The organism is Actinoplanes palleronii (assembly GCF_016862315.1).
Classification (GTDB): domain Bacteria; phylum Actinomycetota; class Actinomycetes; order Mycobacteriales; family Micromonosporaceae; genus Actinoplanes; species Actinoplanes palleronii.
In genome coordinates this window covers 1-45610 of the sequence record NZ_BOMS01000172.1, presented here as the reverse complement: position 1 = coordinate 45610, position 45610 = coordinate 1, and the positions used below count along the sequence as shown (strand labels likewise).

Sequence of the window (45610 nt, the reverse complement as noted above, 5' to 3'; positions counted from 1 at the left end):
TGCCGTGACCAGCACCGTCAGGTTGGAAAAGGCTCAACGAGCTGATGGACACGATCGAGGCACACTTCACCCGGCCCGAACCCCGGCGCCGGTTCCGGTACTTCGACGCCGGGCTGCTGGCGCCGTTACCGGTGAAGAACTACTGGACGATCGCCGAGCACGCCGGCGATGACGGCCCCGGTGCAGTAACCCGGTCAAACGGTCGTACCGATCATGGTGCCATCCCGGTCAGATGCATCTGCCCGGCCCCGGCAGGCTGCGCGCCGAGGCCGTTCGAGGACCGTTTCCACACCCTTTGAACAGCAAGACCTTTTCGTACGCCAAAGGTGATGGGTCCTGGCCGTGAAGTTCGTCGCCCGCATGGACTCGGTGTCCTGGGGCCGGTTCCGTCGTTGGCGTAGACGAGTCAGACCCCCCGATAGCAAGGATGTGAAATGAGCGGTTGGCAGAGTTCCCTCGAAGGCGGCAGCGGATGTCTCGACCTCGGTCGCGGTCTGTTCGGCGGCGGTAACCACGGCATCGGCCACGGGCAGCAGCACAACGGAGGATGGGGCCGCGCCGATGACTGCGGCGACGGCATCGGCCACGGCGGCGGCGCCGACAACGGCTGGGGCGGCGACAACGGCTGGGGCGGTCTCGGCGGTGACCCGGGCCGGGGCAGTTTCGACGACTGCGACCCGGGCCGGGGCGGCGCTCCGATGGGCCACGACCACCACATGATCCCGTTCTGCCACTGACGACGTGCGCTGACAGCCGGCGGCAACGTGCTGCCGGCTGCCGGCCGGGCACCGGCACCTGACGGAGGCGATGACCGTGCGGAGCGACCTGGGCATTCAGGACGACCTTCTGGACGTGATCCAGAAGGTGCTACAGGGAGCCGCCGCCAACCTACGCCCCGATCTGGAACGCCGGATGCGCCTGGCCGCCGCGGAACTGGCCGACGGGCGCCCCGCGATGATCATCGTGGAAGCGGTGATGCACGCCCTGCAGTCGCTGGAAGTCGATCTTCGGAGCCGGTGTGCGGCGATGGCCGACCCCCGCCACCGGGCGCGCCTCGCCGCCGAGGCGCGTGACGACGAGGGCCGGCTGCGCGCGTTTCAGGCACAAGCCGGCAAATGGCCACGGGCACTCAGCGACGTGTTGGCGGCGACCATGTCGGACATCGAGTTCGCCGTGCACAACTGGTTGCGAGCCCTGCTCGACGAGGGCACCGCGGTGATCGAGTCACAGGGGCTGACCGGCGCCGACCTCGACCGCTGGCTGCGACCGCGCCTCGTGGCCGAGACCGAGGCGGTGCATCGGGCGTTGCACGTGGCCGCGCGCGAGATCGGCGAGCGGGTCGCCGCCTCGATCGGGGTGAGCGAGGCGGTGCCGCCAGTGCATCTTGACCTCGAACCGCCCGCGGAGTTGGTCGCCCACATCCGCCGCGGCCCACGGATGCTGTCCGAGCGGCAGACGATGGCCACCCGCCTGGTCGGCGTACTCATGCCGGCCTACAGCGGCATCATGATCGCCCTCATCGTTCCCCGGTTCCTCGGCTTCGCGATGCCGTCCTGGCTGTCCACGGCCGTTGCGGCGTCCGGCGCGATCGCCCTGGGCGGGACCGCCCTGGCCGGGGAGAAGCAGCGGCAGCGCAGCCGGCGCAACAGCGAGAGCGCCGCCGAGCTGAGGTCGCTGATCGACACCTTCCGGATGGCCGTCGGCAAGCGGGCACGCGACGGGATCCGCGCCATCGAGTGGCAGATGCAGGGCGGGTTGAGCGAGGCGGTGACGAACCAGTCCCAGCGGCTGCTCGCAGTCGCCGAGGCGTCGCGACGTTCGGCTCAGGCAGGCGAGCAGCCGGAACAGGCTCTGGCCGCCATCGATCTCGACCTCGCCTTCATCGGTGAGCTGCGGGAACGTACCCACCGGCTCAGCCATCCCCAGCGAGCGCTGCCCGATGGCGGTAAGCAGACGAAGGCACTCGACGCAGCACTCCCGCTGACTGGTTCACCATCGTCAGGTTTCTGACGACCCACGCGGCTACGTGGTGTGTTCACGCGCCGGGAGAGCACCTGGACCCGCACGCCGGTGCCCTCCAGCTCGGCGCTGAGGGTCTGCGACATGGCGACCGCGAAGGCCAGGCAGTTCAGGACGTCGGTGTGTCGAGGGGTGGCGGGAGTTGGACAGCCGAGGTGTGGATGTTCAGGTCCCGGGTACGCCGCTGGTGCACGAGGAGCACCTGCCTGGTTTCAGCAGTGACACCGGGACCGGCAGCGACAGGCGGGAGGTGAAGCCGTGACGGCTGGACAGCAGGAGAGCGGACTTGGTCAGATCGGCGAGGCCATTGAGCGCTCCGGGGTCTGTCTGCAGTTCGTGCCGCAGCCGATTCCGCTGGAGACGTGCTGGTACACGATCGGCCTCACGGGGCACGGGCATCCTGAGATGATCTTGTTCGGGTTGCCTCCCGACATTTCCCGGCCCACCCTGCGCACCGTCGCCGGTGAGGTCATCGCGGGCCGGCGGACGTTCACCCCCGGCCAGTACGCCGACGACGTTCTCGAGGGCCACCCGGTTCAGTTCGTCGCGGTGATCGAGCCGGACCGTCACCTGCCCGTTGCCGCGCAGTTCTACGCCGGCACAGGCTCCGCCGTCGAGGCCTTGCAGATCGTCTGGCCGGACCGGTACCTCCGCTGGCCCTGGCAGCCCGGCACGCACCTGGATGACATGCCGGTGCTCGGCCGGCCGGCCCCGTCCGGCTGACAGGGCGGCGGCAGGTGAGGGCGCCGCCTCGCGGGCTCATCGCCGGCGATCGTCCAGGCGGGCTGTGGCTGGTCCCGTGGCTCTGCCCGCCGAGCCCGGGAGGCTCCTGGTCTCAGGCCGGGGTCATCTGCTGGGTGCCGATGGCGGCCAGCAGGTCGAGTTTGCCTCGGGCGTCGGTATCCGGCGACGGCGTGTAGACGACGACGTGGAAGTTCGAGCCCTGGGTGGTCAGCACGTCGCAGTCCAGCGGGATCTCGCCCACATCCGGATGGTCGACGACCTTGTGCGAACTCTCGTGCTGGGCCACCGACGGCCGGGCCCAGAGCTCCCGGAAGCGGACGCTGCGCTGCAGGCGGGCCAGCACGGCCGCCACCGACGGGTCGCCCGGGTACCGGCCGGTCGCGGCATGCAGGTCGGCGACCAGGGACTCCTCGAACGCGGCACGGTCGGCCGGGGACTGGCGGGCGCGGCCCGGTTCGCCGTCGAACTGCCAGAGCAGCACGTTGCGGTCGGTGCGGGAGGTGGGGTCGCCGAAGGTGGCCGACCAGAGCGGGTTCCAGTGCAGCAGGTCCCAGACCGCGTCGAACACCGCGACGGGGTGCTCGGTCAGCCGTTCCATGATCCGGTGCAGGCTGGGCGGGATCAGCCGCGGGATACGGCCCGGGCCGGCCGCGTGACCGGCCAGGCGCAGCAGGTGGTCGGCCTCGTCACCGGTCAGCTGCAACGCGCGGGCCAGCGCCAGGCAGACCTGCGCCGACGGAGTCGGGGCGCGGCCCTGCTCGATCCGGACCACGTACTCGACGGAGATGCCGGACAGTGCGGCCAGCTCGCCGCGACGCAGGCCGGGCACCCGGCGCGGGACGTTCTGCGGGATCCCGACGGTGGCCGGGTCCAACCGGTTGCGCCAGGCGCGGAGCGCGTCGCCGAGGGAGTTCACGCCTGCCATCCTGCCCCGTCGCGCGACGGGCTGGGTGGTACGACTTGTAACTCCCGCCGTGCCCGGCCGAGGCACATGATCGAAGGCATGACTGACACCCTCACCCTCGCTCCCGGCCTGACGCTCAGCCGGATGGGCTACGGCGCGATGCAGCTGGCCGGCCCGAACGCCTGGGGCCCGCCGCACGACCGCACCGAAGCCGTACGAGTCCTGCGCACTGCTGTCGAGCTGGGCATCACCCACGTCGACACCAGCGACTACTACGGGCCGTTCACCACCAACGAGATCATCCGGGAGGCGCTCCATCCGTACCCGGAAAGTCTTCGCATCGTGACGAAGGTCGGCTTCCGCCGCGGGCCGGGTGGCAGCTGGGACGCCTCCCCGGATGACCTGCGCGACCAGGTGCTCGCCAACCTGGAACGCCTCGGCCTGGACACTCTGGACGCGGTCAACCTGCGGGTGGCCGGACCGGGATCGGTGGCCGACAGCTTCGGCGTGCTGGCCGGTCTGGTCGCCGAGGGCCTGGTCCGGCACCTCGGCCTGTCGAACGTGACCGCCGAGCAGGTCGCCGAGGCCCGCGCCATCGCGCCGGTGGTCTTCGTGCAGAACAGGTACAACCTCGCGCTGCGCGGCGACGACGCCCTGATCGAGGCGCTCGCCGCCGACGGCATCGGGTACGTGCCGTTCTTCCCGCTCGGCGGCTTCAACCCGTTGCAGTCCGAGGTGCTCGACGAGGTGGCCGCCTCGCTGGGGGCGACGGCGCAGCAGACCGCGCTGGCCTGGCTGCTGCAGCGCTCCCCGAACATCCTGGTGATCCCGGGCACCTCGTCGGTCGCGCACCTGCGGGAGAACGTCGCCGCGACCGACCTGAAACTGCCCGCTGACGCGGTCGCCCGGCTGGACCAGATCTGAGGACCTCGGCCGGTGCCGGCGTTGGTGGCCGGCCGACGTGCGAGACGTCGTGGGATCAGTCGCGCTTCGGCCAGACGGGGCCCTGGTCGGTCCAGGTGACGCCCTTGTTGCGGCAGAGGCAGAAGGGGTGGCCGACGGGGTCAGTGTAAACGCGGAAGCCGTAACCCTCCGGGCCGATCACGTCCCGTTGCAGGGTTGCGCCGAGGGCCAGGACGCGGCTCTGTTCTGCCTCGATGTCGTCGACTTCGAAGTCGAGGTGGAACTGCTTGGGGTGCTCGCTGCTGGGCCACTGCGGGGCGCGGTAGTCCTCCACCGGAGTGAAGGCCAGCTCGATGTCGCCGAACTTGATACCGGCCCAGTCCGCGGTGCTGCCCGGCTTGACCGGGTGACCTGTCACCTCGGCGTAGAAGGCTGCCAGCTTCATCGTGTCCGGGCAGTCGATGATGAAATCGGTGAGTCGCAGCATCCGACGATCTTGACACAAGATCGCATGGGCCGACGCGCACCGCAACGCGGGCTGGCCCTCAGGGGTGCCTCCGGCAGGTGTAGACAGCCCTGGGAGCCAGCCGGTGAGCGCGAGGCGCGCTGCGGCCTGGCGTTGGTGCGGGGTCGCGCGGGGTCAGCTCTGTTGGTAGTTGATGGCGGTGAAGCCGCACGGCTGGTGGACGTGCAGGTAGTAGGCGCCTTCGCCGTATTCGTCGAGGTCGGCGCCGCCGATCAGGCCGACGTAGTCCATCGGCTGGGCGCAGCCCGGGCACACCGGATGTTCCGCGTCCTGGATCCACTGCGGATGGCCGCCCAGGGTGGAGCCGCCCTCGTTCCAGGCGCTGGCCTGGTGGCCGGTCGACCGGATCGGACCAGTCACCGCCTGTCGCGTGGGCGGGTCCTCCGGGCCGGAGCTTTGCGGCAGGAAGTCCGGGACGGTGTTGCCGGGCCACCAGGTACTGGCGCCGTCCGGGGTGACCTGACTGAAAATGGTCGCGTAGCAGGCGCAGAAGTAGCAACTGCGGAACATCAGGCGGCCGGTCCAGCCGGTGTGCGCCAGCGCGGCGGCGACGGCGGGTTCGGTGGTGTAGAGGTCAGCGGCGGTCCACAGTGGTGATGTGCACCACGGGCAGGTCGGCTGGTCCGGTCGCGAGGGCGTCTCGCGCAGCGTCCAGGTGTACGCCGCGGTGCCGCACAGGTCGCGGCGGCTGCCGTCCGGGTTGAGGGTCCAGCCGCTCTGCAGGGCGTAGATCAAGGGCTTGACGTGCAGTTTGTCGGTGCCGGACGGGGGTTGCGTCTCCCACCGGCGCATGGCGGCCTCGGCGAGCGGGTCCTCGCTGTGCGCCACGATGAGGAACAGGCGGTTGAGGTCACTCGTCCGCTGCCCGCTGTCGACCATCTCGACGAGCCGGGTGACCACGTCGGGGCCGGCCGTGCGGTAGAGCGTCGCCGGCCACAGCACGTCCGCGTCGAGCAGGGCGCCCAGGTGCGGAGTCAGCAAGGCCGGCTCCGCGTCGGCGATTCTGATCAGCTCCTCGATCGCGTCGTCGTCATCGCCGGCGGCTCTACTGATCAGTTCCTGAATCACTCGCGGAGCATAGTCTTCGTGGCAGCGGGTGAGGCCGCGCGAGAACTCGGCCACTCAGTACGAGCGGGGCAGCCCCAGCGAGAACTGGGCTACGAAGTTGAGCGCCATTTCCCTGCTGACCGGTGCCATCCGGGTCAGCCGGGAGGTGGCCAGCGCCTGGACCAGCCCGTACTCGGTGGCGAGGCCGTTGCCGCCGTGGGTCTGGATCGCCTGGTCGACGGCGGCGCAGACCGCCTCGCCGGCCGCGTATTTCGCCATGTTCGCGGCCTCACCGGCGGCCTTCAGGTGCCCCGCGGAGTGCAGCGCGGCCGCCTTTTGGGTGAGCAGCCGGGCGGCCTCGATCTCCACGTGCAGCTTGGCGAGCGGGTGGCTGATCGCCTGGTGCGCGCCGATCGGGACGCCCCACACCTCACGCTCGCCGGCGTAGCCGACGGCTTTGCGCAGCGCCCACCGCGCCATGCCGGTCGCCGACGAGGCGGCCATGATGCGCTCCGGGTTCAGCCCGGCGAAGAGCTGATCGAAACCGGCCTCTTCGCTGCCGATCAGGGCGTCGGCGGGCAACCGTACGTCGTCCAGGAACAGCGTGAACTGGTCCTCCGGCGCGACCAGCCCCATGTCGATCTTCTGGAAGGTGAAGCCGGGTGTGCCGACCGGGACCATGAACAGCGACGGGCGCTTGCCGATCCGGGCCACCACGAGGACGTGGGAGGCCTCGTCGACGCCGCTGATGTAGGTCTTCGAGCCGTTCAGCACCCATTCGTCGCCGTCCCGGCGCGCCTGCGTGGCGATCTGGTGGGTGTTCGACCCGGCGTCCGGCTCGGTGATCCCGAAGACGTAGGTGGCGGTGCCCTCGGCCAGGCCGGGCAGCCAGCGTTGCTTCTGCTCGTCGCTGCCGAACTGGGCGATCACCGTGCCGACGATGGCCGGTGACACCACCATGAGCAGTAGCGGACATCCGGCCGTGGCCAGCTCCTCCAGCACCGCGGCCAGGTCGCCGATCTCGCCGCCGCCACCGCCGTACTGCTCCGGGATGGACACCCCGAGGTAGCCGAGCGCGGCAGCCTCCTGCCACAGTTCGGTGGTCTTGCGGCCCTCGCGGGCGGCGGCGTAGAAGTAGGCCTCGCCGTATTTCTGGCCGAGGCGGGCGACGGCCTCGCGCAGTTCCCGGCGCTCGGCAGACTCCACAAAAGTGGTCATGTCGACTCCTCAGAAGAAATCACGGCGGGAGCAGCAGGAGCAGCAGGTCCGGCGGACGCGGCATCAAGCGGCGCGGCATCACGATCGGGTGGGGAGATCACGGCGAGCACGTCCCCCGCGGCGACCTGCCGGCCGACTACCGCGGCGAGCGACCCGACCACCCCGTCCCCCGGTGCCACCAAGGTCTGCTGCATCTTCATCGCTTCCAGGACCACGATCGGCGCACCGGCCGCGACCTGATCACCTTCGGCCACGTGCACCGCCACCACCAGCCCCGGCATCGACGCGAGCAGTGAGCCGGCCGCCACGTTCGCCGCCGGGTCGGTGAAGACCGGCACGCCCTCGAAGTCATACGCCCCGTCCGGCCCGTGCACGTCGGCCCCGTCGCCGACCACGGTCACCCGGTACGACTCACGCACCCCGTGATCGTCCAGCACGACCCGGTCCGCGTCGACCGCGAGCACGCTCACCCCGGGCAGCCACGACGACTCCAGCCGCCCACCCCGGTTGAGGTAGCCGACCTCGAAGGTCGCCCCGGCGTACCGATAGGCCCGGACCCGTTCCCGGCTCGGCACGTTGCGCCACGCCGCCGGGATCCGCGCCTGAACACTTCCGGACGCCGCGGTCCGGACCGCCGATCCGACTGCCGCCGCCAGGGCCGCCTTCCGGACCGCGTGGTCCTCTCCGGCGCCGAGCCACGCCGTGAGCCGCCGATCCAGCAGCGCGGTGTCCACCCGGCCCGCGACGAAGTCCTCGTCGGCGAGGATCGCGCGGAGCAGCCCGAGGTTCGTGGTCACACCGTGCACCACCCCGCGCCGGAGGGTGTCGGCGAGCAGGCGGATCGCGGCGGACCGGTCCGTACCGAAAGAAATGATCTTGGAAATCATCGCGTCGTAGTGGATACCCACCTCGGTGCCCGCCTCGACGCCCGAGTCCACCCGGACGTCCGGGGCCGTCCCGAAGTCGAAGGCCCGGATCCGGCCGGTCTGCGGGGTGAAGTCCCGCGCCGGGTCCTCGGCGTAGAGGCGCACCTCGATGGCATGGCCGGTCACCGGCGGCGGCGCGGCGGGCAACTCACCGCCCTCGGCGATCGCGAGTTGCCAGGCGACCAGATCAAGACCGGTCACCGCCTCGGTGACCGGGTGTTCGACCTGGAGCCGGGTGTTCATCTCCAGGAAGAAGATCCGCTCGCCGTCGACCAGGAACTCGACGGTTCCGGCGCCCTGATAGTCGACCGCCTCGGCAGCCGCGCGGGCGTGCCGGTGCAGCGCGGACCGGACCGGATCGGTCAGCCCCGGCGCCGGCGCCTCCTCGACGATCTTCTGATGCCGGCGCTGGACCGAGCAGTCCCGATCCCCCACGATCCAGATCCGGCCGTGGGCGTCGCCGAGCACCTGCACCTCGACGTGCCGGGCGTTCGGCAGATAGGGCTCGGTGAACACGGTGCCGTCACCGAACGCCGACTGCGCCTCCGCCTCGGCCGCCAGCATTGCGGACCGCAGCGTGTCCGCGGACGTCACCACCCGCATGCCGCGGCCGCCGCCCCCGGCCGCCGCCTTGATCAGCAACGGGAACGACTGGTCCCCGCCGAGCACCGGCACCCCGGCCGCCGACACCACCTTCTTCGCCTGGATCTTGTCGCCCATCACCTCGATCGCGTCCGCCGCCGGACCGATCCAGATCAGTCCGGCACCGAGCACGGCACGGGCGAAGCCGGCGTTCTCCGACAGGAACCCGTAACCGGGGTGGATCGCGTCGGCGCCCGCGGCCCGGGCTGCCGCGACGATCTGGTCCACGGTCAGATAGGAGTCGATGCGGACCGCGACGTCCGCTTCGCTCACGTGCGGCGCCAGCTCGTCGGATGCGGTGAACACCGCCACCGTCGCGATGCCCAGACGGCGGCAGGTCCGGAAGATCCGGCGGGCGATCTCGCCCCGGTTCGCGACAAGAAGTTTACGGATCATCACAGGCGGAACACCCCGTAGCCGCGGGCGCCCTGCACGGGCGCGTTGTGAATGACGGAAAGGCAAAGACCCACCACGGTACGGGTGTCGCGCGGGTCGATGACCCCGTCGTCGTAGAGCATCCCGGAGGTGAAGTAGGCGAGCGACTCGCGTTCGATCTGCGCCTCGATCCCGGCCCGGGTCCTGGCGTCGGCCTCCTCGTCGAACGGCCGCCCGGCCGCCGCCGCAGCCTGCCGGGACACGATGGACACCACCCCGGCCAGCTGCGCGGGGCCCATCACCGCGGACTTCGCGCCGACCCAGCTGAACATGAACCGCGGGTCGTAGGCGCGCCCGCTCATCCCGTAGTTGCCGGCGCCGTAGGACGCGCCCATCACGATCGACAGGTGCGGCACCTGCGAGTTGGACACCGCGTTGATCATCTGGGCGCCGTGCTTGATGATCCCGCCCTGCTCGTATTCCTTACCGACCATGTAACCGGTCGTGTTGTGCAGGAACAGCAGCGGCGTGTCGGCCTGGTTGGCCAGCTGGATGAACTGGGCCGCCTTCTGCGCCTCCTCGCTGAACAGCACACCCTGCGCGTTCGCGAGGATCCCGATCGGGTAGCCGTGCAGCCGCGCCCACCCGGTCACCAGGCTGGTCCCGTAGAGCGGCTTGAACTCGTCGAACTCGCTGCCGTCCACGATCCGCCGGATCACCGCGCGCGGGTCGAACGGGATCTTCAGGTCGGTCGGCACCACCCCGAGCAGCTCCTCGGGGTCCTCGACCGGATCGGCATAGTCGGTCAATGGCGACGGGCCGAGCTTGCGCCAGTTGAGCCGGCGGACGATCTGCCGTCCGATCCGGATCGCGTCCTGCTCGTCCGCGGCCAGATAGTCGGCCAGCCCCGAGGTGCGCGCGTGCATCGCGGCGCCACCCAGCGACTCGTCGTCGGACTCCTCGCCGGTGGCCATCTTGACCAGCGGCGGCCCGCCGAGGAACACCTTCGCGCCGCCGTCGACCATCACCACGTAGTCGCTCATCCCGGGCACGTAGGCGCCACCGGCGGTGGAGTTGCCGAACACCAGCGCGATCGTCGGCCGTCGATCGGCGCTGGCCTCGGTCAGACCACGGAAGTGCTGGCCACCCGGAATGAAGATGTCCTTCTGGGTGGGCAGGTCGGCGCCGCCGGACTCGACCAGGTTGATCGTCGGCAGGCGGTTCTCGGCGGCGATCTGCGCGGCCCGGAAGCTCTTCTTCAACGTGATCGGATTGCTGGACCCGCCACGGACGGTCGGGTCGTTAGCGATGATCATGCATTCGACGCCCTCGACCACGCCGACGCCGGTGACCACCGATCCGCCCACCGTGAAGTCGGTGCCCCACCCGGCAAGCGTGCTCAGCTCCAGGAACGCCGAGTCCGGATCGATCAGCAGCTCGATGCGTTCACGAGCGGTCATCTTGCCGCGCCGATGGTGCCGGTCGACGGCCTTCGGCCCGCCTCCGGCGAGGGCCTTGTCCTGCTGCGCCGCAAGGTCCGCGACCCGCTCCAGCATCGCTTCCCGATTTTCCTCGTACGCCGGGGAAAGGGTCATGTCAGCAGCTCCGTGGGAATGTCGGCGTGCCGGGCGCGCAGCCACTCGCCGAGCGCTTTGGCCTGCGGGTCGGAACGGGTGGACGCGGCGACCCCGTCGCCGAGCAGCCGGTCGATGACGATGTTGAGCGCGGCCAGGTTCGGCAGGGCGTGCACGGTCACGTCGAGTCCCTCCGCCTCGGGCAGCAGTGTCCGCACCCGGCCGGCGTCGAGCCACCCGGCCAGCCAGTCGTAGGCGTCCTGTCTACGCGGATGTCCGGCCGGGATCCACACACCGATGTTCGCCGCCCCGCCCTTGTCCCCCGACCGTGCATAGACCAGCCGCCCCAACGCCACCCGGCTGGTGCTGACGGCTGCCTCCGGCGCCGCGAGAGAGCCGCCAGCACCAGCCGGCGCGCGGAACGCAGACGGTGCGAGGTCCCGGCTGGCGCCCAGGGGTGCCTCACCGGCCACGAAGGACCCCTGAGGACCAGCCGGAGCCGGCACCGCGCCACGGTCCGGAGCTCGGCTGGTTGTCAGAGGTGCCTCACCCGCCGGGAGAGACCCCTGAGGACCAGCCGGGGCCCGCACCGCGCCACGGTCCGAACCGTGGCTGGTGCTGGCGGCTGCCTCCGGCGCCACGAGAGGGCCGCCAGCGCCAGCTGGGGGTGGGGCGGGAATGTTGATGTGGGTGCCGTCGGGGAGGACGACGGTGTGGGGGACTTCGGACTGCGGGAGGTAGGCGGCGTCGAAGATGCCGAACGGGGTGGACTCCGTGGGGGGTGAGGTCGCGTGGAAGCCCGGGTAGGACGCGAGGGCCAGCTCGACCGCGGCGCTGCTGAACGCGCGGCCCACCACGTCCGGGTCCGGGTCCTTGACGTGGCAGCGCAGCACCGCGGACGCCTCGGCCTGGGTGGCCGGGTCGGGGCGGTCCGTGCGGGAGAGCTCCCAGGTGATCTCGGCCGGGTGCTTCACCAGGGCGGATTCGAGCTGGGCGCGGACCCAGGCGGCCTTCGCCTCGATGTCCAGGCCGGTCAGGACGAAGGAGACGGCGTTGCGGTACCCGCCGAGGCGGCTGATTCCGATCTTGGTGGTGGCGGGCGGGGCTTCACCTCGTACCCCGGAGATCTTGACTTGATCTTGATCTTTTTGGTGGAGCTGGACCGTGTCGAGGCGGGTGACGACGTCGGGGTTGAGATAGCGGGGTGTGTCGATCTCGTAGATCAGCTGGGCGGTGACCGTGTCGATGGTGACCGCGCCGCCGGTGTGCGGGTGCTTGGTGATCACTACGGTGCCGTCGGCGCTCAGCTCGGCGATCGGAAAGCCGAGCGGGCGACCGGTTTCGATCGTGGTGAAGCCGGCGAAGTTGCCGCCGGTGGCCTGGGTGCCGCACTCCAGGACGTGGCCGGCGACGATCCCGGCGGCGAGTTCGTGCAGGTCGGCGCGGGTCCAGCCGAACTCGGCGAGGGCCGGGCCGAGGGTGAGCGAGGCGTCGGTGACCCGGCCGGTGACCACGATGTCGGCGCCGTTCGTCAGCGCTTCCGCGATACCGAACGCGCCGAGGTAGGCATTGGCGGTCAGCGCGCCCGGCCAGGCGAGGTCGTCACCTTCGACGTGCGCGACCGTGACGCCGGGGTCCAGCCTGCGGATGGCGGCGGCCAGACCGGCCGGGTTAAGACCGCCGGCGTTGCTCACGATCCGGACACCCTGCGACCGGGCGAGGGCGAGGCAGTCGGTGAGCTGGCGCAGGAAGGTCTTGGCGTAGCCGAGTTCGGGATTCTTCCGGCGGTCGCGACCGAGAATGAGCATGGTCAGCTCGGCCAGGTAGTCGCCGGTGAGGTAGTCGAGCGGGCCGCCCTCGAGCATCTCGCGCATCGCGGAGAGCCGGTCGCCGTAGAACCCGGAGCAGTTGCCGACGCGGATCGTGCGCACTTCGCCCGCCCCCCTTGTGCGTGGTGGTCAGGGGCCACGTTAGGGAATCTGACAAAATTGTCAAGCTCCGGTCAGGCTTGCGGGCGCAGGCCGATCGCGGCGGCCCACAGCTTGGACATGTGGTTGACCACCTCGTCCTCGTCGAGCGGCTCCCGCAGCGAGTAGATGACGTGCGCCATCTGCTCGACCATGGCGCCCAGCACGATCGCGGTCAGCCGCGGGTCGAGCTCCGGGTTCGCCAGCCCGGCCTCCTGGAGGCGGCGCAGCCCCTCGGCGCCGCGGTGCACGTAGAGCTCGCGCACCTCGAGGAGCATCTGACGCAGCGTGTCGTCGGTGTCGGCACCCTGCTCGACCAGCCGCAACACCCGGGAGGCGCCGCGCCAGGCCTTCAGGTAACCGCGGTTCGCCTCGACGATCCGGGCATAAGGGTCGCCGGCGGCGTCCGGCCCGACCAGGCTCTCGGTGAACAGCTCCTCGGCGACCGCCCGCACGACGGCGCGCAGCAGGTCGTCCTTGGACTCGAAGTAGGTGTAGAACGTGCCGTAGGAGACGCCGGCGGCCTGCGCGACCTGTTCAGGGGTGAAGCCGGCCCAGCCGCGCGCTTCGAGCAATTCCCGGCCGGCGGCCAGCAGCGCGTCCCGGGTCCGCCGGCCGCGGGCGGTGACCGGCGCGGTCGGCGCGGGATTCGTTCGTGATCGACCCATGGTCACATCATTGCTCGTCCGGGTGTTGCCGTTGGTCGATGCACGCGACTAGGGTTGACCCATGACAACTGCCGACAACCCCGGACGCCAAGCCGCCGAGCGCCTCGCGGAAGCCCTGGGCCTGCCCCCGCTGGCGCCGTGGACCGCCGAGGACGAGGCCACCTTCACAGCGCAGATGGAAAAGGCCGACCGCGACCTCGCCGAGCTGATCGCACGACGGAAGCAGCAGGCGGCATGAACCCCCATCACTCGTTGCGCGTTCTGGACGCGAGCGCCCTCGTCGAGTTGATGCAGGGTCACCCAAAAATGATGCAGCTGGTCGGCCAGGCCCACGTTGGAGCCCGGACCGTGGTCGTTCCGGCGCTGGCTGCCCTGGAAGCCCAGGTGGCCGTCCGGGCGAAGGTCTCCATCTGGGATCACCTGCTGAAACTCCCCGGGCTGCGGGACTTGGATCTGCCGGCACGGACGGCGATTCAGGTCGGCGACATTGCTGGGCCGAGGCTCCAGCGCTACCCGTTGCACACGGAGCTGATGGCGGAGCAGATGGTGGCACAGATCGTGCACGAGGCGAGCCAGATGAACGCCGTGGTGGTTACCCGGATCCCGACCCTCTACCGCGGCTACCCCATCGTGCTCATGGAGCTTTGACCAGCGCCAGGCGTTGGATGGCTCTGACGTAACGGTCCGTTGCGTACTGCTGCGCCCACCGACCCACCGGTCCGCTGGCGCGCGCGACAAACGATGCGGGACGACTGAAGGCCGAGATCCGGATCCGTACGTCGCCCGTACCGTCCTGCACCACCATGAACGCCTCCTCGCCCCGCTCCGGATGACCGGGCAGCGTCCCGTAGGCGAATCCGCGGCGATCGACCTCGTCGACGGTGTAGACCACCCGGCACGGGATGGTCAGCCGCACCGGGCCCCACCCGGCGCGCAGCACCACGTCGACCCCCGGCGCCGCAATCCCTCCGGGGCTCACCACGGTGAACCCGGCCTCCCGGTGCATTCCCCAGTCGAAAAGACCGGCCACTGCCCGCTCGAAGACCTCCGCACCCGACCCGATGCTGACGTCGCGGTGCACGTGGCCGTACCCCGCGGGCAGTGGCTCGGTCCGGGTCGCGCCCACTTCCTGATACGTCAACCGCATCTGATCACGTTAGCCACCACACGCCCATGCCATGATCGATCGCGATGAGCGGCGATGAGAGTGTGATCCTGGGCCGGGTCGTGGCGCCGTCCCGGGCGCTCGTGCTCGCCGGCACCGGGTTCCTCGACGAGTGGAGCGAGCTGGGCGACCCCCTCTCGGTCCGTGCGCTTCACTCGGCCCGGGCCGGCGGCGCCCACCTGCACGACTGGCTCGCCGAAGCGACCGCCGTGCCCACCGGCCCGGCGACGCTGACGGTGACCGCGCGCACCCGCCCCGGCACCTACGAGCCCCGGCCCACCATCGCCGTGCTCGACATCGACCTGGACCTGCCCTGGTCAGCGGTGTCGGCCGGCACCGAGCCGGTCCCGCTGGGCGCCCTACCCGTGGACCCGTGCGGGATGGCCATCGGCGACCCGGTCGCGCTCGACGCGTGGATCGGATTCGGCAGCGGGCCGAGAACCGTCGACGGGCTGGCCGACCTGCGGCTCGGCGGCAAGGGCGATACGCAGGCCAGCACGCACTTCAGCGCACCGGAGATCGTCGCGACCTGGACCCTGCACGGCTGGCTGGACCTGCCGATCACCTCCGCCCGCGAACGAGCCACCACGATCAACCAGTGGGCGGTCGCGCACGGCCACTACAAGTTCCTGGCGAAGGTAAACCCGCACACCCATCAGCACCTCGGCTGGCGGGCCGGCTGGCCGGACCCGCTCGGCGCCGGGCTCATCGAGATAGCCGGCTGCCCGATCCTCTGCATCACCTGGTCGCCCAGCGAGCTGCAGCGCTTCCGCGGCGGCCGATCCCACGGGCAGGTCTACCCGGTGACTCTCGAGGACGTCGATGGGCGGGCGACCCTGCGATGGCGAATAGGAGCGTGGACAGATGAGTCTGAGCGTACGAATCTGGATTCCCGATGAAAACGCCTATGCCGGCCGCCGCGTCGTGGACGACCCACCGCGCACCGAGACCTCAGCGGGCGGCGAGTTCACCCGTCACCAGCTGTGGGGTTCCACCGCAGCGCGGCGACTCGGCGCGACGTTCCTGCCGCAGCTCGGCGAGATCACCCTGGAGAACCGGGGGAACCTGATGATCCCCCCGGACCGCCTGGACGCCTTCGAGCAGGAATGCCGGCACCTGGCGGAGCACGCCGGGGAGCTCGCGGCCGCCACCGGATACGAGCCCGGGTACATCACCGACCGGCTGGCCACCATCCGGAACGCCGTCGACCGCGCCCGGGCCGCGAACGGCAGCATCCTGATCTGGTAGGCAAGCCCGTCAGCCGAGGGGCCAATGCCGCAGGGCGATGTCAGCCACCAGCTGGAGCTCCGCCCGCTCGGCGCCCCCGGCGGCCTGCACGGCGATGCCGTTGGACACCGCCATCAGGTATCGCGCGAGCTGATCCGCGTCCGCCCCGGCCGGCAGGTCGCCCTCGTCGATCGCCCGCTGCATCCGCTCGCGCAGCACCGTGATCCCGTCGTTGCGCCACACCGCCAGCGCCTGCTGCGCGCGGCGACCGGCCTCGCCCGCCGCCAGGGAGCCCTGGACGCCGAAGCAGCCGGCCGGGCAGCCCGGCAGGGTCGTGGTCCGGACCGAACCGTTCAGGAACGCGGTGGCCACCTCCCGCGCCGTCGGTTCCTCCATCGCCCGCGGCACGTACGCCGCGGGGCCTTCGGAGTAGCGCTGCAGCGCCTTGCGGAACAGGTCCTCCTTGTTGCCGAAGGCCCGGTACATGCTGGTCCGGGTGATGCCCATCGCTTCGGTCAGGTCGTCGAGGCTGGCGCCTTCGTAGCCGTTCGCCCAGAAGACCAGCAGCGCGCGTTCGAGCGCCGCGTCGGCGTCGAACGCCCGTGGCCGGCCGATCGGCGTCTTCCGCTTGGTGTCCACGTCCCGAGCCTACTCCTTCGGTACCGATCGGTGCGCTAGTGGTACGGTCGCCTTCGGTACTAACCGGTGCCGAAGTTTCAGGAGGTAGAACCATGGGTCAGTTCGAGGGCAAGACCGCTGTTGTGACCGGTGGCAGCAAGGGGATCGGCCTGGCCGCCGCGCAACGGCTGGCCGCGGACGGCGCGCACGTGTTCATCACCGGCCGGCGCACGGCCGAACTCGACGCGGCCGTCGAGACCATCGGCGCGGCCTCGGCGACCGCCGTGCCCGGCGACATCGCGAACCCGGACGACCTGGACCGGCTCTACGACGCGGTCCGGTCCCGGGGCCGGGGCCTGGACGTGCTGTTCGCCAACGCGGCCGCCGCGGCGTTCGCGACCCTGCCGGAGATCACCGAGGAGCACTTCGACCGGATCTTCGGTGTCAACGTGCGGGGCACGGTGTTCACGGTGCAGAAGGCGCTGCCGCTGCTCAACGACGGCGCCTCGGTGATCCTGAACTCCTCGGTGCGGGCCGGCGACGGGGTCGCGGCCTTCGGCGCCTACGCGGCGTCCAAGGCCGCGATCCGGTCGTTCACCCGGACCTGGGCCAACGAGCTCAAGGACCGGAACATCAGGGTCAACGCCATCTCACCGGGCACCATCGACACTCCCGGGCTCGACGGCGTGGTCGCCGGCCCGGACGCGGCTGCCCTCAAGTCGCAGTTCGCCGACGGCATCCCGATCGGCCGCATCGGCCGCCCGGCCGAGGTCGCCAACGTCGTGGCGTTCCTCGCCTCCGATCAGGCCAGCTTCTTCCTCGGCGCCGACCTGGTCGTCGACGGCGGCGAGATGCACATCTGACCTAGGAACTCCGGCCCACGACGCCGACGCTCAGCGCCGCCCGGCGGACAGTGCCACCAGGAACTGCCCGCCGCCCGCGTCCACGTTCGCAGTGACCGGCAGCCCCGGGACGAGCCGGGAGAACCGGTCCACCAGCCAGTCGGCGGCCTCCTGAGCGTCCTTCTTGCTGGGGCAGCGGGCCACCAGCTCCCGGCCGCCCTTGCGCTCCAGCCGCTCGGCGACCGTGATCAGCGGCGCCGGCTCCACCACGTGCAGCCGGTCCGGCCACGCGATGACCACCTTCACCGCGCCCTTGCGGGTGTTGCAGGCCCGGTGCGCGAGCCGCTCGACGACCTTGGCCTTCCGGTCCGCGGTGCGGGCGTCGACGCTCGGACCACGCGGATCGTTCACCGGCATGTCGGCGTCGACCGGCTCGTCGCACACCCAGCAACGCCAGCCGTCCCGCTTCGCCACATCATCAAGAAGACTCACCCGGACAAACTACTCGCTCGCTGTCGCAAGGCCGCGCGCGCGGCTTTCACCGCGGCGCACGCCGGTGCGGGCCGAAGATCACCGGTACGCCGGGCGAGTACAGCACGCTGTCCGGTGGCGTGCTGATCCCGGGCAGACCGGCCGCGGCCAGCAACGAGTCGTCGAGGTCCAGCAGCTCGGCCCGGTGCAGCGGCCAGCGCGGATGCTCGTTGGCCAGGTGCCGGGTCCGCCCCCAGGCCCGGGTGTGCAGGCCCCACCGGGCGGTCAGGAAGTGCTCCACCGGACCGGGCGTTCCGATCGGCGCGCCGACCCGGATCCGCATCCGGTTCGTCGCGGTCCGCGGGCCGGGCCACCGGCGGCGCGAGACGTAGGCGATCTCGTCACCGGTGCGGGTCATCCGCATCCGCGCCCACATGTACGGCAGTTGCAGGCTCACCCGCGCCACCAGCACCGGGACCAGTCGTTCCGCCTCCAGCGAGCGGAACACCACCGCGCGCCGGCCCTGCGCGTCCACGCTGTACAGCCGCACGTTCGTCTCGCAGAACGTGCCCAAGTACGGCACCCCGGGGCTGCCCAGGAACCCGACCCGTTCCATCCGGAACCCGATCACCCCGGCGTACGTGACGCCGTCGATGACGTCCGGGACCGTGCCGGCCGGCAGCAGCGGGGCGACCCGGTCCGGATCCACCGCCCAGTGCAGGAAGGCCAGGTCGGTCCAGTGCTGCCCGAGCACCGCACGCGCCACCGGCCGTACGGTCTCCGCGGTGATCTCCTCGACGTTCACCCCTCTATGCTGCCCCGGTGACCTGGCTTGCGTACGACATGGGTGTTCTTGCGGCGCTGCGCGGTGACCACCAAGCGGCGCGCGAGCACCTGGCGGCAGCCGGCCCGGACGGTCGCGCGCTGCTGCTGCTCGGTCAGCTCGGCGGCCCGGACGACAGCTACGAGCGCGCGGCCGAGCTGGGCAACGCCGAGGCCGCCTACAACCTGGGCGCGCGCCGGGCGATGGCCGAGGACTGGCCGGCGGCGCTGCGCTGGTACGAGCGCAGCGCCGAGCTGGGTGAACCGGGCGCCCGGCGGATGCTCGGGATCATGTACGCGACCGGGCAGGGTGTGCCGGTCGACGACGCCGTGGCCGAATCGTATTGGCGGGCCGCTGCCGATGGCGACGAGCGGGCGTTCCGCGATCTGGGCACGCTGTTCGCCTATCACCGCGACGACCCGGCCGAGGCGGCCCACTGGTTCCTGAAGGCCGCCCAGGCCGGCGACCCGACCGCGCCGAAGGAGCTGAAACGGCTCGCCTCGCGGCTGAACCGCGACGACCGCCGCGCCCGCACCCTGCTCGGCGTGATCCACGGCTTCCAGCTCAACGACCGGGCGACCGCGGTCACGTTGCTCACCGTCTCCGCCGACGAGGGTGACCCGATCGCCCAGCGCAGCCTCGGTTTCCTGGTGCAGGGCGAGGATCCGGATCGGGCGGCCGCGCTCTACCGGTCCGCGGCCGAGGCGGGCGACACCATCGCCGCGTTCAACGTCGCCCTGCTGACCGGCCCGACCCCGGAGGCGGTGCCGTGGTTGCGGATCGCCGCCGAGGCCGGGATGGCCGAGGCGTACCCGGTGCTCGCCGACCGGCTCAGCGAGCAGGACCGCGACGAGGAGGCCCGGTCCTGGTATCTGAAGGGCGCCGAGGCCGGCCAGGTGAAGAGCATGTTCGCGCTGGCCGCCTGGTACCGCGACGGTTTCGGCGGGCCGGTCGACCTGGTCCAGGCGCTGCGCTGGTACCTGACCATGCTCGAGCACGGTTCCGGCGACGGCATGCACGAGGTGCACGGTTTCGTCGACCGGATGACCCCCGACGAGATCCACGAGGCAGGCCGCCTCTCCGGCCGCTACGCGGAGGCCGACCTGCTGGCCGCTTGATTCAAAAACCCTTTTTGGGTACGACGATGAGCACCCGCCCGGGCGGGTGCTCATCACGTCAGCGGTCCAGCCAGCTCTGGCCGGCCGGGCTGACCTCGGTCCGCTCGGCGACCTTGCGCACGTCGTCCAGGGTGAGCCCGGCGCCTTGGCCGACCACCGTCATCACCCGGCCTCCGCCCAGGTCGACGACCAGGTAGATCAGGCCCTGCCCGGGCTCGTCGGTACGCACCGGATGCCGGGCCGGGTGCCCGCCGACGGTGAGCTGCTCCCCGCCGGACGGCGCCTCGGTGCTGCTGCCCACGGTCACCGACAGCTGCCCGCCGGCGCCTTCCTTGGGCTTGCCCGTGCTGCCGAGGCTGAACGCGGACACCTGAGCGCGCCAGGCCGCCGCACCGGTGCCACTGACCGCGACCGAGTTGGCGGTCCAGCCCGTCGGCAGCCAGCCCAGCCGTACCGGCACCGCGGACAGTCCCGTGTCGGGCCGGACCGAACGAGCCGTCCGCAGCAGGTCGGCCTTGCTGAGGGCCAGCCCGTTCACCGACACCGACAGCGCGGTCCGCTCGTCGGCCAGCCAGGTCACGTACGCCTTCGTATCGCCCTTGGCGTTGACGTACTCGCCCTCGGCGCCGTTGATGTCGACCGCCTCGCCGCTGGTGTCACGGTTCGCCCCGTAGCCGGGGGCCACGGTCCGGACGTTCAGGCTCATCTCCGGGCCGTCCCACGGATCACCGGCCACGGCCTGTTTCTTCCACACCCGCACCAGCCACGGTTCGGCCCGCGCGGCCCCCGGCTCGACGGCGACGTGCTGCCGGATGCCCTCGATCAGCCCGGCCGGCACCCAGGTCGGCCGGTAGCGCAGCGCGATGTCGCGGGGCAGCGTCCCGGCCGGCACCGGTGCGGCGGTCGCCCCCGTGGACGGCGCCGCGGTGCCGGCCGCGCCGGGCGCCGTCGTACTGCTCGCCGGGTCGCCACCGCGCAGCGCCAGCACCGGCACGGTGACCGCGCCGGCCACTGCCACGGCGGCGACGGTCGCGCCGAGCAGGCCGTACCGCTGACGGCGCCGCACCACCACGGCCCGGCGCGGCAGTGCCGACCGGATCCGGTCGGGTGGCACGGCCCGGTCGGCCTGGTGCTCCTGCGCGGAACGGATGAGGTCCTCGATGTCCCTGCTCACGGCTGCTCTCCGGTGGTCACGAGCGAGGCCGGCAGTGCACCCTGGAGGGTGGCCAGCGCACGCATCAGGTGGGTACGGACGGTGACCGTTCGGCAGCCGAGCATCTCGGCGATCTGCTCGACGGCCAGGTCTTCGTAGAAGCGCAGGGCGATCACCGCGCGCTGCCGGGGTGGCAGCCGCGCGATCAGGCGCAGCATCGCGTCCCGGTCGTCGCGTTGCGCCAGCTGGTCGGGCGCCGCCGGCAGGTACCCGTCGAGCACCTGGTCGGTGACCGGGATCGACTGGGCGGCCCGGCGCCGCCGCCAGGAAAGGAACTCGTTGACCACCATGCGCTTCACGTAGAGCTCCGGCGCGTCCATCCGGCCGATACGCGACCAGCGAGCCTGTGCCCGGACCAGCACGTTCTGCGTGATGTCCTCGGCCAGGTGCGGATCCCAGGTGACCACGGTCGCGTAACGCACCAGGGTGCCCAAGCGGGCGGATACGAACTCTTCGAACGTCACGGTGAGGAAACGCCTCCGGCGGCCCGTTCTGATGACATACCCACCGCACGATTCTGCGGCCGGTTGCCTAAGCTCGTCGATGGTCACACCACTGAGGAGATCCGTGCAGGTCGAAGTGCAGATCCACGTCGCGTTCGCCACCAACTGCGTGGGCTCGCCCGGGAATCCGTTCCCGTTGAGTTTCAGTGTGCGTGAGTCGGCCGGGTGCTTCTCGGTGCAGGCGACCGCGGCCCGGGCCTCGGAACTGGCCGACCTGCTGATCCCGGCCGGGGTGGACACCGTGCTGGTGGCGGATCTGCACACCAACAGCTGGTTGACCAACGACATCAAACCCTGGACGCCGGCCGGGATCGCGGCGATCCGGGCGACGCCGTGCACGGTCCACGACTTCAGCGGCCTGGCCACGATGGGTCTCAGCGCCGAGGGCCTGGTGATGACGCCCGCGTCGCTGCTCCAGTTGCTCGACGGCGGCTGGACGCCCTACCAGACGACGGTGGTGGGTATGCCGGGCTCACCGAGCGCCGACCGGCTGGACGAGATCGGGCTGGCCCTCGGCACCGCCCGCCACGACCGGCCGATCCTGCCGACCCTGCCCGGCTGCACGCTGCACTACACCGGCCACGACGACTGCTACGTCACCGTGGAGTCGACCGATCCGGCGGTCGCCCCGGCCGTGCTGGGCCGCCTGCTCGCGCTGCTGGTCGGCTCCCCGCTGACCGAGGAGGAACCGGTCGTGGTGCAGCACCCGCCGGACGTGATGATCGCGGCGTTGCTCGCCGAGAGCCCGGACTGGATCGGTCACCTGGCCGGCGACCACACGGTGCACCTGGCCGTGACCACCGGGCCGTGGCGGCTCGCGGACCCGATCCCGGACCGGGTGGACCGGGTCGCGGTCTACTCCCCCACCGACGGAACCTGGCACCTCACCTGAGCTCGGCGCCTCCGTGACGGCGCAGCAGGAGCAACGCCGCCGTGGCCGTGATCAGCTCGCCGAGGGCCAGGCTCAGCCAGACGCCGGTCAGGCCGGTGTGGCGGAGCGCCAGCAGCAACGGCACTTTGATCAGCAGGAGACTGCCGACCGAGATCAGGTACGACGGGCGGGTCCGGCCCAGGGACTGGAAATACGCCGATACCAGCGGGGCCACCCCGGCGACGGCGACGCCCACCGCGATGATCCGCAGCGCCCGTACCGCCACCGGGGTGATCACCGGGTCGTCGACGAAGATCCGGATCAGCGGGCCGGCGAGCACGGTCAGCGCCAGGGCGGCCGCCGCACCGTAGGTCAGGCTCGCGCGCAGCGCCAGCACCCGGGCACGACGGACCCGGGCGGGCCGCCCGCGGCCGGCGTTGAACCCGACGATCGGTTGCAGGCCCTGGCTGATGCCCAGCTGCGGCATGAACACGAAGGTCTGCAGCCGTACGCAGACCGCGTAGGCGGCCAGCGCCACCGCTCCGGCGACCCCGCCGAGCAGGTTGTTGACCAGCACGGCGAGCAGCGTCGTGCCGAGCCCGGCCAGCAGCGACGGCGCACCGACCCCGAGCAGCGCGCGCACGGTCGGCGCGTGCGGGCGCAGGTCGGCACGGCGGATCCGGTACGGCCGGTCGCGCTGGACGAAGAAGAACCACAGGCTCATCCCGGCCGAGGCGGCCGTACCGGCGATCGTGCCGAGGGCCGCTCCGCGCACGCCGAGGTGCAGCCCGAAGATCAGCAACGGGTCGAGGGTGACCTGGATGACCACCCCGATCACCCACTGCCAGGTGGCGAACCGGATCCGCCCCTCGGCCCGGACCACCGCGGTGAACCCGGTGGTCAGCAGGGCGCCGGCGAGCAGGACCATCGCGTACGCCCGGGTGTCGTCGCGGGTCGCGGCGTCCGCGCCGAGCGCGCCGACCAGCGGGTCCAGCCCCAGCAGTCCGGCCACCGTGATCACCGACGCGGTCAGCCAGAACAGCACGAGCGCGTTGCCGGCCGCGCGGGCGGCGCCGGCCGGGTCGCCCGCCCCGAGCCGGCGGGAGACCAGCGACGCGCCGCCGGCGCCGACCGTGCCGGAGACCGCGCCGAGCACGAGCAGCACCGGCGCGGCCAGGTTGACCGCGGCCATCGCGCCCGGGCCGACGCCGTGACCGACGAACCAGGCGTTGGTCAGCGCGTAGACGCCGTAGACGCTGACCGAGACGGTGGTCTGCGAGCAGGCCTGCCAGAGCAGCGGCCCGACCGGGCGGGTGCCGAGCGCGTCGGTCTGACTCAGCTCGTTCCCCGATCGAACAGGGCCATTGATTCGTCCAGGCGATCGCGGGCCCAGTCGTAGTTGGCGGTGCCGGGGAAGTTCCGGTACGCCGTCTCGATCGCCATGATCAGCACCAGGTAGAGGCAGTACAGCCGGCGGCGGACCCGTTCCGGTTCGGTGGCCGGGCCCCGGCCGTAGCCCTCGATGAACGCCGACGAGTCGCCGAACGCGGGCAGCTCGCTGCCGGTGAAACCCGCCTCGATCAGCGGGTCGCCGTAGAAGGCGCGTTCGTGGTCGATGATCGCGACGATCGCGCCGTCGCGGACCATCACGTTGCTGTCCCACAGGTCCCACTCGACGAACCGGGGCTCGGTCACCTCGTCGAGGCACCCGGCGTTCGCGGCGATCACCGCGCGCACCTCGGCGTAGTCGTGGCCGAGGTCGACCGCCCGGCGCTCGCCGTCGCGGAGCACGCCCTCGATCATCGCGAGGAAGGTGGCCCGCCAGGTGGATTCGTACGGGCCGCCGAGCTGGCCGAACCCCTCTCCGACAATGGCGTTGAGGTCGCGATTGAGCGCGCCGAGAGATTTGTTGACCGCGTCCCGCTCCTCGGGGGTCTGCGCGAGCAGGCCGAGGTTGTCCGCGTCGACGTACGGCATGACGAACCAGTCCGCGTCGCACAGCTCGTGGCTGCGGTCGGCGAACTCGACCTGCGGCACCGGCACCGTGGTGTGCGCCCGGATCAGGCCCAGCGCGGCCAGCTCGGTCGCCATCGCGCCGCGCTCGTACGTCATCACCTCGACGGCCGGCGGCGGGGCGATCTTCAGGACCACCTCGCGGCCGGAGCGCAGCCGGATCCGGTAGGCCACGTTGAACCAGCCGTGGCCCAGCTCGCTGCACCAGTCCGCGCCGGCCGGGACCTCGGCGGCACCGTAGGCGCGCTCGATCATCGCGAGCAGGACCGCCGGGGTCTGCCGGTTCTTGGTGATGCTCTCCATGGGCGCGAACCCCTCTGCTCAACCGGTTGAGAGCGCTCTCTCACTGATGGCCAACGTAGCGGCTGTCACGTCGTACCGGAAAGGTCTTAACCGGTTTTGGTCTGGATGTCGCGGCGACCGCGTTGACGCCGACCACAACGAGGATGCCGAGCCAGACGTGTGGCGGCGGGACCTGGCCGAGCAGGATCAGGCCGGCCATGGCCGCGAAAACCGGGTGGATGCTCATCACCACGCCGAAAAAACCGGCCGGGACGCGGCGCAGGGCGAGCAGATCAGCCACATAGGGAATGACCGAGCTGAATACGCCGGCGCCGATCGCGAACAGCAGCGCGGCGCCGGTCAATCGACCTTGCCCGATCAGCCAGGCCAGCACCGGCAGGTAGAGCAGCACGGAGACCGTGGTGGCCGCGGCGGGTGCCTGCAGACCGGGCAGCCGGCGGCCGAGCAGCCGGTTGAGCAGGATGTAGCCGGCCCAGCAGCACGCCGCGACCAGCCCGCACCCGATGCCGAACCAGTCACTGCCGCCGTGCGGGAGAACCAAGACATAAACCCCGGCGCCCGCGCCGACCGCACAGACAACATCCTTTTTGGTACGGGAGCCGGCCAGCGCCACCCCGAGCGGCCCGAGGAATTCGAGTGTCGCCGCGAGGCCCAGACCGACCCGGTCGACGGCGGTGTAAAGGGTGAGATTCATCGTCGCGAAAACCAGCCCGAGCAGAATCGTCGGCCACCACTGTGGCCACCGGAACCGGTGCAGCGGCGGCCGGGCGACCGGCAGCAGCACGGCGGCCGCGACGACCTGCCGGATCGCGACCACCCCGGCCGGCCCGACGGCGCCGAACGCGTGCGCACCGACGGCCGCGCCGACCTGACTGCTGGCCGCGCCGATCACCATGGCGGCCAGCCCCGCGCGCCGCGCTGATGTGGTCATGTGCTCATCGAAGCCTGCCACCGGCCCGGAGGGAAATGCGCCCGGCGACTGACTTATACGCTGAGCGTATGGATGTGCGGTTGCAGCACCTGCGGGCGCTGGTCGCAGTGGTCGACGCCGGGACGTTCACCGACGCGGCGGCCGAGCTCGGCACGTCGCAGGCCGCGGTGTCCCGGGCGGTCGCGGCGCTCGAGGAGTCGCTGGGTGTGCGGCTGTTGCACCGCACCACCCGGCAGGTGAACCTGACTGCCACCGGCACGCAGGTCCTGGCCGGCGCCCGGCGGATCCTCGACGAGCTGGCCCACCTGCAGCGGATCGCCGCCCGCAGCACCCCGCACGAGGTCCGGATCGGGTACGCCTGGGCGGCGCTCGGCAAGCACACCCGGCGGCTGCAGCGGGCCTGGGCAGCGGCGCGGCCCGGCATCCCGTTGGTGTTCGTGCACGCCAACACCGTGACCGCCGGGCTGAGCGAGGGTGTCGCCGACGTCGCGGTGCTCCGCAAACCGCTCGAGGATCCGCGGTTCAGCACCGCCCGGATCGGCACGGAGGCCCGGTACGCGGCGGTCGCCACCGACAACCCGCTGGCCCGGCGGCGCTCGCTGCGCCTCGCCGACCTGTCCCGCTACCCCGTGGCGATCGATGCCCGCACCGGCACCACCACCCTGGACCTGTGGGACCCGGAGCCGCCCCCGGCGACGGTCCGCGCCACGCACGGGGTCGACGAATGGCTGACGTTGATCGCCGCGAACCAGGCGGTCGGGGTGACCTCGGAGGCGACCGCCCACCAGAACCCGCGGCCGGGCGTGGCCTACCGGATGCTGCGCCACACCCCGCCGATCCCGGTCTGGCTGGCCTGGTGGCCCGACGCTCCCCCACCGCATCTCGACGACCTGATCCACCTGAGCCGCGCCGCCTACGGCGCGGCTCACTGACCCCCGCGACGCCGCCCGGGTCAAGGCCGCTGCGCGACCCGCGGTCGCCGGCTGGTGCTCAGGGGTGTCTCAACCGGGTTGAGACACCCCTGGAAGCCAGCCTCGCGTAGCTGTCCCCGCCGTGGCCGGCCGCGACGGCGCGCTCGATGATCGACCGCACGGCCCGCTGCGGCGCGGTGTCCAGGCCGTGTACGGCGGCCGCGTCGATGACGTGGGAGACGGCGGACCCGGCCGAGGCGATGCTGGAGACGTCGGCCGGGAACGAGTCCGTGGTCAGCTGCTCGGCGAACCGGTCGGCCATCCCGGGCAGCAGCGCGCCGATCCCCCTCGCGAACCGGGCGAAATCGGCCGGCGCGATGCCCTCGGCACCGGCCAGCGCGAACGCGTGCGCCAGCCCGCCGACCGCCATCGTGAACAGGTCGAGCAGCGCCATCTCGTAGGCGGCCGCGGCACCGATCTCCGCACCGAGGTAGATGCTGCCGCCGTCCAGCACGGGGCGGCTGCGGTCGAAGAGGGCGCGCGGCCCGCTGCAGAGGATCGTCGCGGCCGGTGTCCCGATCGTCGGCGCGGGCGTCAGGATCGCGCCGTCCAGGTAGTCGATGCCCCGATCGGCGGCCCAGGCCGCCATGTCCCGGGCCTGCCCGGCGTGGCCGCTGCTGAGGTTGACCAGGATCCCGGCGACCGGGCCGGTCACGGTCGCCCGGACCGCCGCATAGTCGATCATGCAGGTGATCACGACCGGCGCCTCGCGGGTCGCGTCGGCTGCGGTCGGTGCGAGCATCGCACCTTGTTCCACCAGCGATGCCGCCTTGCCCGGCGAGCGGTTCCAGACCACCGTGCGATGCCCGGCGGCGAGGGCGGCGGCAGCCAGTGCGCGGCCCATCGGCCCGAGTCCCAGTACGGCGATGTCACTGTGTCGTGTCACGCCGGTGACGCTAAACCTTCACGTTGACGTGAGAGTCAAGCCTTGATCTGCTCGTGGACATGCGGATCAGCGACCTGGCCCGGCGGGCCGGCACCACCCCGCGCGCGCTGCGCTACTACGAGGAGCAGGGCCTGCTGCACCCGGCGCGGCTGGCCAGCGGCTACCGCCAGTACGACGAGCAGGCGCTGCGGGTGGTCCGGCACATCCAGCTGCTGCTGTCCGCGGGCCTGAACACCACCGCGATCGCCGAGATCCTGCCGTGCATCCCGGACGACGTGACCGTGCTGGCGCCGACGTGCCCGGAGCTGCTCGACGGGCTCGCGGCCGAACGTGCCCGGATCACCCGCGCGATGCAGCAGCTCGGCGCCGCCCGCGACGTCCTGGACCGGTTGTTGCAGAGCGATCCCCGCTGACGGCGCGCGGCGTGCCGGGCTGGTGCTCAGGGGTGCCTCACCGTGGTTGAGGCACCCCTGAGCACCAGCCGGAGAACCGGGCGGCGCGCCGCGGCCGGGAGCGGGGACGGTGTCGCGCGAGGCCACCGCGGGACTCGGCTCGTAGCCTGCGGGCGGGCGCTCCGTATGCGTACCCGAGAAAAGACCGCAAGCCGGGAGAACAGCGACGAGCCCGGCCGCCGTGGCCGGGCTCGTCGGGTGAAGCGGGAGAAACTGATCAGATCTTGTCGAAGCGGTCGTTGTTCATGACCTTGGTCCAGGCGGCGACGAAGTCGGTGACGAACTTCTCGCGGGCGTCAGAGCTGGCGTAGACCTCGGCGAGGGCGCGCAGCTGCGAGTTCGAGCCGAAGATCAGGTCGACCGCGGTGGCGGTCCACTTGACCTCGCCGGTGGTGGCGTCCTGGATCTCGTAGACGTGCTCCTGGGACTCCGCGGCCTTCCACTTGGTGCCCGGGGAGAGCAGGTTGGCGAAGAAGTCGTTGGTGAGCACACCGGGCTTGTCGGTGAGCACGCCGTGGGCCGCGCCGGCGACGTTGTTGCCGAGCGCGCGCAGGCCACCGACCAGGACGGTGGTCTCCGGGGCGGTCAGGTTCAGCATGTAGGCGCGGTCGATGAGCAGCACCTCCGGCTGGGTCTTCTCGCCGGGGCGCAGGTAGTTGCGGAACCCGTCGCCGCGCGGCTCGAGGACCGCGAACGACTCGATGTCGGTCTGCTCCTGGGTGGCGTCGGTGCGGCCGGCCCTGAACGGCACGGTCACCTCGACACCGCCGTCCTTGGCGGCCTTCTCGACGGCGGCCGAACCGGCCAGCACGATCAGGTCCGCGAGGGAGATCTTGGCGCCGCCGGCGTTGTTGAACTCCTGCTGGATGCCCTCGAGCGTGGCGATCACGTCGCCGGTGCCCTGGTTGACCTCCCAGCCGCGCTGCGGCTCGAGGCGGATCCGGGCGCCGTTCGCGCCACCGCGCTTGTCGGTGGAGCGGAACGTGGCGGCCGAGGCCCACGCGGTCGAGACCAGCTGCCCGATGCTCAGACCCGACTCGAGCACCTTCGCCTTGAGCGCGGCCACGTCGGCGTCGCCGACCAGCTCGTGGTCGACAGCCGGCACCGGGTCCTGCCAGAGCTGCGCCTCCGGCACCCACGGGCCGAGGAAACGCTCGACCGGGCCCATGTCGCGGTGCAGCAGCTTGTACCAGGCCTTGGCGAACGCGAGCGCGAACGCGTCCGGGTTCTCCAGGAAGTGCCGGGAGATCTTCTCGTACGCCGGGTCGACGCGCAGCGACAGGTCGGTCGTGAGCATGGTCGGCTTGTGCTTCTTGGTCGCGTCGTGCGCGTCCGGGATGATCGCCTCGGCGTCCTTGGCGACCCACTGCTTCGCGCCACCGGGGCTGGTGGTCAGCTCCCACTCGTTGCCGAAGAGGATCTCGAAGAAGCGGTTGCTCCACTCGGTCGGCTTGTCGGTCCAGGTGACCTCGAGCCCGCTGGTGATGGTGTCGCCGCCCTTGCCGCTGCCGTGCGTGCTCAGCCAGCCCAGGCCCTGCGCCTCGATCGGGGCGCCCTCGGGCTCCGCGCCGACGTGGCCGTCGGCGACACCGGCGCCGTGGGTCTTGCCGAACGTGTGACCACCGGCGATCAGCGCGACGGTCTCCTCGTCGTTCATCGCCATCCGGCCGAAGGTCAGGCGGATGAAGTGCGCGGCGGCCTGCGGGTCGGCGTTACCGCCCGGACCCTCCGGGTTGACGTAGATCAGACCCATCTCGGTCGCGCCGACACCCGGCGCCATCTCCTTCTCGGAGACGTAGCGACCGGCGAGCCAGGTGTCCTCCGGGCCCCAGAAGATCTCCTCGGGCTCCCAGACGTCCTGCCGGCCGAAACCGAAGCCGAAGGTCTTGAAGCCCATCGACTCCAGCGCGACGTTGCCGGCCAGCACCAGCAGGTCGGCCCAGGAGACGGCCTGGCCGTACTTCGCCTTGACCGGCCAGAGCAGCCGGCGGGCCTTGTCCAGGTTCGCGTTGTCCGGCCAGCTGTTCAGCGGGGCGAACCGCTGGCCGCCGTCGCCGGCGCCACCACGGCCGTCCTCGATGCGGTACGTGCCGGCCGCGTGCCAGCTCATCCGGATCATCAGGCCGCCGTAGTGACCGAAGTCGGCCGGCCACCAGTCCTGCGAGGTGGTGAGCACCTCGGTGATGTCACGCTTGAGCGCCTCGACGTCCAGCTTGGCGAACGCCGCGGCGTAGGCGAAGTCCTCGCCCAGCGGGTTGCCCTTGGACGAGTGGGCGTGCAGCACCGACAGGTCGAGCTGGTTGGGCCACCAGTCCCGGTTGGTGTGCGGGCGGCCGCTCGCCTTCGGGGTGGGCGCGTCGATCGCCGGGTTCTCGCTCTCGCTGCCGCTCGCGGTGACCGAGTCGTGCGCGACCGGGCAACCGGAGGCCTTCGGGTCTTGGGTGTCGCTCATCTGATTCCTTCCGAACGGGGCAGGCATTCGGGGCAGGTGCCCCAATACACGACTTCCGCCTCGTCGATGACGAACCCGTGGTCGTCCGAGGCGGTCAGGCAGGGGGCGTCGCCAAGGGTGCAGTCGACGTCGGCGATGGCGCCGCAGGACCGGCACACGACGTGATGGTGGTTGTCCCGCACCCGCATCTCGTACCGGGCGGTCGCGCCGGCGGGCTGGATGCGACGCGCCAGACCGGCGTCGGTGAGCGCACGCAGCACATCGTAGATCGCCTGGTGGGAGACCGCGGGGAGATCGGTGCGCACCAGCGCGATCACCGCATCGGTGTCGATGTGCGGGTGGTCGCGCAGCGCGGCGAGCACCGCCAGCCGGGGCCGGGTCACGCGCAGCGAGGCCGCACGAAGCTGCACCTCGAAGTCGGACGCCATGGCGACGACCCTAGTACCCTTTTCTGGAATCAATCAAGTTATGACACGCAGAGTTTCCTCACTCCGCACGCCGAATTTTGCGCATCAGCATCGCCCAGACGCCGTAGCCCGCGCCGACGTCCCCGGTGACCGCGCCCGCGGCGGAGCCCATGAACAGCGCGTTGGCGCAGTCCGGGCAGACCTCCCGGCCGGTGATCGTCTGCTGGAACGGCTCGCTGACGCGGCGGCCGCAATCCGGGCAGTCCCGACCTGACAATGCCACGACTGCCTCCTGGAGGTGAGAGGCCCGAGGGTACGAGATCACCGCACCTTGAAGCGTGAACCTTCCCGGGCCGGCCCACGACTGAACAACCGAAGGAGGGCCGATGAGCGACGCATTGCTGGTGGTCCGTTGTCAGCTGGGTGAGCGGCCGGCCTTCGCCGAGCTGGTCCGGGCCTGGCATCCGGCGGTCGAACGGTACGTCGCGCGGATGCTCGGCGCCCCCGACGACGACGTGGTGCAGGAGGTCTGGCTGGCCGTCGTGCGGGGGCTGCCGAGGCTGAGACAACCGGACCGGTTCGCCCCGTGGCTGTTCGTGATCGCCCGGCGTGCGGTGCTGAACCGGCTCCGGGAGGCCTACGCGAGCCCGGAACCGGTCGACGAGCCGCCGCCCGGCGACGAGGCCGAGGCCGTGGTCAACCGGGAGCTGGTGGCCGGGGCGCTGGCCGCGCTGCCGGTCCGCGAACGCGAGGTGCTGCTGCTGTTCCACCTGGAGGACCAGTCGCTGGACGCCTGCGCCCAGATCTGCGGGGTGCCGGTCGGCACGGTGAAGTCCCGGCTCAACCGGGCCCGGGGGCTGCTGCGCCGGGAACTGCTACGGAAGGGGTACCAAGCATGACGCCGGACGAGGTCGTGGCGCGGCTCGACGGGGTGCTGTCACTGCGGACGCGGGTCGGGTATCTGGCCGTCGGGCTGGCCGGGCTCACCGGCGGCGGACTGATCGGTCTGCTCTGGGCCACCGAACCGGCACTGCCGGTCCGGACCGCGGTGGCCTTCGCCGTGCTGATCACGATCGGTCTGGGGTGGGCCGGGTTCGCCGGCTGGGCGCTGACCCGCCGGGCGCCGTTGTTCGCCCGGGACCGGGTGGTCGCCGGGTGGCTCGGCGCCGGGGCCTGGCTGGTGTTCAGCGCCGGGGCCCTGGTCATCACGCTCACCCGGGAACGGGCGGAACCCTCGGTCCTGATCGTCGTACTCGGGCTGGGTCTTGTCGCGGCCCTGAACCTGCGGGCGGCCCGCCGCGCGCGGGCGGACCTGGTGCGGCAGCGGACCGACCTGTCCGGGTGAGCGGTGCAGCAGCAGCAACGGGGTCGCCAGCAGCAGCACGCCGGCGATCCCGATCGCCACCCGGGCCCCGGTGTACGCGGCCAGCACTCCCCACAGCGCGGTCGCCACGGCGATCGCGGCGGTGCTGGTCACGCTCCAGGCGACCAGTACCCGGGCGGTGCGTTCGGGCGGGATCCGGCGCAGCCGTTCGGTCGCGAGCACCGGGTTGAACACGCCGATGCAGGTGATCAGGGCCAGCTCGACGACGATCACGAAGAGCACGCCGGCCGGGCCCGGCGTCACGAAGAACAGGCCCACCGGCCAGAGCACCCGCACCACCGCGGCGCCGCGCAGGACCCGGCGGCTGCCGCAGCGTGCCACCAGGACGCCGGCGAGGCGGGCGCCGGCGAAGCCGCCGAGGCAGGGCAGGCCGAAGGCGAGCCCGTACTGCCAGGCCGGCCAGCCGAAATCGGCCAGCAGCAGGACGGCGAGCAGCGGTTCGGTGGCCATGATCAGGGCGTTGACGGCGACGGTGTTGCGCAACAGCGGGCGCAGCACCGGGTCGGCGTGCACGAACCGCCAGCCGGCGACCAGCTCGCCCGCCCACGCCCGGACGGACCGGTCCGGCAGTGCCGCCCGATCCGGGACAGACCGGTCCGCCAGCGTCGCACTCGCGGGGGCGGGCCGGTCCGGCAGTTGTGGCGAGCGGTCCCGGATCGCGCCCACGCTCAGCGCCGACACCAGGAAGCCGGCCGCGTTGGCGGCGACGGTGACCAGCGGACCGAACAGTTTGACCGCCGCGCCGCCCAGCGGCGGGCCGGCGGCCACGGCGATCCAGCCGGCCGACTCCAGGCGGCCGCTCGCGGTCAGCAGCTGCTCCTCCCGCACGACGGAGCGCAGGAAGGCGCCGCTGGCGGCGGTGAACGCGATGTTCGCCACCGCACCGATCACCGCGACGACCACCAGCTGGGCGTAGCTGAGCAGCCCGCACGCGTACCCGATCGGGACGCTGAGCAGCGCGGCGCACCGCACCAGGTCGGCCCCGATCATGACCCGGCGTTTGGGGCGCGCCTCCACCCACGGCCCCAGCGGCAGCGCGACCAGCGCCCCGGCTGCCGTCGCGGCCGCGGCCAGCGCGGAGACCGCCGCGGGTCCGGCGTGCAGCACCTGGATCGCGATCAGGGCGAACGCCCCGAAGCCCAGCCAGGTGCCGGCCGTGGACGCCACGAACGCCGTCCACAGCAGACCGAACGACCCGCCCAGCTTCTCCCGCACCATCGCACTCCCCCCGTCACAACCATCCGTTGACCGGGAGCATCCGATCAGAGGGGTGCGCCTGCGGTCCAACAACGGACCGGGGATCTGCCACAACCAACGGTTGTCCGGCTAGTCTCGCGGCGTGGACATCGAGGCCGTACGCACGTTCGTCGCCGTCGCCGCCGCCGGGCAGTTCCAGCAGGCCGCCGCCGAGCTGCGGGTCACCCAGCAGGCCGTCTCGAAACGGATCGCGACCCTGGAACGCTCGCTCGGGGTGACGCTGTTCCTGCGCACGGCCCGCGGCGCCCGCCTCACCCTGGACGGCCGCTCGTTCCTGCCGCACGCCCGGCTGGTGCTGACCGCCGTCGACCGGGCGGCCGCCTCGGTCCGGCCGGGCGAGCGGGCGCTGCGGGTCGATGTGCTGAACCGGCGGATCGCCCCGGCCCAGGCGGTCCGCGAGTTCTACCGGGTCCACCCGGGCGTCGACCTGGAGCTGGTCCCGCTGCCCGAGGCGAACGTGCACGACGCGATCGCGGCGCTGCTGTCCGGCGAGATCGACGCGACGTTCCGCGCCGTGCCGATGCCCGCGACCGAGCTGCCGGAGCAGATCGTGGCGCACTGGGTGCTCGACGATCCGCTGCAGCTGCTGGCCGGGCCGGCGCACCCGCTCGCCGGGCGGGCCACGATCGCGCCGGCCGAGCTGAGCGGGCACCGGATCTGGATCCCCGGTATCCGGCCGGGCACCGAGTGGGCCGCCTACTACGCGGAGCTGACCGCCGCGTTCGGCCTGCACATCGACCGGATCGGCCCGAACTTCGGCACCGAGGCCCTGATGGACGCGATGGCCGACTCCGGCGAGCTGACCACCCTGGTCGGCAGCCGGGACCGCTACGTCTGGCCGGCCGGGCACGACCTGCGCCGGATCCCGCTCACCGGGCCGACCCCGGTCTACCCGCACGCGCTGCTGAGCCGGGCCGGCAACCCGCACCCGGGCCTGGCCGCCCTGCGCGAGCACCTGATCACCGCGGCGCCGCCGGCACCTGCCGATGTCTGGACGCCGCCCTGGACGCGGTGACAACAGGTCGAAGGTTTTCTATTGTTGGGCTGTTGTCCGTCGAGTCTGCTGGGGGCCGGAACGTGGATCTCATCGAAGACATGCGCCAGGACGCACCGCCGCTGGAGGATCTGCGCCGTACGCCGCTGGGCCGCATCGACCCAGCTCGGGCCGCCTCGGTGGGCGGCGCCGACACCCCCGACGAGGCCGACCTCGGCCGGATCCGCTCGGCACCCTTCGGCTCGGCCCTCTAGCGATCACCGCGAGCCCGATCAGCCAGTACGTACTCAAGATCGCCAGCCGGTGCGACCTGAAGTGCGACTACTGCTACGTCTACGAGGCCGCCGACCAGGGCTGGCGCCGGCAGCCACCGACGATGGACCCGGCCGTGGTCACCACGATCGCCGGGCGGATCGCCGAGCACGCGCGACAGCACCACCTCGCCACCGTGCGGGTGGTGCTGCACGGCGGTGAGCCGCTGCTGGCCGGCCCGCGCCGGCTGGCCGAGATCGCCGGCGAGCTGCGCGCCACCGTCGGGCCGGCGCTGGATCTGCGGATGCAGACCAACGGGGTGCTGCTCACCGAACAGATCTGCGCGATCGCCCGCGAGCACCGGATCGGGATCGGTGTGTCGCTGGACGGGAACCTGACCGCGCACGACCGGCACCGCCGGTTCGCGCACGGCGGGGGCAGCCACCAGCACGTGCTGCGGGCCCTGGAGCTGCTGCGGGCTCCGGCGAACCGGGAGATCTACGCGGGTCTGCTGTGCACGATCGACCTGCGCAACGACCCCGTGGAGGTGTACCGGGCGCTGCTGGCCGAGCGGCCGCCCCGGCTCGACCTGCTGCTGCCGCACGCCACCTGGGAGACACCGCCGCCGGCTTTCGACGGCGCGATGTCGTACGGAACCTGGTTGTCGGCGGTCTTCCGGCGCTGGACGGCGGACGGGCGGACGGTCCCGATCCGGATCTTCGATGCGCTGCTGGCGCCCGGCGTGGTCGGCGCCGAGGCGGTCGGGCTCGGCCCGGCCGACCTCGTGGTGATCGAGACCGACGGCTCCTACGAGCAGGTCGACTCGCTCAAGGTGACCTTCGACGGGGCGGCCGCGACCGGGCTGGACGTGTTCGGCGCCACCGTCGACGAGGTGTCCGCGCACCCGATGATCGCGATCCGGCAGATCGGCCGCGACGGGCTCAGCGCCACCTGCCGCGCCTGCCCGGTGGTGGACCGCTGCGGCGGCGGCCAGTTCCCGCACCGCTACCGCGCGGCGACCGGTTTCGACAACCCGTCGGTGTACTGCGCCGACCTGAAGGAGTTGATCGACTACATGGACGAGCGGGACGGCCTGGCCACCTGGGTGCGCGACGAGCTGGCCGGCGGTGCGGGCGCCGCGGACGCGGTCGCCCAGCTGGCGCCGATCCACGAGGCCCTGGCCCGGGCCCGGATGGTCACCCTCGGCCGGACCGGACCGGACGGCTGGGCGCAGCTGGCCGCCCTCGACGAGTCCGCGCCGGACGCGGTCCGCGCGGTGCTCACGTCGCCGTTCGTGCGCCGCAGCGACGCCTCCCACCTGGCGAATCTCGCCGCCGCGGCCGCGATCCGGGCCGGCGCCGCGATCACCGTGCGGGTGCCGGTCCGCGACGGCCTGCTGGTCCTGCCGACGCTCGGTGCGCTGCGCCTCACCGGCGCCGATGCGGTGGTCCCGGTCCGCACGTCCGCCGCCGGGTTCGCCGTCGACAATCTGACGGTACGACTGGACGACCCACCCCCGCAGTGGCTGCCCACCCGCGAGCTGCGCCCCGGCATCCGCCTCGAGGACACCGACCCGCTGCGCAACGCCTACGACGAGCTGACCGTTGCCGATCGGCTCGACGACGACGCGGTGCTCGCCTGGCGGCAGCGCCTGGACGCCGCCCTGGACAGCCTGCGCGCCACCGCCCCGCAGTACCTGCCCGGCATCACCGCCACGTTGCGCGCGATCGTGCCGCTGGCCCCGGACGGCACCGGCACGCAGCGCTCCGGCTCGGCCCGCACCGCGTTCGGCGCCGTCGCGGTCACCCCGGAGGACCCGGACGCCCTGGCCCTGCTGCTGGTCCACGAGGTGCAGCACCTCAAGCTCGGCGCGGTCCTGGACGTCTGCCCGATGTTCGACCCCCGCGACCCGCGCCGGGTCGACGTGCCGTGGCGCGCCGGCCCCCGGCCGATCGAGGGCGCGCTGCAGGGCACGTACGCGTTCCTGGGTGTCGCCGACGTCTGGCGCCGGCGGCCCGGACCGGTGGCCGCGGCCCGGTTCGCCGCGCTGCGCGACGAGGTCACCGCCGCGCTCGGCGCGCTGACCACCGGTGAGCTGCTGAACCCGGCCGGCGCCCGGTTCGCCGCGCGGATGCGTGCCATCGTGGACGGATGGTGAACCGCGAGACGCTCAGCGCCGACCTGCGCCGGGCCGGGCTGCGCCCCGGCGGCACCGTGCTGGTGCACTGCTCGCTGCGCGCGGTCGGCTGGCTGCCGGAGGGCCCGGCCGCGCTGCGCCGCGCGGTCCAGCAGGTGATCACCGCGGACGGCACCCTGGTCGTCCCGACGCACACCACCGCGAACTCGACCACCTCGCACCTGTTCCGCCGGGAGACCGACGGCAGCCCGGAGGCCGCGGCCGGCTGGGAGGCCGCGATCAAGGGGTTCGACCCGGACACCACCCCGTCGGACGAGATGGGGATCTTCGCCGAGGGGGTCCGCGAGCACCCGGACGCGCGGCGCAGCACCCATCCGCACACCTCGTTCGCGGCGCTCGGGCCGGGTGCGCGCGAGCTGACCGCGGTGCACGACCTCGACTGTCACCTGGGTGAGCGCTCCCCGGTCGGCGCGCTCTACGCGGCCGGCGCCACGGTGCTGATGATCGGCGTCGGCTACGCGCACTGCACCACGTTCCACCTGGCCGAGTACCGGCTGCCGACCCCGCCACGGGTCCGGCCGCACCGCTGCTACGTGCTCGACGAGCGCGGGGAACGCCGGCGCGTCGACTTTCTCGCCCCGCACAACGACGACCACGACTTCGCGGAGCTGGGCGCGGCGTTCGAACGCACCGGGGCGGTGCGCACCGGCCGGGTCGGCGCGGCACGGACCCGGCTGTTCCCGATCCGGGCCGCCGTCGACTTCGCGCTCGACTGGATGACCCGCCATCGTGGACAGCCGCTATCGTGGGTTCCCACCGTGGCGGGCGCAGAGGCTGGGGGGCCGGGACGTGACCTCGAGTGACCGTACGCCGGTGTTCTTCATCAGTTATGCGCACCGCCCGCAGCGGGCCCGCCCGACCCGCGACGCGCACCTGGTCCGCGACTTCTACGACACGTTGTACGGCCACGTCGACGAGCTGCTGGGCCTGCAGGCCGGGCAGGAGGCCGGATTCATGGACGCCGAGATGGACGGCGGGCAGCGCTGGAGCGACGACCTGGCCTACGCGATCGGCCACTGCCAGGTCCTGGTGCCGCTGATCTCGCCCCGGTTCGCCGGCAGCGAGTGGTGCGCCCGCGAGTGGCACGCGTTCACCCGCCGCTCGCACCGCACGTTCCCGACCGCGACGTCGTCGCACGGCGCCACCCCGATCATCCCGGTGTCCTGGACCCCGTTCCCGATCGAGCAGCTGCCCGGCGAGATCCGGGCGGTGCAGCTGTTCACCCCGGCGCTGCCGCAGCCGGAGATGGCGCGGCTGTATCAGAGTGAAGGTCTGTACGGCCTGCTGCAGCTCGGTGAACGGGGCCTCGAGGTGTACGAAGCGGTGGTCTGGAAACTCGCCCAGTGGATCGCGGACGCGTTCTGGACGCATGATGTGGAGACGGACAAGGATGTCGACTTCCGCGGCCTGGCCACGGAGTTCGGGGAGGACCCGACGTGATCTTCTTCCTCAGTCATGCGAACACGGCCCGTGGCTCCGGCACGCTGGACCCGTGGGTGAAACGGTTCTTCGACGACCTGAGCGACGGGGTCCGGGCCCGGACCGGCGCCGACGAGACCGGGTTCTACGACGGGCTGCTCGAGCCGGGCGCCGATCGCCGGGCCCGGCTGACCGACGAGATCGGCCGGGCCCGGGTGTTCGTCCCGCTCTACTCGCCGCAGTACTTCGGCAACTCGTGGGCGGCCGCCGAACTGGACTCGTTCCGGTCCCGGCTGCGCGGGCTGGGCCGGGCCGAGGCGGCCCGGCACGTGGTCCCGGTGGTGTGGACACCACTGCCGCCGTGGGAGAACCGGCGCGAGTTCGACGAGGCGTTCGCCGTGGTCGGCAAGTCGGTGGAGTACACCGAGAACGGGCTGCGCGCGCTCTGCATGCTCAGCGTGTACCGCGACGCGTACCGGGACCTGGTCGCGGCGTTCACCGACCGGATCGCCGGCGTGGCCCGCGACTCGGTGCTGGAGCCGTCACCGCCGGCGCCGCTGGTGCCGCGGCCGGCCGGCGGCGGTGAACCGGCCCTGATCGTGTCCGCGCTCGGCGCCGGGCTCGGTGCCCGGCGCGACCAGGTGATCGAGGCCGCCGAGCGGCTCGGGGTCCCGGCCCAGCCGCTGCCCGCCGAGCAGTTGCGCCGGCAGGCCGCCCGCCGGCCCGGGGTGCTGCTGATCGACGGGGACGCCACGCCGGAGACCGTCCGCGACACCGTGGCCGGCCTGCCCCGCTGGGTGATCGCGCTGGTTGTCGCGAGCGCCTCGGCGGCGGTCGGCCCGCTCACCGGTATCCTGCGAACCGCCGGTCTGCACCAGGTGAGCCCGGTCCGGACGGCAGCCGAGTTCGACCGCAACGCCCCGCTGCTGGTGACCGAGGCCCGCAAGCAGTACCTGCGGCACGGGCCGGTGGTCACCGCGCCCGGCACGCCGCGACCCAGTCTGCGCAGGACCTCCGACGACAAGCGAGGATAGGTCGACAATGGTGGATCGCGAAGGCCAGATCGTCACCTTCTACTCGTACAAGGGTGGCACCGGCCGGACCATGGCGCTGGCGAACGTGGCCTGGATCCTGGCCGCCAACGGGCACCGGGTGCTGGTCGCCGACTGGGACCTGGAGTCGCCGGGCCTGCACCGGTTCTTCGCGCCGTTCCTCACCCCGGAACAGGTCACCACCACCCGCGGCGTGATCGGGCTGATCACCGAGTACCAGTGGGCGACCCTGCCGCGCGCCGAGGACGGCAACGGCGGGCCCGACGAGGACCGGCCCGCCGACTGGTACCGCGAGTACGCCAAGGCCGAACGGTACGCCTTCTCGATCAACTGGTCGTTCCCCGGCGGCGGCTCGCTCGACGTGCTGCTCGCCGGGCACAGCAGCCTGGAATACGAGGCCAGCCTGAACGGGCTGAACTGGGAGGACTTCTACAACCGGCTCGGCGGCGCGCACTTCTTCGACGCGCTGCGCGAGGACATGAAGAGCCGCTACGACTACACCCTGCTGGACAGCCGCACCGGCCTGAGCGACGTCGCCGACATCTGCACGATCCACCTGCCGGACGTGATCGTCGACTGTTTCACGTTCAGCGAGCAGGGCATCGACGGCGGCGCGTCGGTCGCCGCGCAGATCCGCACGTACGAGGACGAGCGGCTGCGCCGGATCCTGCCGGTGCCGATGCGGGTCGACACCGGCGAGCAGTCCAAGCTGGCCGCCGGGCGGACCCTGGCCAAGCGCCGTTTCACCCGGCTGCCGGCCGGGATGACCGAGGAGGAGCGGCGCAGCTACTGGTACGAGGTGGAGGTCCCGTACCGCACGTACTACGCGTACGAGGAGATGCTGGCCACCTTCGGCGACGAGCCCGGCGACCCGGCCGGCCTGCTGTCCTCCTACGAGCGGCTGACCGGCTACATCACCGGCGGCCGGGTCACCCGGATGCCGGCGCTGGACCCGGCCCTGCGCCGGCAGGTGCTGGCCCGTTTCGAACGCAAGCAGGCCCTGGTCGAGGAGACCCTGGTGCTGCGGTACGCCCCGGCCGACCAGGTCTGGGCCGAATGGGCCCTGGCCGTCTACACCGCGGCCCGGCTGCGCGTGGTCGACGGCGGCGGGCCCGGCGCGCAGCCGGCCGAGTCCGGGGCGCGCGAGGTGGTGCTCTACTCCGACACGTTCCGCGGCGACGGCAACCGGTCCGCGGTGGCGCTCTGCGTCGCCGACAGCACCCCGGGCCCGGACGACTTCGAGAGCTGGGACTCGCTCAACGGGCACACCGCGGAGTCGGCGATCGGACGGGCGCTGCGGCTGGTCGGCGCGGACGACCACGGCACGTCCGACTGGCACGCGACGCTGCCGCGCTTCCCCGGCGACGCGCCGCAGGTGCGCAACGCGCCGAACCAGAACCCGCGGTTCACCGGCCGCGACCTCGAGCTGCGCCGGATCCGCGACACCCTGAAACGGGCCGGCGGCACCCCGGTGGCGCTGATCGGCGGCGCCGGGATGGGCAAGTCGCAGCTGGCCATCGAGTACGCGCACCGGTTCCAGGGCGCCTACGACGTGATCTGGTGGGTGCCGGCCGACCCGCCCCAGTTCGTCGAAGTGATCATGGCGGACCTCGGCGCCGAGCTGAACTATCCGCGGCGGGCCACCGTCGACGACACCGCCGGCGTGGTGGTGCGCCGGCTCAGCCGCGGCGGCGGCCGCGAGGGCACCCCGCTGCGCTGGCTGCTGATCTTCGACAACGTCGACCGGTACGCCGAGATCGAACGCTACCTGCCCCGCGGCAGCGGCCACCTGCTGATCACCACCCGCGACGCCGAGTGGGGCGACGTCGCCAAGGTGATCGACGTGGAGGGCTTCACCCGCGAGGAGAGCGTCGCGCACCTGCGGTTCCGGCTCAGCAGCGCGCTGAGCACCGCCGACGCCGACCGGGTCGCCGACGCGGTCGGTGACCTGCCGATCCTGGTGGTGCTCGCCGCCGCCTGGCTGCACGACACCGGCCGCTCCGCCGAGGACTACCTGTCCGGGCTGGACAACGCCGGCACCGTGCGCAGCACCGCGACCGCGGTGTGGGAGGTCATCCTGGAGCGGTTGCGGGCCACCTCGAACGGCGCGTACCGGCTGCTGCAGCTGGCCTCGGTACTGCAACCGGACATCTCGCTGAGCCTGCTCTACAGCGACGAGGTCGCCCGGGTCATCGCCCAGTACGACAAGGACGTGGCCCGCCAGCTCGCGGACCGGATGTCCGAGCACGACGTCACCTCCGCGCTGATGCAGCCGATCAACCGGCTGTCACTGGTCAAACTCGACCCGGAGAAGCGCCGGGTGACCGTGCACCGGCTGCTGCAGAGCGCGCTGCGCGACCGGATGCCCCCGGACCGCCTGGCCGAGGTCCGGCACGCGGTGCACCGGGTGCTGGCCGGCGCCCGCCCGGCCGGCGAGGTCGAGGACTCGCAGACCTGGGACGGGTTCCGGCTGCTCTGGAGCCACCTGGACGGCTCCGCGCCGGAGGACTGCCACGACGACGACGTGCGCCAGCTGGTGATCGACCGGATCCGCTACATCTACCTGGTCGGCAACTTCAAGCAGGGCCTGGAGTACGCGGTGCGCGCCGACGAGCGCTGGACCGCCCAGCTCGACGCGCTGGGTCCGGACGACGAGCACCGGCACCCGCTGCTGGTCCGGCTGCTGCACCTGCGGTTCCACCGCGGCAACCTGCTGCGCAGCCTCGGCGAGTTCGCGCAGGCCCGGGACCTGGACCGGGACACGCTGCGGGCGCAGGAGGACCTGATCGGCGACAGTCACCCGTACACGCTGTTCACCGCCGGCAGCTACGGCGCCGACCTGCGCGCGCTCGGGCAGTACCAGGAGGCCCTGGAGCGCGACATCCGCACGTACCGGCTGTCGGCCGACCGGTTCGGCGAGGACAACCGGCGCACGCTGGCGTTCGCCAACAACCTGGGCACGTCGTACCGGCTGACCGGTGACTTCCGGCGCGCCCTGGAGATGGACCGGACCACGCTGCAACGGATGGCGCAGGCCCTCGGCGACGACCACTTCCGCAGCCTGCTCTCGGCCAGCAACCTCGGCCGTGACCTGCGCGAGGCCGGCGAGTACCGGGAGTCGGTGAACCTGCTGCGCGGGGTGCGCCGGGGCTTCGAGAAACTGTACGGCCAGCACTCCCGCGACGCGCTGTCGGTGCAGGCGAACCTGGCGGTGTCGATGCGCGGCGCCGGCCAGGTCGACGAGGCCCGCGAGTTGCTCGACGAAGCGTACGAAAGGCTCACCGTCAGCGGCGGCCCGGACGGCCCGGAAACCTTGATCACCAGGCTCAGCCGCGCCGCCACCATGCTGCTGACCGACGATTTCGCCGCGGCCCGCGCCGAGTTCGAGAAGATCGAGACCATTCTGGTACGACGGTTCGGCCCGGACCATCCCTACGTCCTGATCAGCCGCAACAACCTCGCCGTCGCCCTCGGTGAGGCCGGCGCGGTCGAGCCGGCCCTGCCGATCGCGCGGGCCACCGCCGCGTCCCTGCACACGCTGCTGGGCCCGGTCCACCCGGCGACGATGGCCGCCGACAACAACCTGGCGCTGTTCCTGATCGAGACCGGCGAGCGCGACCGCGGCCGCGAACTGCTGGCCGACACGGTGGACCGGCTGGTGGTGGCCCTCGACCAGGACCACCCGGACACCTACCTGAGCCAGGGCAACCTGGCGCTGGCCGCCCGCACCGACCACCTGCAGATCGCCGAACAGCTGGCCGAACGCCTCGGCTCCGAGCACCCGACGGTCCGCTCCCTGCACCGCCGCCGCCACGTCTACCGCATCCTCGACCCGCACACCTATTGATAGACCTTCACGGTCCAGGAGCAGTCGATCCAGGTACTGACCCGGAAGTTGCCCTTCGTGCCACCCGCGTGCCCGCGCAGCGTCACCGTGCCCCGGGCCTTGGGCGACGTCGCGGCCTCGAACGAGTACGGCTTGGCCTGCCAAAATAGATACACAAAGCCGCCGGACGAGCCGGTGCAGGCGTACGTCACGGTCGCCTTGTAGTCCTTCGCCGGGGTGACCGCCGGGCTCTGCCAGCTGCCGACGCCGCGATACGTCCTGAACAGCTTCCACGTCTTCGCGGCGTGCACCACCGCCCCCGGCCGCCCGGCCGCCACCGCGGGACCGGGCACCACCGCCGTCGCCAGCAGGACGGATGCCGCGGTCAGGAGAAGTCGGATCTGCATCAAGGTCCTTCGAGAGGCGGCCGGGCTGAACCGCCCCATCGGCCCGGGCGGGCCCGCCCCTGCCTATCGGCCCGGGCGGGCCCGCACCTGAGAAGACTCCCGGTCACGGGCAGCCGGCGAGCTGTCCCGGATCGGGCCACTTCGTGACCTCCAGCCGCTGAGGTTTGGCGCCGGGGTTCCAGCGCGCCGCCCAGACGACGGTGGTGCGGCCGTCGGTGCCGCTGGTGAACGCCTGCTCGCCATTGAAGGTCATGCACCCGCTCAGCTGCAGGTTCTGCCAATTGCGCACGATCACGGCGAGCCTGGCCGGGTTGTCCGCCGGGGTGCCGCCCCGAAAGACCTCCAGTTGGCCGGGCTGGGTGGCCGCGCCCTCCCCCGTGGTGCAGCGCATCGTGACGAAGTGGTCTTCCGTGCCGTCCCGGTCGATGTCGTAGTCGACGACCTTGCCGACCACCTCGACGGTGTCGTTCGCGCAGTTCAGGTCACGGCCGGCGACACGGGGCCAGTCGGGGGCCGCATCGTCGCAACCGGTCATGGTGAGGGCCGCGATCACGGCGGCGGTCAGGACGCTCGATCGAAGGCGCATGTGAACTCTCCGTTCCTGGGAATCCAGTCCTGCGCCCCCACCACACCAAGATCACCCGGTTGTCCGAAACGTTGTCCAGGCTGGACAACGCCGTTCCGGCCAACTCTGTCCGCACCGCGACATTCCGGGTACCAGAACCGGCCGGCCACGATGTGATGAGGATGAATCCCGCCGGCAGAGTGGAGGCCGCCCGATGCCCCGGCCCGAGCGTCCCGTCGACCCGTCCGCGGGGCCCGTCCAGCAGTTCGCCGCGGACCTGCGCAAGCTGCGCGTCGAGGCGGGCAACCCGCCGTACCGGGAGATGGCGAAACACGCCCACGCCTCCAAGGCGAGCCTGTCGGCCGCCGCGAGCGGCCATCGCCTGCCGACCTGGGAGGTCACCCAGGGGTACGTGCAGTCGTGCGGCGGCCCGGTCGAGGCCTGGCACGATCGCTGGCTGACGGTCCGCGCCCAGGTCGGCCCGCCGCTCGACCCCGGCCTACCGGCCGGCTCCGCGCCGGTCGGCTCCGCGCCGGTCGGCTCCGGGCCGGTCGGCTCCGCGCTGCCTGGCTCCGGGCCGGTCGGGTCCGGTTTGCCGGCCGACGCCAGGTCATCGTCCGGCACTGGGACGCCGGCCGCGCGCCGGGGCCGCCGGGCTGTGCTGGTCGGGGCCGTCGCCGCGGCGCTGCTCCTGGCCGGGGCGCTGACCCTGTGGGGTGTCACCCGCGGCCCGGCCGGCACCGACGCCACGCCGCTGCGGCCGGACCCGGAAGCGCTGGTCGCCTCGACGTCACCGCAGCCGACCGCCCGGTTCCCCGGCTCGGGCGGCGAGGCGGTCCAGGACGACGCCGACCCGAAGAAAAGCGGCTGCGCCGACGGCCCGGCCGGCATCCGCGAGCTGGACCGCGTGCAGGTGAACACGCTCAACGAAAACCTGCTCGGGGTGGCCGTGCTGCGCCACGCGCCACAGTGTCACGCGTCCTGGGGCCGGTTCGAGCCGAGCGACCGCCTGACGTTCCTGTCCGGCCCGGTCCGGATCACCATCACCGCGCACCGCCCGGCGACCGGCACGGTCGGCACCGCCTACACGACGGCCTTCGACGGCCAGCCGGTCTTCGGCAACATCCTGCTCGACACCACCGGCTGCGTCGAGGTCACCGTCCGGGTGGACGCCCCCGACGGCGGCGGCGAATCCACCACCCACTGCAAACGCGGACCGCAGTAACGCCGCCCCAGGCCGACCAGAGAATACGCGCCCGGCCGGCCGGCATGGCGGTCGAACGGACGCGATACGGCCGCCAGGACCAGCTGAACCACCCCCGGCTGGTCCTGGCGGCCGTTATCAGGGGTGCACAAGGGCGGCCAGAACCAGCCGAACCCGCCGAGCTGGTTCTGGCGGCCGTTATCCGGGTCGGATAAGGGCCTGTCAGGAATCAACTCGCTGGTTTGATCTCCAGTCCGGCTTTCTGGATGTATGT

The 45610-nt window shown here is 72.0% G+C and carries 47 protein-coding genes; 23 read left to right on the top strand and 24 right to left on the bottom strand.

From position 1 onward, the window contains the following. Positions 1-44 precede the first annotated feature (44 nt). The 4 genes from Apa02nite_RS52525 (at position 45) to Apa02nite_RS47340 (ending at position 2742) form a co-directional block, all read left to right on the top strand. The gene (locus Apa02nite_RS52525; RefSeq protein WP_373873102.1) at positions 45-299 is read left to right on the top strand and encodes a hypothetical protein; all 255 of its coding nucleotides are present in this window, start codon (positions 45-47) and stop codon (positions 297-299) included. Positions 300-434: 135 nt separating this feature from the next. Continuing rightward, complete coding sequence (locus Apa02nite_RS47350) at positions 435-737, top strand: hypothetical protein (RefSeq protein ID WP_203831013.1); 303 nt, start codon at positions 435-437, stop codon at positions 735-737. Between the two features lie 70 nt (positions 738-807). After that, on the top strand, positions 808-2010 hold the full coding sequence (locus Apa02nite_RS47345) for a hypothetical protein (RefSeq protein ID WP_203831012.1): 1203 nt from the start codon (positions 808-810) through the stop codon (positions 2008-2010). Between the two features lie 267 nt (positions 2011-2277). Then, a complete protein-coding gene (locus tag Apa02nite_RS47340; RefSeq protein WP_203831011.1) occupies positions 2278-2742 on the top strand; it encodes a DUF4262 domain-containing protein in 465 nt (154 codons plus the stop codon). Positions 2743-2854: 112 nt separating this feature from the next. Here Apa02nite_RS47340 and Apa02nite_RS47335 read toward each other — a convergent pair whose 3' ends face one another. Next, positions 2855-3679 carry a helix-turn-helix transcriptional regulator gene (locus Apa02nite_RS47335; RefSeq protein WP_373873101.1) on the bottom strand — a complete coding sequence of 275 codons (825 nt, stop codon included), beginning with the start codon at positions 3677-3679 and terminating at the stop codon, positions 2855-2857. A gap of 87 nt (positions 3680-3766) precedes the next feature. Between Apa02nite_RS47335 and Apa02nite_RS47330 the strand changes: the two genes are divergently transcribed. After that, complete coding sequence (locus Apa02nite_RS47330) at positions 3767-4591, top strand: oxidoreductase (RefSeq protein ID WP_203831009.1); 825 nt, start codon at positions 3767-3769, stop codon at positions 4589-4591. 55 nt (positions 4592-4646) lie between these two features. On the opposite strand, the gene Apa02nite_RS47325 is transcribed toward Apa02nite_RS47330, so the two are convergent. From Apa02nite_RS47325 to Apa02nite_RS47295, 7 genes are all read right to left on the bottom strand, one after another. Then, positions 4647-5057, bottom strand: a complete 411-nt coding sequence (locus tag Apa02nite_RS47325; RefSeq protein WP_203831008.1) for a VOC family protein — start codon at positions 5055-5057, stop codon at positions 4647-4649. 153 nt (positions 5058-5210) lie between these two features. After that, complete coding sequence (locus tag Apa02nite_RS47320; RefSeq protein WP_203831007.1) at positions 5211-6164, bottom strand: hypothetical protein; 954 nt, start codon at positions 6162-6164, stop codon at positions 5211-5213. 54 nt (positions 6165-6218) lie between these two features. Continuing rightward, positions 6219-7361, bottom strand: coding sequence for an acyl-CoA dehydrogenase family protein (locus tag Apa02nite_RS47315; protein ID WP_203831006.1), 1143 nt, complete (start codon positions 7359-7361; stop codon positions 6219-6221). After that, entirely contained in the window at positions 7358-9325 is a 1968-nt protein-coding gene (locus Apa02nite_RS47310; RefSeq protein WP_203831005.1) for an acetyl/propionyl/methylcrotonyl-CoA carboxylase subunit alpha, read from the bottom strand. Before Apa02nite_RS47310 ends, Apa02nite_RS47315 begins: the two co-directional genes overlap by 4 nt. Further along, positions 9325-10899 (bottom strand): acyl-CoA carboxylase subunit beta, encoded by a 1575-nt coding sequence (locus Apa02nite_RS47305; protein WP_203831004.1) that lies wholly within the window; start codon positions 10897-10899, stop codon positions 9325-9327. The genes Apa02nite_RS47310 and Apa02nite_RS47305 overlap by 1 nt, the downstream gene beginning before the upstream one ends. Further along, positions 10896-12752, bottom strand: coding sequence for an acyclic terpene utilization AtuA family protein (locus Apa02nite_RS47300; protein WP_239165075.1), 1857 nt, complete (start codon positions 12750-12752; stop codon positions 10896-10898). Before Apa02nite_RS47300 ends, Apa02nite_RS47305 begins: the two co-directional genes overlap by 4 nt. Positions 12753-12880: 128 nt before the next feature. Beyond that, positions 12881-13513, bottom strand: coding sequence for a TetR/AcrR family transcriptional regulator (locus tag Apa02nite_RS47295; protein ID WP_203831002.1), 633 nt, complete (start codon positions 13511-13513; stop codon positions 12881-12883). Positions 13514-13574: 61 nt separating this feature from the next. Between Apa02nite_RS47295 and Apa02nite_RS47290 the strand changes: the two genes are divergently transcribed. Together Apa02nite_RS47290 and Apa02nite_RS47285 are read left to right on the top strand one after the other, a co-directional pair. Next, positions 13575-13751, top strand: coding sequence for a hypothetical protein (locus Apa02nite_RS47290; RefSeq protein WP_203831001.1), 177 nt, complete (start codon positions 13575-13577; stop codon positions 13749-13751). Beyond that, positions 13748-14161 carry a PIN domain-containing protein gene (locus tag Apa02nite_RS47285; RefSeq protein WP_203831000.1) on the top strand — a complete coding sequence of 138 codons (414 nt, stop codon included), beginning with the start codon at positions 13748-13750 and terminating at the stop codon, positions 14159-14161. Before Apa02nite_RS47290 ends, Apa02nite_RS47285 begins: the two co-directional genes overlap by 4 nt. Here Apa02nite_RS47285 and Apa02nite_RS47280 read toward each other — a convergent pair. Further along, a complete protein-coding gene (locus Apa02nite_RS47280) occupies positions 14148-14660 on the bottom strand; it encodes a DUF1990 domain-containing protein (RefSeq protein ID WP_203830999.1) in 513 nt (170 codons plus the stop codon). The two genes, Apa02nite_RS47285 and Apa02nite_RS47280, sit on opposite strands and share 14 nt — an antisense overlap. A 44-nt stretch (positions 14661-14704) precedes the next feature. Between Apa02nite_RS47280 and Apa02nite_RS47275 the strand changes: the two genes are divergently transcribed. Both Apa02nite_RS47275 and Apa02nite_RS51735 read left to right on the top strand, forming a co-directional pair. Then, on the top strand, positions 14705-15577 hold the full coding sequence (locus Apa02nite_RS47275) for a hypothetical protein (RefSeq protein WP_203830998.1): 873 nt from the start codon (positions 14705-14707) through the stop codon (positions 15575-15577). A gap of 25 nt (positions 15578-15602) precedes the next feature. Beyond that, entirely contained in the window at positions 15603-15926 is a 324-nt protein-coding gene (locus tag Apa02nite_RS51735) for a hypothetical protein (protein ID WP_239165072.1), read from the top strand. 9 nt (positions 15927-15935) lie between these two features. On the opposite strand, the gene Apa02nite_RS47265 is transcribed toward Apa02nite_RS51735, so the two are convergent. Next, on the bottom strand, positions 15936-16544 hold the full coding sequence (locus tag Apa02nite_RS47265) for a TetR/AcrR family transcriptional regulator (protein ID WP_239165071.1): 609 nt from the start codon (positions 16542-16544) through the stop codon (positions 15936-15938). Between the two features lie 92 nt (positions 16545-16636). On the opposite strand from Apa02nite_RS47265, the gene Apa02nite_RS47260 reads away from it, so the two are divergent. Next, positions 16637-17386 carry an SDR family NAD(P)-dependent oxidoreductase gene (locus tag Apa02nite_RS47260; RefSeq protein ID WP_203830997.1) on the top strand — a complete coding sequence of 250 codons (750 nt, stop codon included), beginning with the start codon at positions 16637-16639 and terminating at the stop codon, positions 17384-17386. Positions 17387-17416: 30 nt separating this feature from the next. On the opposite strand, the gene Apa02nite_RS47255 is transcribed toward Apa02nite_RS47260, so the two are convergent. After that, positions 17417-17857, bottom strand: coding sequence for a hypothetical protein (locus tag Apa02nite_RS47255; RefSeq protein ID WP_067703625.1), 441 nt, complete (start codon positions 17855-17857; stop codon positions 17417-17419). Between the two features lie 46 nt (positions 17858-17903). Beyond that, on the bottom strand, positions 17904-18641 hold the full coding sequence (locus Apa02nite_RS47250) for a YqjF family protein (protein ID WP_203830996.1): 738 nt from the start codon (positions 18639-18641) through the stop codon (positions 17904-17906). A gap of 17 nt (positions 18642-18658) precedes the next feature. Between Apa02nite_RS47250 and Apa02nite_RS47245 the strand changes: the two genes are divergently transcribed. Further along, positions 18659-19777 (top strand): tetratricopeptide repeat protein, encoded by a 1119-nt coding sequence (locus tag Apa02nite_RS47245; protein ID WP_203830995.1) that lies wholly within the window; start codon positions 18659-18661, stop codon positions 19775-19777. 58 nt (positions 19778-19835) lie between these two features. Here the strand turns inward: Apa02nite_RS47245 and Apa02nite_RS47240 are convergent, their stop codons facing one another. Together Apa02nite_RS47240 and Apa02nite_RS47235 are read right to left on the bottom strand one after the other, a co-directional pair. Continuing rightward, complete coding sequence (locus Apa02nite_RS47240; RefSeq protein WP_203830994.1) at positions 19836-20951, bottom strand: hypothetical protein; 1116 nt, start codon at positions 20949-20951, stop codon at positions 19836-19838. Beyond that, positions 20948-21454: a SigE family RNA polymerase sigma factor gene (locus Apa02nite_RS47235; RefSeq protein WP_203830993.1), complete on the bottom strand. Its 507-nt coding sequence runs from the start codon at positions 21452-21454 to the stop codon at positions 20948-20950. The genes Apa02nite_RS47240 and Apa02nite_RS47235 overlap by 4 nt, the downstream gene beginning before the upstream one ends. A gap of 103 nt (positions 21455-21557) precedes the next feature. On the opposite strand from Apa02nite_RS47235, the gene Apa02nite_RS47230 reads away from it, so the two are divergent. After that, on the top strand, positions 21558-22385 hold the full coding sequence (locus Apa02nite_RS47230) for a hypothetical protein (protein WP_203830992.1): 828 nt from the start codon (positions 21558-21560) through the stop codon (positions 22383-22385). Here the strand turns inward: Apa02nite_RS47230 and Apa02nite_RS47225 are convergent. Genes Apa02nite_RS47225 through Apa02nite_RS47215 form a run of 3 tightly spaced genes read right to left on the bottom strand, consistent with a single transcriptional unit; the run spans position 22378 to position 25611 of the window. Further along, positions 22378-23661 (bottom strand): MATE family efflux transporter, encoded by a 1284-nt coding sequence (locus Apa02nite_RS47225; protein WP_275412914.1) that lies wholly within the window; start codon positions 23659-23661, stop codon positions 22378-22380. The genes Apa02nite_RS47230 and Apa02nite_RS47225 overlap by 8 nt on opposite strands. A gap of 38 nt (positions 23662-23699) precedes the next feature. Further along, the gene (locus Apa02nite_RS47220) at positions 23700-24680 is read right to left on the bottom strand and encodes a phosphotransferase family protein (protein WP_203830991.1); all 981 of its coding nucleotides are present in this window, start codon (positions 24678-24680) and stop codon (positions 23700-23702) included. A gap of 40 nt (positions 24681-24720) precedes the next feature. Continuing rightward, entirely contained in the window at positions 24721-25611 is an 891-nt protein-coding gene (locus Apa02nite_RS47215) for an EamA family transporter (protein ID WP_203830990.1), read from the bottom strand. Positions 25612-25679: 68 nt separating this feature from the next. Between Apa02nite_RS47215 and Apa02nite_RS47210 the strand changes: the two genes are divergently transcribed. Next, on the top strand, positions 25680-26543 hold the full coding sequence (locus Apa02nite_RS47210; protein ID WP_203830989.1) for a LysR family transcriptional regulator: 864 nt from the start codon (positions 25680-25682) through the stop codon (positions 26541-26543). Between the two features lie 58 nt (positions 26544-26601). On the opposite strand, the gene Apa02nite_RS47205 is transcribed toward Apa02nite_RS47210, so the two are convergent. After that, positions 26602-27468 (bottom strand): NAD(P)-dependent oxidoreductase, encoded by an 867-nt coding sequence (locus Apa02nite_RS47205; RefSeq protein ID WP_239165070.1) that lies wholly within the window; start codon positions 27466-27468, stop codon positions 26602-26604. A 59-nt stretch (positions 27469-27527) separates the two neighbouring features. Between Apa02nite_RS47205 and Apa02nite_RS47200 the strand changes: the two genes are divergently transcribed. Next, positions 27528-27881, top strand: a complete 354-nt coding sequence (locus tag Apa02nite_RS47200; RefSeq protein WP_203830988.1) for a MerR family transcriptional regulator — start codon at positions 27528-27530, stop codon at positions 27879-27881. 256 nt (positions 27882-28137) lie between these two features. Here Apa02nite_RS47200 and katG read toward each other — a convergent pair whose 3' ends face one another. From katG to Apa02nite_RS47185, 3 genes are read right to left on the bottom strand one after another with little or no spacing between them, the layout of a single operon-like run. Further along, the gene (katG, locus tag Apa02nite_RS47195; RefSeq protein WP_203830987.1) at positions 28138-30372 is read right to left on the bottom strand and encodes a catalase/peroxidase HPI; all 2235 of its coding nucleotides are present in this window, start codon (positions 30370-30372) and stop codon (positions 28138-28140) included. After that, the gene (locus Apa02nite_RS47190) at positions 30369-30800 is read right to left on the bottom strand and encodes a Fur family transcriptional regulator (RefSeq protein WP_067703666.1); all 432 of its coding nucleotides are present in this window, start codon (positions 30798-30800) and stop codon (positions 30369-30371) included. Before Apa02nite_RS47190 ends, katG begins: the two co-directional genes overlap by 4 nt. 58 nt (positions 30801-30858) lie before the next feature. Continuing rightward, the gene (locus Apa02nite_RS47185; RefSeq protein WP_203830986.1) at positions 30859-31062 is read right to left on the bottom strand and encodes a hypothetical protein; all 204 of its coding nucleotides are present in this window, start codon (positions 31060-31062) and stop codon (positions 30859-30861) included. Between the two features lie 103 nt (positions 31063-31165). On the opposite strand from Apa02nite_RS47185, the gene Apa02nite_RS47180 reads away from it, so the two are divergent. Beyond that, positions 31166-31678 carry an RNA polymerase sigma factor gene (locus tag Apa02nite_RS47180; protein ID WP_203830985.1) on the top strand — a complete coding sequence of 171 codons (513 nt, stop codon included), beginning with the start codon at positions 31166-31168 and terminating at the stop codon, positions 31676-31678. A gap of 38 nt (positions 31679-31716) precedes the next feature. On the opposite strand, the gene Apa02nite_RS47175 is transcribed toward Apa02nite_RS47180, so the two are convergent. Beyond that, the gene (locus tag Apa02nite_RS47175) at positions 31717-33381 is read right to left on the bottom strand and encodes an MFS transporter (protein WP_203830984.1); all 1665 of its coding nucleotides are present in this window, start codon (positions 33379-33381) and stop codon (positions 31717-31719) included. 121 nt (positions 33382-33502) lie between these two features. Between Apa02nite_RS47175 and Apa02nite_RS47170 the strand changes: the two genes are divergently transcribed. From Apa02nite_RS47170 to fxsT, 7 genes are all read left to right on the top strand, one after another. Continuing rightward, positions 33503-34435, top strand: coding sequence for a LysR family transcriptional regulator (locus Apa02nite_RS47170; protein ID WP_203830983.1), 933 nt, complete (start codon positions 33503-33505; stop codon positions 34433-34435). A gap of 62 nt (positions 34436-34497) precedes the next feature. Beyond that, positions 34498-34668, top strand: coding sequence for a hypothetical protein (locus tag Apa02nite_RS51730; protein WP_239165076.1), 171 nt, complete (start codon positions 34498-34500; stop codon positions 34666-34668). Positions 34669-34670: 2 nt separating this feature from the next. Then, positions 34671-36824 (top strand): FxsB family cyclophane-forming radical SAM/SPASM peptide maturase, encoded by a 2154-nt coding sequence (locus Apa02nite_RS47165; protein WP_239165073.1) that lies wholly within the window; start codon positions 34671-34673, stop codon positions 36822-36824. Beyond that, a complete protein-coding gene (locus tag Apa02nite_RS47160; RefSeq protein WP_203830981.1) occupies positions 36818-37666 on the top strand; it encodes an AAC(3) family N-acetyltransferase in 849 nt (282 codons plus the stop codon). The genes Apa02nite_RS47165 and Apa02nite_RS47160 overlap by 7 nt, the downstream gene beginning before the upstream one ends. After that, positions 37653-38303, top strand: a complete 651-nt coding sequence (locus Apa02nite_RS47155) for a TIR-like protein FxsC (RefSeq protein ID WP_203830980.1) — start codon at positions 37653-37655, stop codon at positions 38301-38303. Before Apa02nite_RS47160 ends, Apa02nite_RS47155 begins: the two co-directional genes overlap by 14 nt. Further along, positions 38300-39316 (top strand): TIR-like protein FxsC, encoded by a 1017-nt coding sequence (locus Apa02nite_RS47150; RefSeq protein ID WP_203830979.1) that lies wholly within the window; start codon positions 38300-38302, stop codon positions 39314-39316. Before Apa02nite_RS47155 ends, Apa02nite_RS47150 begins: the two co-directional genes overlap by 4 nt. Positions 39317-39323: 7 nt before the next feature. Then, entirely contained in the window at positions 39324-43181 is a 3858-nt protein-coding gene (gene fxsT / locus Apa02nite_RS47145; RefSeq protein WP_203830978.1) for an FxSxx-COOH system tetratricopeptide repeat protein, read from the top strand. Here the strand turns inward: fxsT and Apa02nite_RS47140 are convergent. Both Apa02nite_RS47140 and Apa02nite_RS47135 read right to left on the bottom strand, forming a co-directional pair. Next, positions 43175-43567, bottom strand: a complete 393-nt coding sequence (locus Apa02nite_RS47140) for a hypothetical protein (protein WP_203830977.1) — start codon at positions 43565-43567, stop codon at positions 43175-43177. The two genes, fxsT and Apa02nite_RS47140, sit on opposite strands and share 7 nt — an antisense overlap. Before the next feature lie 103 nt (positions 43568-43670). After that, the gene (locus Apa02nite_RS47135; protein WP_203830976.1) at positions 43671-44153 is read right to left on the bottom strand and encodes a hypothetical protein; all 483 of its coding nucleotides are present in this window, start codon (positions 44151-44153) and stop codon (positions 43671-43673) included. Between the two features lie 193 nt (positions 44154-44346). Here Apa02nite_RS47135 and Apa02nite_RS47130 point away from each other — a divergent pair, with 193 nt between their 5' ends. After that, on the top strand, positions 44347-45357 hold the full coding sequence (locus tag Apa02nite_RS47130; protein WP_203830975.1) for a hypothetical protein: 1011 nt from the start codon (positions 44347-44349) through the stop codon (positions 45355-45357). The last annotated feature ends 253 nt before the right edge of the window (positions 45358-45610 follow it).

Bases quoted from the DNA above. Each gene is read 5' to 3' on its own strand.
- Apa02nite_RS47325 (WP_203831008.1), bottom strand. From the start codon at position 5,057: ATGCTGCGACTCACCGATTTCATCATCGACTGCCCGGACACGATGAAG.
- Apa02nite_RS47330 (WP_203831009.1), top strand. From the start codon at position 3,767: ATGACTGACACCCTCACCCTCGCTCCCGGCCTGACGCTCAGCCGGATG.
- Apa02nite_RS47210 (WP_203830989.1), top strand. From the start codon at position 25,680: ATGGATGTGCGGTTGCAGCACCTGCGGGCGCTGGTCGCAGTGGTCGAC.
- Apa02nite_RS47140 (WP_203830977.1), bottom strand. From the start codon at position 43,567: ATGCAGATCCGACTTCTCCTGACCGCGGCATCCGTCCTGCTGGCGACG.
- Apa02nite_RS47260 (WP_203830997.1), top strand. From the start codon at position 16,637: ATGGGTCAGTTCGAGGGCAAGACCGCTGTTGTGACCGGTGGCAGCAAG.
- Apa02nite_RS52525 (WP_373873102.1), top strand. From the start codon at position 45: ATGGACACGATCGAGGCACACTTCACCCGGCCCGAACCCCGGCGCCGG.
- Apa02nite_RS47215 (WP_203830990.1), bottom strand. From the start codon at position 25,611: ATGACCACATCAGCGCGGCGCGCGGGGCTGGCCGCCATGGTGATCGGC.
- Apa02nite_RS47160 (WP_203830981.1), top strand. From the start codon at position 36,818: ATGGTGAACCGCGAGACGCTCAGCGCCGACCTGCGCCGGGCCGGGCTG.
- Apa02nite_RS47180 (WP_203830985.1), top strand. From the start codon at position 31,166: ATGAGCGACGCATTGCTGGTGGTCCGTTGTCAGCTGGGTGAGCGGCCG.
- Apa02nite_RS47305 (WP_203831004.1), bottom strand. From the start codon at position 10,899: ATGACCCTTTCCCCGGCGTACGAGGAAAATCGGGAAGCGATGCTGGAG.
- Apa02nite_RS47135 (WP_203830976.1), bottom strand. From the start codon at position 44,153: ATGCGCCTTCGATCGAGCGTCCTGACCGCCGCCGTGATCGCGGCCCTC.
- Apa02nite_RS47200 (WP_203830988.1), top strand. From the start codon at position 27,528: ATGCGGATCAGCGACCTGGCCCGGCGGGCCGGCACCACCCCGCGCGCG.
- Apa02nite_RS47345 (WP_203831012.1), top strand. From the start codon at position 808: ATGACCGTGCGGAGCGACCTGGGCATTCAGGACGACCTTCTGGACGTG.
- Apa02nite_RS47350 (WP_203831013.1), top strand. From the start codon at position 435: ATGAGCGGTTGGCAGAGTTCCCTCGAAGGCGGCAGCGGATGTCTCGAC.
- Apa02nite_RS47285 (WP_203831000.1), top strand. From the start codon at position 13,748: ATGAACCCCCATCACTCGTTGCGCGTTCTGGACGCGAGCGCCCTCGTC.
- Apa02nite_RS47315 (WP_203831006.1), bottom strand. From the start codon at position 7,361: ATGACCACTTTTGTGGAGTCTGCCGAGCGCCGGGAACTGCGCGAGGCC.
- Apa02nite_RS47130 (WP_203830975.1), top strand. From the start codon at position 44,347: ATGCCCCGGCCCGAGCGTCCCGTCGACCCGTCCGCGGGGCCCGTCCAG.
- Apa02nite_RS47310 (WP_203831005.1), bottom strand. From the start codon at position 9,325: ATGATCCGTAAACTTCTTGTCGCGAACCGGGGCGAGATCGCCCGCCGG.
- fxsT (WP_203830978.1), top strand. From the start codon at position 39,324: ATGGTGGATCGCGAAGGCCAGATCGTCACCTTCTACTCGTACAAGGGT.
- Apa02nite_RS47175 (WP_203830984.1), bottom strand. From the start codon at position 33,381: ATGGTGCGGGAGAAGCTGGGCGGGTCGTTCGGTCTGCTGTGGACGGCG.
- katG (WP_203830987.1), bottom strand. From the start codon at position 30,372: ATGAGCGACACCCAAGACCCGAAGGCCTCCGGTTGCCCGGTCGCGCAC.
- Apa02nite_RS47220 (WP_203830991.1), bottom strand. From the start codon at position 24,680: ATGGAGAGCATCACCAAGAACCGGCAGACCCCGGCGGTCCTGCTCGCG.
- Apa02nite_RS47280 (WP_203830999.1), bottom strand. From the start codon at position 14,660: ATGCGGTTGACGTATCAGGAAGTGGGCGCGACCCGGACCGAGCCACTG.
- Apa02nite_RS47300 (WP_239165075.1), bottom strand. From the start codon at position 12,752: ATGCGCGAGATGCTCGAGGGCGGCCCGCTCGACTACCTCACCGGCGAC.
- Apa02nite_RS47290 (WP_203831001.1), top strand. From the start codon at position 13,575: ATGACAACTGCCGACAACCCCGGACGCCAAGCCGCCGAGCGCCTCGCG.
- Apa02nite_RS47275 (WP_203830998.1), top strand. From the start codon at position 14,705: ATGAGCGGCGATGAGAGTGTGATCCTGGGCCGGGTCGTGGCGCCGTCC.
- Apa02nite_RS47295 (WP_203831002.1), bottom strand. From the start codon at position 13,513: ATGGGTCGATCACGAACGAATCCCGCGCCGACCGCGCCGGTCACCGCC.
- Apa02nite_RS47190 (WP_067703666.1), bottom strand. From the start codon at position 30,800: ATGGCGTCCGACTTCGAGGTGCAGCTTCGTGCGGCCTCGCTGCGCGTG.